General features: G+C 67.4%; 48 protein-coding genes. 28 read left to right on the forward strand and 20 right to left on the reverse strand.

Features of this window, described 5'->3' with window-relative positions; genetic code table 11:
- Positions 1-206 precede the first annotated feature (206 nt).
- Positions 207-1,511: an FAD-dependent oxidoreductase gene (locus F3J18_RS14190; protein ID WP_025100298.1), complete on the reverse strand. Its 1,305-nt coding sequence runs from the start codon at positions 1,509-1,511 to the stop codon at positions 207-209.
- A gap of 298 nt (positions 1,512-1,809) precedes the next feature.
- On the opposite strand from F3J18_RS14190, the gene purL reads away from it, so the two are divergent.
- Both purL and ilvD read left to right on the forward strand, forming a co-directional pair.
- Positions 1,810-5,880 carry a phosphoribosylformylglycinamidine synthase gene (gene purL / locus F3J18_RS14195; protein ID WP_166913173.1) on the forward strand — a complete coding sequence of 1,357 codons (4,071 nt, stop codon included), beginning with the start codon at positions 1,810-1,812 and terminating at the stop codon, positions 5,878-5,880.
- A 371-nt stretch (positions 5,881-6,251) separates the two neighbouring features.
- A complete protein-coding gene (gene ilvD / locus F3J18_RS14200) occupies positions 6,252-8,111 on the forward strand; it encodes a dihydroxy-acid dehydratase (RefSeq protein ID WP_025100296.1) in 1,860 nt (619 codons plus the stop codon).
- A 313-nt stretch (positions 8,112-8,424) separates the two neighbouring features.
- On the opposite strand, the gene F3J18_RS14205 is transcribed toward ilvD, so the two are convergent.
- From F3J18_RS14205 to F3J18_RS14250, 10 genes are all read right to left on the reverse strand, one after another.
- Positions 8,425-9,675, reverse strand: a complete 1,251-nt coding sequence (locus tag F3J18_RS14205; protein WP_166913153.1) for an IS256 family transposase — start codon at positions 9,673-9,675, stop codon at positions 8,425-8,427.
- A gap of 131 nt (positions 9,676-9,806) precedes the next feature.
- Entirely contained in the window at positions 9,807-10,805 is a 999-nt protein-coding gene (locus F3J18_RS14210) for a RelA/SpoT domain-containing protein (protein ID WP_166913154.1), read from the reverse strand.
- Between the two features lie 5 nt (positions 10,806-10,810).
- Positions 10,811-11,836, reverse strand: coding sequence for a DUF262 domain-containing protein (locus tag F3J18_RS14215; RefSeq protein WP_166913155.1), 1,026 nt, complete (start codon positions 11,834-11,836; stop codon positions 10,811-10,813).
- Between the two features lie 418 nt (positions 11,837-12,254).
- The gene (locus F3J18_RS14220) at positions 12,255-12,542 is read right to left on the reverse strand and encodes a hypothetical protein (protein ID WP_166913156.1); all 288 of its coding nucleotides are present in this window, start codon (positions 12,540-12,542) and stop codon (positions 12,255-12,257) included.
- A complete protein-coding gene (locus F3J18_RS14225; RefSeq protein ID WP_166913174.1) occupies positions 12,539-13,021 on the reverse strand; it encodes a DUF2778 domain-containing protein in 483 nt (160 codons plus the stop codon). Before F3J18_RS14225 ends, F3J18_RS14220 begins: the two co-directional genes overlap by 4 nt.
- Before the next feature lie 179 nt (positions 13,022-13,200).
- The gene (locus tag F3J18_RS14230) at positions 13,201-13,980 is read right to left on the reverse strand and encodes a peptidylprolyl isomerase (RefSeq protein WP_025100293.1); all 780 of its coding nucleotides are present in this window, start codon (positions 13,978-13,980) and stop codon (positions 13,201-13,203) included.
- A gap of 25 nt (positions 13,981-14,005) precedes the next feature.
- Positions 14,006-14,320 (reverse strand): BolA family protein, encoded by a 315-nt coding sequence (locus F3J18_RS14235; RefSeq protein ID WP_013698333.1) that lies wholly within the window; start codon positions 14,318-14,320, stop codon positions 14,006-14,008.
- On the reverse strand, positions 14,317-14,847 hold the full coding sequence (locus tag F3J18_RS14240; RefSeq protein WP_013698332.1) for a septation protein A: 531 nt from the start codon (positions 14,845-14,847) through the stop codon (positions 14,317-14,319). Before F3J18_RS14240 ends, F3J18_RS14235 begins: the two co-directional genes overlap by 4 nt.
- 156 nt (positions 14,848-15,003) lie before the next feature.
- On the reverse strand, positions 15,004-15,432 hold the full coding sequence (gene msrB / locus F3J18_RS14245) for a peptide-methionine (R)-S-oxide reductase MsrB (RefSeq protein WP_025100291.1): 429 nt from the start codon (positions 15,430-15,432) through the stop codon (positions 15,004-15,006).
- A 34-nt stretch (positions 15,433-15,466) separates the two neighbouring features.
- Entirely contained in the window at positions 15,467-17,032 is a 1,566-nt protein-coding gene (locus F3J18_RS14250) for a protein adenylyltransferase SelO (protein ID WP_166913157.1), read from the reverse strand.
- A gap of 119 nt (positions 17,033-17,151) precedes the next feature.
- On the opposite strand from F3J18_RS14250, the gene F3J18_RS14255 reads away from it, so the two are divergent.
- The 8 genes from F3J18_RS14255 to F3J18_RS14290 all read left to right on the forward strand — a co-directional run bounded on the left by F3J18_RS14255 (position 17,152) and on the right by F3J18_RS14290 (position 26,602).
- The gene (locus tag F3J18_RS14255) at positions 17,152-18,834 is read left to right on the forward strand and encodes a 3-(methylthio)propionyl-CoA ligase (RefSeq protein WP_025100290.1); all 1,683 of its coding nucleotides are present in this window, start codon (positions 17,152-17,154) and stop codon (positions 18,832-18,834) included.
- 269 nt (positions 18,835-19,103) lie between these two features.
- Positions 19,104-21,188, forward strand: coding sequence for a 3-hydroxyacyl-CoA dehydrogenase NAD-binding domain-containing protein (locus F3J18_RS14260; RefSeq protein ID WP_166913158.1), 2,085 nt, complete (start codon positions 19,104-19,106; stop codon positions 21,186-21,188).
- A 20-nt stretch (positions 21,189-21,208) separates the two neighbouring features.
- Complete coding sequence (gene pncA, locus F3J18_RS14265; RefSeq protein WP_166913159.1) at positions 21,209-21,832, forward strand: bifunctional nicotinamidase/pyrazinamidase; 624 nt, start codon at positions 21,209-21,211, stop codon at positions 21,830-21,832.
- 54 nt (positions 21,833-21,886) lie between these two features.
- A complete protein-coding gene (locus F3J18_RS14270) occupies positions 21,887-23,065 on the forward strand; it encodes an acetyl-CoA C-acyltransferase (RefSeq protein WP_025100287.1) in 1,179 nt (392 codons plus the stop codon).
- Positions 23,066-23,392: 327 nt separating this feature from the next.
- A complete protein-coding gene (locus F3J18_RS14275; RefSeq protein ID WP_013698325.1) occupies positions 23,393-23,875 on the forward strand; it encodes a PaaI family thioesterase in 483 nt (160 codons plus the stop codon).
- A 130-nt stretch (positions 23,876-24,005) separates the two neighbouring features.
- The gene (locus F3J18_RS14280) at positions 24,006-25,004 is read left to right on the forward strand and encodes an NADP-dependent oxidoreductase (RefSeq protein ID WP_166913160.1); all 999 of its coding nucleotides are present in this window, start codon (positions 24,006-24,008) and stop codon (positions 25,002-25,004) included.
- Positions 25,005-25,153: 149 nt separating this feature from the next.
- On the forward strand, positions 25,154-26,113 hold the full coding sequence (locus tag F3J18_RS14285) for an alpha/beta hydrolase (protein WP_166913161.1): 960 nt from the start codon (positions 25,154-25,156) through the stop codon (positions 26,111-26,113).
- 36 nt (positions 26,114-26,149) lie between these two features.
- Positions 26,150-26,602: a GNAT family N-acetyltransferase gene (locus F3J18_RS14290; protein WP_166913162.1), complete on the forward strand. Its 453-nt coding sequence runs from the start codon at positions 26,150-26,152 to the stop codon at positions 26,600-26,602.
- 67 nt (positions 26,603-26,669) lie between these two features.
- Here the strand turns inward: F3J18_RS14290 and F3J18_RS14295 are convergent, their stop codons facing one another.
- Together F3J18_RS14295 and F3J18_RS14300 are read right to left on the reverse strand one after the other, a co-directional pair.
- Complete coding sequence (locus F3J18_RS14295; RefSeq protein WP_166913163.1) at positions 26,670-27,515, reverse strand: NRDE family protein; 846 nt, start codon at positions 27,513-27,515, stop codon at positions 26,670-26,672.
- An 88-nt stretch (positions 27,516-27,603) separates the two neighbouring features.
- Positions 27,604-28,644, reverse strand: a complete 1,041-nt coding sequence (locus F3J18_RS14300) for a folate-binding protein YgfZ (RefSeq protein WP_166913164.1) — start codon at positions 28,642-28,644, stop codon at positions 27,604-27,606.
- A gap of 78 nt (positions 28,645-28,722) precedes the next feature.
- Here F3J18_RS14300 and mltG point away from each other — a divergent pair, with 78 nt between their 5' ends.
- From mltG to F3J18_RS14345, 9 genes are all read left to right on the forward strand, one after another.
- A complete protein-coding gene (mltG, locus tag F3J18_RS14305) occupies positions 28,723-29,739 on the forward strand; it encodes an endolytic transglycosylase MltG (protein WP_025100282.1) in 1,017 nt (338 codons plus the stop codon).
- Positions 29,739-30,359 (forward strand): dTMP kinase, encoded by a 621-nt coding sequence (gene tmk, locus F3J18_RS14310; RefSeq protein WP_013698318.1) that lies wholly within the window; start codon positions 29,739-29,741, stop codon positions 30,357-30,359. Before mltG ends, tmk begins: the two co-directional genes overlap by 1 nt.
- A 23-nt stretch (positions 30,360-30,382) precedes the next feature.
- Positions 30,383-31,411 carry a DNA polymerase III subunit delta' gene (locus tag F3J18_RS14315; protein ID WP_166913165.1) on the forward strand — a complete coding sequence of 343 codons (1,029 nt, stop codon included), beginning with the start codon at positions 30,383-30,385 and terminating at the stop codon, positions 31,409-31,411.
- Between the two features lie 39 nt (positions 31,412-31,450).
- A complete protein-coding gene (locus F3J18_RS14320) occupies positions 31,451-32,230 on the forward strand; it encodes a TatD family hydrolase (protein WP_017920195.1) in 780 nt (259 codons plus the stop codon).
- 43 nt (positions 32,231-32,273) lie between these two features.
- A complete protein-coding gene (locus tag F3J18_RS14325) occupies positions 32,274-33,005 on the forward strand; it encodes an ankyrin repeat domain-containing protein (RefSeq protein ID WP_013698315.1) in 732 nt (243 codons plus the stop codon).
- 78 nt (positions 33,006-33,083) lie between these two features.
- A complete protein-coding gene (locus F3J18_RS14330) occupies positions 33,084-33,440 on the forward strand; it encodes a Rap1a/Tai family immunity protein (RefSeq protein WP_013698314.1) in 357 nt (118 codons plus the stop codon).
- A gap of 135 nt (positions 33,441-33,575) precedes the next feature.
- Complete coding sequence (locus tag F3J18_RS14335; protein ID WP_166913166.1) at positions 33,576-34,766, forward strand: mechanosensitive ion channel domain-containing protein; 1,191 nt, start codon at positions 33,576-33,578, stop codon at positions 34,764-34,766.
- Positions 34,767-34,842: 76 nt separating this feature from the next.
- Positions 34,843-36,012 carry an AAA family ATPase gene (locus F3J18_RS14340; protein ID WP_166913175.1) on the forward strand — a complete coding sequence of 390 codons (1,170 nt, stop codon included), beginning with the start codon at positions 34,843-34,845 and terminating at the stop codon, positions 36,010-36,012.
- A gap of 201 nt (positions 36,013-36,213) precedes the next feature.
- Positions 36,214-37,278 (forward strand): glycosyltransferase family 4 protein, encoded by a 1,065-nt coding sequence (locus F3J18_RS14345; RefSeq protein WP_025100277.1) that lies wholly within the window; start codon positions 36,214-36,216, stop codon positions 37,276-37,278.
- Between the two features lie 108 nt (positions 37,279-37,386).
- Here F3J18_RS14345 and F3J18_RS14350 read toward each other — a convergent pair whose 3' ends face one another.
- The 3 genes from F3J18_RS14350 to F3J18_RS14360 all read right to left on the reverse strand — a co-directional run bounded on the left by F3J18_RS14350 (position 37,387) and on the right by F3J18_RS14360 (position 39,241).
- Positions 37,387-37,974: a YSC84-related protein gene (locus F3J18_RS14350; protein WP_047836534.1), complete on the reverse strand. Its 588-nt coding sequence runs from the start codon at positions 37,972-37,974 to the stop codon at positions 37,387-37,389.
- A 280-nt stretch (positions 37,975-38,254) separates the two neighbouring features.
- The gene (locus F3J18_RS14355; RefSeq protein WP_166913167.1) at positions 38,255-38,713 is read right to left on the reverse strand and encodes a hypothetical protein; all 459 of its coding nucleotides are present in this window, start codon (positions 38,711-38,713) and stop codon (positions 38,255-38,257) included.
- A gap of 237 nt (positions 38,714-38,950) precedes the next feature.
- Positions 38,951-39,241, reverse strand: coding sequence for a PsiF family protein (locus F3J18_RS14360; protein ID WP_166913168.1), 291 nt, complete (start codon positions 39,239-39,241; stop codon positions 38,951-38,953).
- Positions 39,242-39,455: 214 nt separating this feature from the next.
- Between F3J18_RS14360 and F3J18_RS14365 the strand changes: the two genes are divergently transcribed.
- Positions 39,456-40,487, forward strand: coding sequence for an asparaginase (locus tag F3J18_RS14365; protein ID WP_166913169.1), 1,032 nt, complete (start codon positions 39,456-39,458; stop codon positions 40,485-40,487).
- 341 nt (positions 40,488-40,828) lie between these two features.
- Here the strand turns inward: F3J18_RS14365 and F3J18_RS14370 are convergent, their stop codons facing one another.
- From F3J18_RS14370 to gcl, 3 genes are all read right to left on the reverse strand, one after another.
- A complete protein-coding gene (locus F3J18_RS14370; protein WP_013698306.1) occupies positions 40,829-41,716 on the reverse strand; it encodes a 2-hydroxy-3-oxopropionate reductase in 888 nt (295 codons plus the stop codon).
- Between the two features lie 35 nt (positions 41,717-41,751).
- On the reverse strand, positions 41,752-42,549 hold the full coding sequence (hyi, locus tag F3J18_RS14375) for a hydroxypyruvate isomerase (protein WP_025097613.1): 798 nt from the start codon (positions 42,547-42,549) through the stop codon (positions 41,752-41,754).
- Between the two features lie 87 nt (positions 42,550-42,636).
- On the reverse strand, positions 42,637-44,412 hold the full coding sequence (gcl, locus tag F3J18_RS14380) for a glyoxylate carboligase (protein ID WP_025097614.1): 1,776 nt from the start codon (positions 44,410-44,412) through the stop codon (positions 42,637-42,639).
- 166 nt (positions 44,413-44,578) lie between these two features.
- On the opposite strand from gcl, the gene F3J18_RS14385 reads away from it, so the two are divergent.
- The 8 genes from F3J18_RS14385 to F3J18_RS14420 all read left to right on the forward strand — a co-directional run bounded on the left by F3J18_RS14385 (position 44,579) and on the right by F3J18_RS14420 (position 51,573).
- Entirely contained in the window at positions 44,579-45,490 is a 912-nt protein-coding gene (locus tag F3J18_RS14385) for a LysR family transcriptional regulator (RefSeq protein ID WP_025097615.1), read from the forward strand.
- Positions 45,491-45,739: 249 nt separating this feature from the next.
- Entirely contained in the window at positions 45,740-46,114 is a 375-nt protein-coding gene (gene rpsF / locus F3J18_RS14390) for a 30S ribosomal protein S6 (protein WP_013698302.1), read from the forward strand.
- A gap of 39 nt (positions 46,115-46,153) precedes the next feature.
- The gene (gene priB, locus F3J18_RS14395; protein WP_166913170.1) at positions 46,154-46,453 is read left to right on the forward strand and encodes a primosomal replication protein N; all 300 of its coding nucleotides are present in this window, start codon (positions 46,154-46,156) and stop codon (positions 46,451-46,453) included.
- Positions 46,454-46,456: 3 nt separating this feature from the next.
- Complete coding sequence (gene rpsR / locus F3J18_RS14400; protein ID WP_006486248.1) at positions 46,457-46,732, forward strand: 30S ribosomal protein S18; 276 nt, start codon at positions 46,457-46,459, stop codon at positions 46,730-46,732.
- 28 nt (positions 46,733-46,760) lie between these two features.
- Positions 46,761-47,213 carry a 50S ribosomal protein L9 gene (gene rplI, locus F3J18_RS14405; protein ID WP_025097617.1) on the forward strand — a complete coding sequence of 151 codons (453 nt, stop codon included), beginning with the start codon at positions 46,761-46,763 and terminating at the stop codon, positions 47,211-47,213.
- Positions 47,214-47,364: 151 nt separating this feature from the next.
- Positions 47,365-49,788 (forward strand): replicative DNA helicase, encoded by a 2,424-nt coding sequence (gene dnaB / locus F3J18_RS14410; RefSeq protein ID WP_166913171.1) that lies wholly within the window; start codon positions 47,365-47,367, stop codon positions 49,786-49,788.
- Positions 49,789-49,925: 137 nt separating this feature from the next.
- Positions 49,926-50,552, forward strand: a complete 627-nt coding sequence (locus F3J18_RS14415) for a DUF47 domain-containing protein (protein WP_013698298.1) — start codon at positions 49,926-49,928, stop codon at positions 50,550-50,552.
- Positions 50,553-50,562: 10 nt separating this feature from the next.
- A complete protein-coding gene (locus tag F3J18_RS14420; protein ID WP_025097619.1) occupies positions 50,563-51,573 on the forward strand; it encodes an inorganic phosphate transporter in 1,011 nt (336 codons plus the stop codon).
- Positions 51,574-51,679: 106 nt separating this feature from the next.
- Here the strand turns inward: F3J18_RS14420 and F3J18_RS14425 are convergent.
- Positions 51,680-52,387: FAD-binding oxidoreductase (locus F3J18_RS14425; protein WP_166913172.1), on the reverse strand; the 708-nt coding region annotated here is incomplete at its 5' end.

A 52,387-nucleotide genomic window follows, 5' to 3' on the forward strand; every position in this document is an offset into this window, starting at 1 on the left:
CACGGCGGCGGCCTCGGCCTCCGCCGTGCGCAGGTCGGCGACGCTGGACAGCGCCAGGGGCAGGTGGGCGAGCGGGGCGTCGAACGGATCGGCGGGCCGGGCGTTCGGCGAGGGCGGGGCGGCGGACAGCGAGGCGGACGGGGCGAGCGGCGTCATGTCGGGAGAGCCGCCGGGGCGGCCGGTCGAGACGCCGCGCGAGGGCGGCGTCAGGTGGCGAAGCGGTCCACGTGGAGCGCGGCGAGCGTGTCGGCCGGCACGTGATGCGGCGTGCCGCCGAGATAATCGCTCACCACTTTAGCAGAGCCGCAGGCGAGGCCCCAGCCGGCCGGGCCATGGCCGAGATTGACGAACACGCGCGGGTGGCGCGTCGGCCCGACCACCGGCAGCCCGTCCGGCGACAGCAGCCGCGTGGCCTGCCAGGGCAGCGCGGCCGAGATCTTCGCGGCGCCCGGGATCCAGTCGTGGGTGGCCTGGCCGAGCAGGGCCAGCGCCTCGTCGTTGAGCGCCTCGGGCAGCGGCCTGGCGATGTCCTTCTCGCTTTGCAGGACCGGCGCGCCGCTGATCCGCACGCGCTGGTGCATGCGCGTCATGGTGATGCGCTTGATCGAATCGACCACGGTCAAATGCGGCGCGTGTTCCTCGTAGGCGACCGGCGCGGTCAGCGCATTGACGCGCACCGGGTGCAGCGGCAGCGTGATGCCGAGCCGGGCCAGCAGCGGCACGCTGCCGGTGCCGGCAGCGATCACCACCGCGTCGGCCGAGATCACGTCGACTTCCTTGCCGCGCGCGCCGAGCCGGTCGCCCGGCTCCGGCGCCAGCTCCACCGCGGCGCGGTTGGCCTCGACGCGGATCGCCGTGACGGCGCGGCCGAAGCAGAACTGCACGCCGTGCTCGTCGAGCGTCTGCTTGACCAGCTTGGAGAAGAGGGGACAGTTCGCGGTGCGCTCGAACTCGAGCAGCACGCCGCCCGCGAAGGGCGGGTCGGCCGGCACCGAATGCTCGAGCGCCGCGCATTGTTCGGCGTCGAGGATCTGGTGCGGGACCTCGTAGGCGCGCAGCAACTCCAGCGCGGGCTGGGCGGCGGCCCATTCCTGCGGCTCGCGGATCACGTGCAGCACGCCGGGGCGCTGCTCGAACTCCAGGCCGAAGCGGCGCTCGATATCGGCGATCGATTCGCGTGACAGGTCGACCAGCGGCTTGAGTTTCGCGTAATGCGCGGCGAACGCCTCGGGCGCGCGCAGTTTCGCCAGCTCGCGCGTGAAACGGCGCAGCGGGCCGTTCAGGCCCGGTTTGTAGACCACGCCGCTCCTGAGCGCGCGGCGGTGGTGCATGAAGGTCGGACCGAACCAGACGTCGAGCGGGGTGGGCAGCACCAGGCCGCCATGGCCGTAGGTGGCGCCCTGGGCGACGGTGGCGTGGCGCTCGACCATGCAGACGCGGTGGCCGGCGGCGCGCAACTGGTAGGCGGTGGCGACGCCGCCGATCCCGCCGCCGATGACGATGACATCCATGTTGTGATTCGAAAACGGGCCGCGTCGCGACCCGGGTCTGGTCTTCCGTGCGGGCCGTGTGGAACCCGGTGAACCGCGAATGATAGCGCCAAACCGGGCGCTCGCGGCGGCGCCCGGCCGCCGCCGCGGGAGCACCGGCCCCGGACGCGGCAGCCCGCCGTGGCCGGATCCGGCGTGGCGCGCTGGCCTCGGAAAGGCTTGCGGACGGCTTCGGCGGCATGACTTCCGGGTATAATTGCGGTCTTCCTTTCGCCCCAATGTCGCCGACTCGCGCGACTCATCGATGTCCGTCCAGCCCATGGCTCACTTCTCGTGTTTTCCCGGCGCCGCCGCCCTTTCCGATTTCCGCCAGACTCGCCTGCTCGACACGCTCAAGCAGATCGACGGCGATATCGTCGCAATCCGCGGCCAGTACCTGCACTTCGTCAACGCGTCCGAGCCGCTGTCGGCCGATGAGTCGGCCCGCATCGACGCGCTGATGCACTACGGCGCGCCGTTCGAGCCGGCCGCCGAGAAGGGCGCGACCGACACCTTCATCGTGCTGCCGCGCATCGGCACGGTGTCGCCGTGGGCCAGCAAGGCGACCGACATCGCCCTGCATTGCGGCCTCGCCTCGGTGCGCCGCATCGAGCGCGGCCTCGAATTCACGGTCACGCTGAAGGCCGGCCTGCTCGGCATGGGCGGCAAGAAGGCGCTCTCGCCCGAGGTGCGCGCCGCGGTGGCCGCCGCCCTGCACGACCGCATGACGGAAAGCGTGGTGGCCGCGCGCGAGGACGCGCACCACCTGTTCGACGAACTGCCGGCCAAGCCGCTGGGCCGCGTCGACGTGCTGGGCCAGGGCCGCGCCGCGCTGGAGGCGGCCAACCTCGAGCTGGGCCTCGCGCTGGCCGAGGACGAGATCGTCTACCTGGTCGACGCCTTCACGAAGCTGGAGCGCAACCCGACCGACGTCGAGCTGATGATGTTCGCGCAGGCCAACAGCGAGCACTGCCGCCACAAGATCTTCAACGCCGACTGGACCATCGACGGCGCGAAGCAGGACATGTCGCTGTTCGCGATGATCCGCAATACCGAGAAGATGAGCCCGCAGGGCACCATCGTCGCCTACTCGGACAATTCCTCGATCATGCGCGGCGCGCAGGCCGAGCGCTGGTTCCCGCGCGGCGCTGGCGTCGACGGCACGCCCGCCGAGCAATACGGCCGCCACAGCGAGCTGACGCACACGCTGATGAAGGTCGAGACGCATAACCACCCGACCGCGATCTCGCCGTTCGCCGGCGCCGCGACGGGCGCGGGCGGCGAGATCCGCGACGAAGGCGCGACCGGCCGCGGCGCCCGCCCGAAGGCCGGCCTGACTGGCTTCACGGTCTCGAACCTGGACCTTCCCGGCGCGCGCGAAGCCTGGGAAAACGCACGCGACGCCGCCCAGCCGGTGGCCGAGCGCAACCCGGCCGACGCCCACGCGCCCTATGGCCGCCCCGACCGCATCGCCTCGCCGCTGCAGATCATGATCGACGGCCCGCTCGGCGGCGCCGCCTTCAACAACGAATTCGGCCGTCCCAACCTGGGCGGCTACTTCCGCGTCTACGAGCAGAACGTCGGCGGCACCGTGCGCGGCTATCACAAGCCGATCATGATCGCCGGCGGCATCGGCAACGTCTCCGACGCGCACACCCACAAGCACGACCTGCCGGCCGGCACCTTGCTGATCCAGATCGGCGGCCCCGGCATGCGCATCGGCATGGGCGGCGGCGCGGCCAGCTCGATGGCCACCGGCGCCAACACGGCCGAGCTCGACTTCGATTCCGTGCAGCGCGGCAACCCGGAAATCGAGCGGCGCGCCCAGGAAGTGATCAACGGCTGCTGGCAGCTCGGCGAGGCCAACCCGATCCTGTCGATCCACGACGTGGGCGCGGGCGGCCTGTCGAACGCCTTCCCCGAGCTGGTCGACGGCGCCGACAAGGGCGCGCGCTTCGAGCTGCGCAAGATCCAGCTCGAGGAAAGCGGCTTGTCGCCGCGCGAGATCTGGTCGAACGAATCGCAGGAGCGTTACGTGCTGGCGATCGCGCCGGCCGACCTGGCGCGCTTCGAGGCGATCTGCACGCGCGAGCGCTGCCCGTTCGCCGTGATCGGCGTGGCCACCGAGGCGCGCGAGCTGAAGCTGGTCGACGATCTCGCCGAAGGCCAGGACGGCTTCCCGGTCGACATGCCGATGGACGTGCTGCTCGGCAAGCCGCCCAAGATGCATCGCGACGTCGCGCGCGTGGCGGTCGAGCGCATCCCGGTCGACGTGACCGGCGTGTCGCTGGCCGATGCGGCCGTGAGCGTGCTGAAGCACCCGACTGTGGCCAGCAAGTCCTTCCTGATCACGATCGGCGACCGCTCGGTCGGCGGCACCTCGGTGCGCGACCAGATGGTCGGCCCCTGGCAGGTGCCGGTGGCCGACTGCGCCGTCACCGCGCTCGACTACGCCGGTTTCGCCGGCGAGGCGATGACCATGGCCGAGCGCACGCCGCTGGCCGTGATCGACGCGCCCGCCTCGGGCCGCATGGCGGTGGGCGAGGCGATCACCAACATCGCCGCCGCGCCGATCGCCTCGCTCGACAAGCTCAAGCTGTCGGCCAACTGGATGGCCTCGTGCGGCACCGCCGGCGAGGACGCCGCGCTCTACGACACGGTCAAGGCGATCGGCATGGAGCTCTGCCCGGCGCTGGGCATCGGCATCCCGGTCGGCAAGGATTCGCTGTCGATGAAGACCAAGTGGAACGACAGCGGCGTGGCCAAGGAAGTAGTCTCGCCGGTGTCGCTGATCATCTCCGCGTTCGCGCCGGTCGAGGACGTGCGCCGCCACCTCACGCCGCAACTGCGCCGCGTGGCGGACGTCGGCGACAGCGTGCTGATCTCGATCGACCTGGGCCGCGGCAAGAACCGCATGGGCGGCAGCATTCTCGCCCAGGTCACGCAGCAGGTGGGCGATTCGGTGCCTGACGTCGACGACGCGGAAGATCTCAAGCGCTTCTTCACGGCGATCCAGGCGCTGAACGCGCAGGGCAAGCTGCTCGCGTACCACGACCGCTCGGACGGCGGCCTGTGGGCGACCGTCTGCGAAATGGCCTTCGCGGGCCACGCCGGCGTGTCGATCAACGTCGACATGCTGACGCTCGACCCGAACCACGAATCCGATTACGGCGATGCCAAGGACTGGGCCAAGCAGACCAGCGGCCGCCGCGAGGACCGCACGATCCGCGCGCTGTTCAGCGAGGAACTCGGCGCGGTGGTGCAGGTGCGCGCCGCGGATCGCGACGCCGTGCTGGCCGCGCTGCGCGAACATGGCCTGTCGACCTGCTCGCACGTGATCGGCTCGGTCAACGAGCGCGACAGCATCGAGGTGTTCCGCGACGCGAAGAAGATCTACGACGCGCCGCGCTCTGAACTGCAGCGCGCCTGGACCGACGTGAGCTGGCGCATCGCGCGCCTGCGCGACAACCCGGCCTGCGCCGATGCCGAATACGACGCGCTGCTCGACGCGGCCGATCCGGGCATGCAGCCGGTGCTGGGCTTCGACGCCGCCGAGGACGTGGCCGCGCCGTTCATCGCCACCGGCGCGCGTCCGCGCGTCGCGATCCTGCGCGAGCAGGGCGTGAACTCGCACCTCGAAACGGCCTATGCCTTCGATCGCGCCGGCTTCGACGCGCACGACGTGCACATGAGCGACCTGCTGGCCGGCCGCGCCAACCTGGCCGACTTCGCCGGCGCGGTGGCCTGCGGCGGCTTCTCGTATGGCGATGTGCTCGGCGCCGGTGAAGGCTGGGCCAAGACGATCCGCTTCAACGACGGCCTGGCCGAGATGTTCTCGACCTTCTTCGCGCGTCCCGACACTTTCGCGCTCGGCATCTGCAACGGCTGCCAGATGCTGTCGAGCCTGGCGTCGATGATTCCCGGCGCCGAAGCCTGGCCGAAGTTCACGCGCAACAAGTCCGAGCAGTTCGAGGCGCGTTTCTCGTTTGTCGAGGTGCAGTCCTCGCCGTCGATCTTCTTCGCCGGCATGGAAGGCTCGCGCATCCCGGTGGCGGTGGCGCACGGCGAAGGTTTCGCCGATTTCTCGCAGCAGGGCGATGCCGACCGCGTGGCCGTGGCGATGCGCTTCGTCGATCATCGCGGCCAGGCCACCGAGCGTTATCCGTTCAACCCGAACGGCTCGCCGCAGGGCATTACCTCGGTCACCACGGCCGATGGCCGCTTCACCGTGCTGATGCCGCACATGGAGCGCGTGCATCGCACCGTGCAGATGAGCTGGGCGCCCGAAGGCTGGGGCGAGGCCAGCCCCTGGATGCGCGTGTTCCGCAACGCGCGTCGCTGGCTTGGTTGAGATCGATGAAGTTCGAGGTTTGATACGCGGCGTGGCTCGGGGCAACTGCCTCGCGCCGCGCCGCGTTGTTTGATTACCGTTGTCGAGTTCGTTTTCCAGGCTCGATTCATCGGGCTTGATTCATCGGGCTCGATTCGACGCGCCGACGATCGCGTCGAGATGGCCTCGGCCGGCGCCGCGCCGCCGGGCCTCGAGCCGCCGTACCGCGCGCGCAACCCTGCGCGCGGTACGGCATAATCGTCAGGTTTGCATCGGCGGGCGCTCAAGAGGCGCCTGTTGTGGTGCGCGCAGGCGTGTCTCGACGAGCCCAAAGGCGTTTGTCGACGAGGCCGCCGCTTTCCCCGGTCACTTTCTGTTTCGCTACCACAACAATGCCCGCATACCGTTCCAAAACTTCCACGGCCGGCCGCAACATGGCAGGCGCGCGTTCGCTCTGGCGCGCCACCGGCATGAAGGATGAAGATTTCTCCAAGCCGATCATCGCGGTCGTCAACTCGTTCACGCAGTTCGTGCCCGGCCACGTCCATCTGAAGGACCTCGGCCAACTGGTCGCGCGCGAGATCGAGGCGGCTGGCGGTGTCGCCAAGGAATTCAACACCATCGCCGTCGACGACGGCATCGCGATGGGCCACGACGGCATGCTCTATTCGCTGCCGAGCCGCGACATCATTGCCGACTCGGTCGAGTACATGGTGAACGCGCACTGCGCCGACGCGATGGTCTGCATCTCGAACTGCGACAAGATCACCCCCGGGATGCTGATGGCCGCGATGCGCCTGAACATCCCCGTGATCTTCGTGTCGGGCGGCCCGATGGAAGCCGGCAAGGCCAAGCTGGCCGTGCCGGGCACCAACACCATCCAGATCAAGAAGCTGGACCTGATCGACGCGATGGTGATGGCCGCCGACAGCAAGGTCAGCGATGCCGAGGTGGCGGAAGTCGAGCGTTCGGCCTGCCCGACCTGCGGCTCTTGCTCGGGCATGTTCACGGCGAACTCGATGAACTGCCTGACCGAGGCGCTGGGCCTGTCGCTGCCGGGCAATGGCACGGTGGTGGCCACGCACGCGGACCGCGAGCAACTGTTCAAGCGCGCGGGCAGCCGTATCGTCGAACTGGCGCGCCAGTATTACGAGCAGGAAGACGTGACGGTGCTGCCGCGCTCGGTCGGCTTCAAGGCGTTCGAGAACGCCATGACGCTCGATATCGCGATGGGCGGTTCGACCAACACGATTCTTCACCTGCTGGCGATCGCGCAGGAAGCCGAGATCGATTTCTCGATGCGCGATATCGACCGGCTCTCGCGCGTGGTGCCGCAGCTGTGCAAGGTGGCGCCGAACACGAACAAGTATCACATCGAGGATGTGCATCGCGCCGGCGGGATCATGGCGATCCTGGGCGAACTCGAGCGGGCGGGCAAGCTGCACACGGATGTGCCGACCGTGCATGCGAAGACGCTCGGCGATGCGTTGAAGCAGTGGGATATCACGCTGACCGATGATGCGGCCGTGAGGAAGTTCTACATGGCTGGGCCGGGCGGGATTCCGACGCAGGTGGCGTTCAGCCAGGATGCGCGTTGGCCGAGCCTGGATCTGGATCGGGCCGAGGGATGTATTCGCTCGTATGAGCACGCGTTCAGCAAGGAAGGCGGGCTGGCGGTGCTGACCGGCAATATCGCCAAGGACGGCTGCGTGGTGAAGACGGCCGGTGTTGATGACTCGATTCTCGTGTTCGAAGGTCCGGCGCATGTGGTCGAATCGCAGGACGAGGCGGTCGAGAACATCCTGGCCGACAAGGTGAAGGCAGGCGATGTGATCATCGTTCGCTACGAAGGGCCGAAGGGCGGGCCAGGCATGCAGGAAATGCTCTATCCGACCAGCTATATCAAGTCGAAGGGCTTGGGCAAGGCTTGTGCGTTGCTGACCGATGGGCGGTTCTCGGGCGGCACGTCCGGGCTGTCGATCGGGCACTGCTCGCCGGAAGCGGCGGCGGGTGGGGCGATCGGCCTGGTGCGCGATGGCGATCGGATTCGGATCGATATCCCGAATCGGACCATCGATGTGCTGGTGAGCGATGAGGAACTCGCCAAGCGTCGCGTCGAGCAGGATGCGAAGGGCTGGAAGCCGGTGCTGCCGCGGCCGCGCAAGGTGTCGGCGGCGTTGAAGGCTTATGCGAAGCTGGTGATGTCGGCGGATAAGGGCGCGGTGAGGGATTTGTCGTTGTTGGATGATTGAGGTTGGTTGGCGGATGGGTTGCCCGGTTTTGGGATCGGGGGATCTGTTCGGTAGGTTGTGGAAAAATGCCGCCCTGTGGGCGGCATTTTTTCTGTGGTGGTGGGGTGGACGGTTGTTCTGGATGTCATGAGCCGTCGTCTGTTGCTTGATTCGGTTTGCTGCGATGCGAAGATATTCGGTGACAGTCTGAATTCGCAGCCATGAAGGGACATTCGTTCGATGCGACGTCTTGACATTCACATGTCAGTTCCATTCAGCAAGCGGTCTTTCATCGGGGCCTGTCAGAATTTCCGTGTTCGAGGCGGGTTGAGCATCACACGGATGGCCGGACAAAACGCTCTTCGTAGAGGATGGCGAACTGGTTCATGGCCGCCTTCCAGTCGTGCGCGGCATGTCCCCAGCCAGCCGTGATGTTACGCAAGGCCAGCCAGATGAGCTTGGTGGCCGCTTCGTCGCTGGGAAAGTGACCTCGAGTCTTGATGATCTTGCGCAACTGCCCGTTGATATTCTCAATCGAATTCGTCGTGTAGATGATCTTGCGAATTGCCGGGGGAAACGCGAAAAACGGGATCACGCGATCCCAGGCGTTGCGCCATGAGGCACTGACGGTCGGGAAGCGTCGTCCCCATTCGCCATCGGCAAACGCATCCAATTCGGCCTGGGCCGCTTCCGCGCTCGCCGCCGTGTAGATCGGCCGGATAGCCGCGGCCAGCCCGCGACGGTCTTTCCAACTCGCGTAATCGAGGCTGTTGCGCATCAGATGCACGATGCAGGTCTGCAGCGTCGTGGCCGGAAATACGGCTGCCAGCGCCTCAGGCATCCCTTTCAGTCCATCGGTGACGGCGATCAGGATGTCACTCACACCACGTGTTTTCAGATCATTGAAGACCTTCATCCAGAACTTCGCGCCTTCGGTGCTTTCGATCCAGAGCCCCAGAATGTCGCGCGTTCCATCGGACAACACGCCCAGCGCTAGGTAAATGGCCTTGTTTTTCACGACGGCGTTTTCCCGGATCTTGACCCGCAATGCATCGAAGAAGACGACCGGATACATCAGTTCAAGCGGCCGGGCCTGCCAGGCCGTGACCTCGGCCATGACTTCATCGGTGACGGAGCTGATGAAGTCCGGCGACACTTCGGTGCCGTACTGCTCAAGCAGAAAAGCCTGGATTTCTCGCACGGTCATGCCGCGTGCGTACATTGCCACGATCTTGTCGTCGAAGCCGGTGAAGCGACGTTCGTGTTTCGGAATGAGCAGCGGCTGGAAACTGCCGTCGCGATCGCGAGGCACCTCGATACAGATCGGGCCGTCCTCGGTCAGGACCGTCTTGGCGCTTTTGCCGTTGCGTTGATTGCTCACCTCAACTGGCTTGGCCGCGCCCGACGCGTAGCCCAGGTGGTGATTCATTTCACCACCCAGCGCGCGCTCGATCAGCGCTTTCTTGAGTGCCAGCGTGGCGGCATTGATGGCTTCGGCCGTCATTGGGCCGTTGCCGAACTGCTCCAGCAGCTCAGCGGGAATCGCCGGCAACTCGGCCGGCGTGGCTTTCGGTTTGCGAGGCATACGTCCTCCTTGGGACAAGAATATGCCTCGAACACAAAATTACGGACAGGCCCTTTCATCGCCGAGAACCCGGGCACCACGCTATGGGCTAGCGAGGTCGATACGCATCGTTGCAGCATGCGCAAAGTCGGTTAGCGTGTCTCCTCCGCATCGAATCCTGGACCTGCGATTTGTGATTTCGGATAGAGCGAAAGGAGTTCCCGCGACAGGTATGGCACGTAGTTGTATAACTTTCCTTCGATGTGGCCCGCTTCAGCAAGGACCCCGATACAGAATTGAAGGGGAGACAAGCTTCGTGGATAATCGGCGCCAGCCTTATCTAGTTCGGTTTCGATAGTATTTAAGCGCTTTTCAACGAAAGATTGCGCATCATTGCCAGACAGTCGTTTTCGACTAGTTGACAGTATCAAACGTTGCACGTTTTCACAGAACCGCATCCAGCTAGCCGGCTTCACCTCAGCTGGGAGCTGCTCTCGATCGAACCGCGAGCGAAAGAGGTCTTCAATCCTCGAGCGCACTGCCACATCCGGCCAATTCTGCGCATGTATCGCCGCCGCGGCTGCATCGAAACCAAGCACCAACATATCGAGCTGCTCCACCGTTGCCTTTAATTGGGCCGCAAGCCTTAAACGGCTCCAGTCGACTCGCTCCCCCTTATAGGCCAGCGAATGCGTCGCTACGGACCAAGCATGTTCGAACGCAGTTCTTATTTGGATTTCAAACGAAATTTTGGTGAGGGGGCTATCGACCGTCAGTAATGGTTCCTTAAGGCGAGCAATTATACGAGTTGCATCAAAGCGAAAAACAGTTGGATCTTTCTGGGTTGCGCCGCGCAATTTAAGATTGATAACTTCGAACTCGGATTTTAGCCATTCTATAACAATACTTTCTTCATCGAGAAACGGGATGACTATTGAGCAGCCGTAAAGATCGTCAAGGCTGCTCCAATTGGAAAATCTGCCGGTTTCAATTTTTTCGAATAGGGACTCTGTGTCCTTCAATCGTCCAATAAAAGCATAGCCGTGCGTCGAACAATAAGCAAAGATTCTCCCCTTTGCTCTCTCCTCTATTTGCTTGAGGTACGGGTGGAAAAGGTTATGTTTTTGGGTGAGTTGCGCTGGAACAATCACGGTCACTATGCTGAAAGAATTGACCTCAAATATCGAACCCGCGTCTCGCGCGGACCTTTATCATTAGACGCAGACCTCGCAGCATCGTAATATGCCATCAGAGCGGCATCACCGTCGCGTTCGGCTGAATTATCGACTCGGTCAACGAAAGTTCGAAGCACTGTAGCCGAATGATGAGGCGTTCCAAGCGCTCGATCTTGCTGCAGAGAGTCGATCGCACCGAAGAGGGCGTAGAAATCAGCCTGATTGCGCAAGCGGGAGCCAGCCAACTCCTCGTCGACAATGAGAACCTCGGCAATGTGCGAAACGGCGGCACGATAGCGATCGTCGCAGACCGACTTCTGCTCCCAGTCGGTGTCCCGATCCGAAAATGCTCTGTCCAAATCGTCCTGGCTGTAGCCGCGAGGGCCATCTTCCAGCAAGAGTAGCAAAATGGCTGTGAACTCTACATCTTTCATTTGTTTCTTCGACTGAGCGGCAAATCTCGGAAAATTTTGTGGGAAGACGGTCTGTTGCCACTCTGCAAGTTGCTCAGACAAGCGTATAAATTCACCATCTAATCGTGCGTGGCGAAGTTCCTGCGGTGTGAGTTTTGCGACATTTCGGTTAATTCGATCAAAAATCGAATTAATAACACCTTCGTCATTGGTAGGAATGTATTCCACGAGCAATTGGTATGACCAGAAAGCTCGGCGGACCGATTCATCAAGGCTGTTGAAATATTTGCCTCTAAGCGCGGCAATATCCGAATTGTCACTAATCGGAAAGTCTCCGCGAACAAACTCGAGAATAGTTGTTATCCGTTGCTTTCCGTCTACCACGTGATAAGTGGATGAACCTTCGGCGCTGATCTGCTCATACAGAAAGATGGCAGGCGCAGGATAATTTAACAATACCGTGTCAATGAAGTACTCCTTGAAAGCATTGTTCCACACGCTTCGACGTTGATATGGCGGGTCGAGATCTAGCGCTGAACGTCGATGGAGGTCGTAAAACCAGCTCAAATTCTGAAAGTTTTGGCGGCGAATCATTTGACTTTAGGCATGCTGACGGGTGGATGCCATAATATACCAGTTCTTTGGCGCCGACTCACGACGCCCAACATCCATTCTCTATGCGTTAGATGCGATTATCGGATGTCAGCTGCGAACGAGCCGGCACGCCCGATCGCGATGGTTGATTGGTTTGTGCTTGCTGGACGCCAGCGCGCACAACGAACGGCGGGGTGAGCGGCCGCGGAGACGAAGGGCATCGAACAACGAAATGCGAGTTCGTGGATTTCGACAACAGACGCAGCGTTGCATCATGATTTCTCATCGCGAGCTGCGGTTCTGGCCCGAGACGCGCCAAGGACTTTGCCACTGAAGGGCCGCTATGCTCCGCAACGCGTCAGAAGAATCGTACGGTGCTGATCGCCCGCAACGGGTCGAAAGCGTCGAAACATATCTATCAGAATTCCCCACCCCGACGCGATCGACCCCGGACGATAAGCTTCGCTACCCAACCAACCCCCCCAACAACGACAATCGAGGCGATCAAAACCGCCATCATCCCGAGCGCCGGCAAATCGTCCTCATTGTCGAACTCTTCATGCCCCGTGATGCGCAGCAAAACCCGCAATGCATCTTCGAGCGGAGCAGGCATCTCCGCCGACAGCCCGACGACGATATGCGCAAGAACCCACCCACCGACGAGCGCCACGACGAGGTTCAACGCAAACATCCCGATCCTCTTCATTTCACCTCAACCGTGCCATAGGCCTTGAGCACTGATCCAGGCACCGGCAAATCGGCGCCTTTCTTCCTCAGAAATTCCGCGAATCGATCGAACGTAACCGGGTTCATGACGGTGATGCAGCCTTCGCTAGAACGGCGCGGCCCCGTCGGGTGAATCCGAAAACGCCCGCGCCTTACTTTCCCGACAAAGGTTGTGTCGCCGGTTTTCGCATTCCACAACATAAACCACTTGGTGTGATCGGTGGTACCCCAACCCTGCTTGCCCCAAGCGTCGTAAAACCAGCCGAAATGGCCGCCTGATTGCCGATCGACGATGTAGTACATCCCTTTCGGGATCGGCCCGACTCCCTTCAAGCCTGTTGCCTCGGGATTGTCACGCGCGCGCCCCTTGCCGGAGAAAGCCGGAATCGCCCCGAATCCCGGACAGTTCAAGGTCGAAACGCGCTCCTTGTTCAAATCGAATGTGCATCGGATCGGCATGACTGCTCCCTTTGCAAGGGTTTCAAATCCGCGCAGTGTATCGGCCAAGCAGATCGCTCCGACCCGCCATTTTCCCCAGGTGCGACAACAACAGCCCAATAAAAAATGCCGCCCCAAGGGACGGCATTTTTTCACCAGGCCAGCTCATCAGAAGCCAGCCCAAGCACATCAAACGAACCTCACTGAATCTTCGCCTGAGCGCGCAGCTTCTCTTCAAACGCCTGCAGCTTCTGCTGCACCATCTGCTGCGCCAGTTGCGCCTTCACCTGCTCGAACGGCGGCGGAGCGATCGGGCGAACATCATCCACGCGGATGATGTGCCAGCCGAATTGCGTCTTCACCGGCTCGTCCGTCATCTGCCCCTTCTGCAGGTGCGTGGCCGCATTCGCGAATTCCGGCACGAACGACTTCGGATCCGCCCAATCCAGATCGCCGCCGTTCTTGGCCGAACCCGGGTCCTTCGAGAACTGCTTGGCCAGATCCTCGAACTTGGCGCCGGCCTTGATCTTCGCGATCAGATCCTTGGCCTGCTGCTCGTTGTCGACCAGGATGTGATGCAGGTGATACTCGCTGCCCGTCGCGCCCTTGGCCAGCTCGTCGTACTTGGCCTTGACCTCGGCGTCGCTCGGCTGGTTCTTCTTCACGAAGTCCTCGATCAGCGCGCGCAGCACCACGGTCTGCTGGGCGATCGCCACTTGCTGCTTCACGTCGGCACGGTTCGGCAGGCCTTCCTTGAGCGCTTCCTGCATCAGGATTTCGCGGTTGATCAGCTCCTGGCCGACCATCTTGCGCAGCTGATCGGAATCCTGCTGACCTTGCTGGACGAGCTGAGCGACCATCGCGTCGACGCGCGACTTCGGGATCGGCGTGCCGTTCACCACGGCGACGTTCTGGGCGAAGGCCGGTGCGGCGACGAATGCGGCAGCCGCGACCCACAGGCGGGGGGATTTCAGGATCATCGGGAAGAATTCCTAGTGAAACGAATTATTGTGAAGACACGTTGAACTCATCGGGCGTGTAAGCCACGATCGCGAGCGCGTGAATGCCGCGCCGCATCGCATCAGCGAGCGCATCATACACCAGCCGATGCCGCGCCACGCGGGACTTGCCGGCGAACGCGGCGGCCACGATCGTCACCGTATAGTGCCCGCCAGCCGCGGCACCCGCGTGACCGGCGTGCTCGGCGCTGTCGTCGCTGACATGCAGGGATTCGGGGGAGAGCGCGCTGTTCAGGCGCGCTTCGATCAGCGCGATGCGCCCTTCGGGCGAGGCGCTGAGGAAATCGTCGGACATCGTCATTCGTCTTTCAGGTATTTAGCGAGCCACAGGCTCTGCAGGATGATGAACACGAACATCGCGCCGGTGGTGCCGAACAGCTTGAAGTTGACCCACTGCGACGGCGTGTAGTGATTCACCACGTAGAGATTCACCACGCCCAGCACGGCGAAGAACAGGCCCCAGGCCAGGTTGAGCTTGTCCCAGATCGGATGCGGCAGGCTCAGTTGCTTGCCCATCATCTTCTCGATCAGGTTCTTGCCGAACAGGTAGCGCGCGGCGACCAGGATCACGGCGAACAGCCAGTACAGCACGGTCGGCTTCCACTGGATGAACTTCTCGTCGTGCAGCACCAGGGTCGCGCCGCCGAACACGACGATCACGCCCAGGCTGACCCACAGCATGGTGTCGACCTTCTTGTGGCGGAAGGCCACCCAGGCCACCTGCAACAACGTCGCGACGATCGCCACGGCGGTGGCGGTGAAGATGCCCCAGACCTTGAAGGCAGCAAAAAACAGGATGATCGGAAACAGATCGAACAGGAATTTCATGGTGATCGGGGCTGCGTGGCGGACCGGGTTCGAGGCGCCCGGGCTGCGCCACCGTTAGGGGCCCCGCCCGGCGGGCCGTGGCGGCACGCAAGACGGGTTTCCGCCGGCGGCTGTTTCCGTGTGGCCGAAGCGCCCGGGCCAGCCCGGGCGACGGCCTCACTTGCCGGCGTCAGGCTCGAAGTTTAACGCAGCCGAATTGATGCAGTAACGCAGGCCGGTCTTGTCGCGCGGGCCATCCTCGAACACGTGTCCCAGGTGGGCGCCGCAATTGTTGCAGCGCACCTCGACGCGGATCATGCCGTGCGTGCGGTCCATCTTCTCCTCGATCACCTCGCCGTTGAGCGGCTTGAAGTAGCTGGGCCAGCCGCAACCCGAGTGGTACTTCGCGCCGGATTCGAACAACGGCGTGTCGCAGACCACGCAGTGATAGATGCCGGCATCTTCCAGGTCGGTGTACTCGCCGGTGAAGGCGCGCTCGGTGGCGGCGTGCTGGGTGACCTCGTACTGCATCGGCGTGAGGCGCTCGCGCAGCTTGGCCTCGTCCTTCTCGTACGGGTAATCGCGGTCGTTGTGATCGTGGGACATGTGGGTCTCTCCAGGGGAATCGGGGCGCCGTCGCTCAGGACGAACAGCTGACCTCGAGCGTGCCGGCCCAGTCCGGCGGCAGCGCGGCGTAGGCTTCGTATTCCGGTTGCTCGTCGAACGGCCGGCGCAGGATCGCCGCGAGCCGCTCGACTTCCGAATAGTCCTTCTCGGCCGCGCGACGGATCGCGGTCTCGGCCAGGTGGTTGCGCAGCACGTACTTCGGGTTCACGCGGTTCATCGCGGCGGCGCGCTCGGCGTCGTCGCGCGTCTCGTCGGCCAGGCGCGCGCGATATTGCGCGGCCCAGCCGTCGAAGGCTTCGCGGTCGATGAACAGGTCGCGCACCGGCGCATCCGAATTCGCGTCGTGCTTCGAGAGCTGCGCGAGGCGCCGGAAGGTCAGCGTGAAATCGGCGTGGCTGCCGTGCATGATCTCGAGCAGCCGGTTGGCCAGCGCGGCATCGCCTTCCTGCTCGAGCGCGAGCCCGAGCTTGGCGCGCATCGCGCCTTCCAGCGCCGGGCCGAAGGTTTCGGGGAAGCGCGACAGCACCGCTTGGGCGTCCTCGACGGCGCGCTCGGTGCGCGGGTCGTCTTCCAGGTCGACGCGTTGCTGGCCGATCAGCGGCAGCAGCGCCTGCGCGAGGCAGAAGCAGTTCCAGTGCGAGATGCGCGGCTGCATGCGATAGGCGTAACGGCCCTGCTGGTCGGTGTGATTGCAGATGTGGCCGGCGTCGAAGGCATCGACGAAGCCGAACGGGCCGTAATCGAGCGTGAGGCCGAGGATCGACATGTTGTCGGTGTTCATCACGCCGTGGCAGAAGCCGACCGCCTGCCATTGCGCGACCATCTTCGCGGTGCGCTGCATCACGGCTTCCAGCAGGGCGAGGTACGGGTCCTCGGCCTCGCGGCAGGCGGGGTAGAAGCGGTCGATCACGTGGTCGGCCAACTGCTTGAGCAGGTCGGGCCGGTCGTTCGAGAAGAAATGCTCGAAATGGCCGAAACGCACGAAGCTCTCGGCCACGCGCGTGACCACCGCGGCCGTCTCGACGGTCTCGCGCATCACGGTCTGGTCGGAGCCGATCACGGTCAGCGCGCGGGTGGTCGGGATGCCGAGATGATGCATCGCTTCCGAGCACAGGAATTCGCGGATCGAGGAGCGCAGCACGGCACGGCCGTCGCCCATGCGCGAGTAGGGCGTGCGCCCGGCGCCCTTCAACTGCAGCTCGAAGCGGCGCCCTTCGTGCTCGATCTCGCCGATGTTCAGCGCGCGGCCGTCGCCGAGCTGGCCGGCCCAGACCCCGAACTGGTGTCCCGAGTAAACGCTCGAATAGGGCAGCGCCTCGGCGGGCCAGTCGCGGCTCGGGTTGCCGCAGAACAGCTCGGCGAAGCCGGGCAGCGCGCGGATTGCGGGATCGAGGCCCAGTTCCGCGGCCACGTCGTCGGAGAAGCCGACCACGTAAGGCGCGGGCAGGGGCGCGGCGGGCAGGCGCGTCAGGAATGCGGCGCCCAGCTTGAGGAAGGCATCGTCGCGCGGCGCGGCGAGCGAGGCGGCGAGATCGGGGAGGGTGGCAGCCAAATCGGATTCGCTTCTGGATAACGGCAAGTTGAACGACGAGTCACAAGTCGGTATTGTAAATCCGCGCCGCGCGGGCCGCTTGCGGCGAGGAAGAGGCATCTGTCGTAGTCGGATCCAACCGGGAGAGCTGGACGATGAGCACCAAGATGAACCCGCCGCTGCTGGGCCAGATGATGGACGTACCCTTGCTGGTGTCGTCCCTGATCACGCACGCGGCGCGCCACATGGGCCATGCCGAGATCGTATCGCGGCGGCTCGAGGGCGATATCCACCGCTACACCTACCGCGATTGCGAACGGCGTTCCCGGCAACTGGCGCAGGCCCTGCTGCGCGCCGGCGTCGAGCCGGGCGAGCGGGTCGGCACGCTGGCCTGGAACGGCTATCGCCACCTGGAAGCCTATTACGGCATCAGCGGGATGGGCGCGGTCTGCCACACGATCAATCCGCGCCTGTTTCCCGAGCAACTCGTCTACATCATCAACCACGCCGATGACCGTTTCGTGCTGTTCGACATCAGCTTCGCGCCGCTGGTCGACCGGCTCGCGCCGCTGTGCCCGCAGGTGCGCGGCTGGATCGCGATGACCGACGAGGCGCACCTGCCGGCCGCCGCCACGCCGCTGCTGGCGTATGAAACGCTGCTCGAGGCCGAGGACGGCGACTATCAATGGCCGCTGCTCGACGAGCGCCAGGCGTCCTCGCTCTGCTACACCTCGGGCACCACCGGCAACCCGAAGGGGGTGCTCTATTCGCATCGTTCCACCGTGCTGCACGCCTACGCGGCCGCGCTGCCCGACGCGATGGGCCTGTCGGCGCTCGATTCGGTGCTGCCGGTGGTGCCGATGTTCCATGTCAACGCCTGGGGCCTGCCTTACGCGGTGCCGCTCACCGGCGCGAAGCTGGTGATGCCGGGCAAGGACCTGGACGGCAAGTCGCTGCACGAGCTGATGGAGGCCGAACGCGTGACCTGCTCGGCCGGCGTGCCGACGGTCTGGCTGGGCCTGCTCAACCACCTGCGCGAATCGGGCGCCGGCTTCTCGACCATGGAGCGCACGGTGATCGGCGGCTCGGCCTGCCCGCCGGCCATGCTGCGCGCCTTCGAGGACGATTACGGCGTGCAGGTGATCCACGCCTGGGGCATGACGGAAATGTCGCCGCTGGGCACCCTGGCGCGGCTGACCTGGGAGCAGACGCAGCGCGACGAGACCGAGCGGCGCCGCTCGCTGGAGAAGCAGGGGCGCGTGATCTACGGCGTGGACATGCGCATCGTCGGCGAGGACGGCCGCGAGCTGCCCTGGGACGGCATCGCGTTCGGCGAGCTGCAGGTGCGCGGGCCCTGGGTGGTCGAGCATTATTTCGACGGCAGCGGCTCGCCGCTGGTCGACGGCTGGTTCCCCACCGGCGACGTCGCCACCATCGATGCCGACGGTTTCCTGCAGATCACCGATCGCAGCAAGGACGTGATCAAGTCGGGCGGCGAGTGGATCAGCTCGATCGACCTGGAGAACGTCGCGGTGGCGCATCCGGCCGTGGCCGAAGCGGCCTGCATCGCCTGCGCCCATCCGAGATGGACCGAGCGGCCGCTGCTGGTGGTGGTGCCGCGGCCCGGCATGGACGTCACGCGCGAGGAGCTGCTGGCCTTCTACGCGGGCAAGGTCGCGAAATGGTGGATCCCCGACGACGTGGTGTTCGTCGAGACGCTGCCGCACACGGCTACCGGCAAGCTGCAGAAGCTCAAGCTGCGCGAGATATTCCGCGAGCATGTGCTGCCCGGCATCGTGGCCGGCGAATGCCCGCTGGAAGGCGAGCCGCTGCGCCCGGCCGGGCTCTGAGCCGACCCGGATCGCGCGGCGCTGCATTGCCGTATCCGCAACGATCGGCGGCCGGGTTTCGCTGCGGCGCGACCCGGCCGCCGAGGTCGTTTACGGCGCCGTTTCGGCCTGCATCCGGCACCTTCAAGTTGTAATTGAACGATCGTTCTTTTTTGTTGTATGCTGCCCCGGTTTCCTCGCGTGCGGCCACGGCGTCGCGCGCGCACAATCACCGTCGACGCTGACGAAGCGCGGCCTGGCGGCTCGCGCAACCGCATGGAGGCAGACAGATGGCAGTGGACTACACGACTCGTGACGGCGTGGCCGTCATCACGCTCAACAATCCGCCCGTCAACGGGCTCGGCTATTCGACGCGCGCCGGGGTGATGGACGGCCTCGATCGCGCGCTGCAGGACCCGGCGGTGACGGCCATCGTGCTCACCGGCGCGGGCCGCGCCTTCTCGGGCGGCGCCGACATCACCGAATTCAATACCCCCAAGGCGCTTCAGGAACCGAGCCTGCACACCCTGATCGCGGCCGTCGAGGCCAGCGCCAAGCCGGTGGTGGCCGCCGTGCACAGCGTGGTGATGGGCGGCGGGCTGGAGCTGGCGCTGGGCGCGCATTACCGGATCGCCGCGCCGGGCACCCAGGTGGCCCTGCCCGAGGTCAAGATCGGCCTGCTGCCGGGCGCGGGCGGCACCCAGCGGCTGCCCCGAGCGCTCGGGCTGGAAACCGCGCTGAACATGATCGTGTCGGGCGCGGCCGTGCCTTCCGAGCAACTCGCCAAGAGCGGCCTGTTCGACGAGATGGCCGAGGGCGACCTGCTGGAAGCGGCGGTGGCGCTGGCCCGGCGCGTCGGCGCCAAGCCGGGCCCGCATCCGCGCGTGCGCGATCGCAAGATCGAGCATCCGAACGCGGCCGGCTTCATCCAGTTCGCGCGCAACAGCGCGCGCGCCGCCGCGCCGCAATACCCGGCACCGCACAAGTGTATCGACGCGATCGAGGCCGGCGTGCTGAAGGGTTTCGACCAGGGCCTGATCGACGAGCGCGACGGTTTCGTGGCGCTGGTGCAGACGCCGGAAAGCCGCGCGCTGCGCCATGCCTTCTTCGGCGAGCGCGCCGCCAGCAAGATCCCCGACGTGCCGGCCGACACGCCCGTGCGCGAGATCCGCAAGCTCGGCGTGATCGGCGCGGGCACCATGGGCGGCGGCATCACCATGAACTTCCTCAACGCGGGGCTGCCGGTCACGCTGCTGGAAACGAAGCAGGAGGCGCTCGAGCGCGGCCTCGCCACGATCCGCAAGAACTACGAGGCGCAGGTCAAGAAGGGCAAGCTCAGCGAGGAGAAGCTCGAGGCGCGCATGGCGCTGATCTCGCCGACGCTGTCCTATGAGGACCTGAAGGACGCGGACCTGATCATCGAGGCCGTGTTCGAGGAACTGGGCGTGAAGGAGCAGGTGTTCCGCAAGCTCGACGAGGTGGCCAAGGCCGGCGCGATCCTCGCCTCGAACACCTCCACGCTCGACGTGAACAAGATCGCCGCCTTCACCGGGCGCCCGCAGGACGTGGTCGGCATGCACTTCTTCAGCCCGGCCAACGTGATGAAGCTGCTCGAGGTGGTGCGCGGCGAGCATACCGCCAAGGACGTGCTGGCCACCGTGATGCAGCTCGCCAAGAAGATCCGCAAGACGGCGGTGGTATCGGGCGTGTGCGACGGCTTCATCGGCAATCGCATGGTCGAGCAGTACATCCGCCAGGCGCTGTTCATGCTGGAGGAGGGCGCGCTGCCCGCCCAGGTCGATCGCGCGATCGAGGCCTTCGGTTTCGCGATGGGGCCGTTCCGCATGAGCGACCTGGCCGGCAACGACATCGGCTGGGCGATCCGCAAGCGCCGCTACCTCGAGCAGCCCGACCTGCATTACTCGAAGATCGCCGATCGCCTCTGCGAACTCGGCCGCTTCGGCCAGAAGACCGGCGGCGGCTGGTACGACTACCAGGCCGGCGAGCGGCGCGCCAAGCCCTCGAAGCTGGTCGACGAGATGGTGCTGGCCTATTCGAAGGAAGCCGGCGTCGAGCGCCGCAAGATCGCCGACGAGGAGATCGTCGAGCGGCTGGTCTACGCGCTGGTCAACGAAGGCGCGAAGATCCTCGAGGAAGGCATCGCCTCCAAGGCTTCCGACATCGACATGGTCTACCTGACCGGCTATGGCTTCCCGCTCTGGCGCGGCGGCCCGATGCTGTACGCGGACACGGTCGGCCTCTACAACGTCGAGCGCGCGATGCGCCGCTACGCGGCGGGCGCGAACGGCGATGCCTGGCAGCCGGCACCGTCGATCGCGAAGCTCGCGGCGGCCGGCAAGGGTTTCAACGGCTGAGGCGCGCGGAGGATACCAGCATGCGTAGCGACGATGTGCTGCTCGTGATCGACGTGCAGAACGATTTCATGCCGGGCGGCGCGCTCGCGGTGGCCGACGGCGACGCGGTGGTGCCGGTGATCAACCGGCTCGCGCGGCGCTTCGAGCAGGTGGTGATCACGCAGGACTGGCATCCGCGCGCGCACGTGTCGTTCGCCGCCAACCACCCGGGCCGCGAGCCGTTCTCGACCATCACCCTGCCTTATGGCGAACAGGTGCTGTGGCCCGTGCATTGCGTGCAGGACAGCGAGGGCGCGGCGCTGCATCGCGAGCTCGACATCCCGCAGGCGCGGCTGGTGATCCGCAAGGGTCTCGACGCCTCGGTCGACAGCTATTCGGCCTTCGTCGAGGCTGATCGCAGCACGCCGACCGGGCTGGCGGGCTACCTCGCCGCGCTCGGCGCGAAACGCGTCTGGTGCTGCGGACTGGCCACCGACTACTGCGTGGCCTGGTCCGCGCTCGATGCGCGCGCGGCCGGTTTCGAGGCCGCCGTGATCGAGGATGCCTGCCGCGCGATCGACCTGAACGGCTCGCTGGCGCGGGCATGGCAAGAACTTCAGGCCGCGGGCGTGGCCCGCGTCCAGGCGCAGGCGGTGCTCGCCTGAGCGGGCCGCCTGCGTCGACAACCGTCTACAAGCAATTCGAACCAGGAGACTGGCATGAACGAAGCCGTAATCGTATCCACCGCCCGCACCGGGCTGGCGAAATCATGGCGCGGCGCGCTCAACATGACGCACGGCGCGACGCTGGGCGGGCATGTGGTGGCCGCCGCGGTCGAGCGCGCCAAGCTCGATCCGGCGCGCGTCGAGGATGTGCTGATGGGTTGCGCGAATCCGGAAGGCGCCACCGGCGCCAACATCGCGCGCCAGGTGGTGCTGCGCGCGGGCCTGCCCGTGTCGGTGCCGGGCATGACCATCAACCGTTTCTGTTCCTCGGGACTGCAGACCATCGCGCTGGCCGCTCAGCGCGTGATCGCCGGCGAGGGCGAGGTGTTCGTGGCGGGCGGCGTGGAGTCGATCTCCTGCGTGCAGAACGAAATGAACCATCACATGCTGCAGGAAGGCTGGCTGCGCGAGCACAAGCCCGAGATCTACTGGAGCATGCTGCAGACCGCCGAGAATGTCTCCAAGCGCTACGGCATCGCCAAGGAGCGCCAGGACGAGTACGGCGTGCAATCGCAGCTGCGCGCGGCGGCCGCGCGCGAGGCCGGCCGCTTCGACGCCGAGATCGTGCCGATCACCGTGCTGGCCGGCGTGGCCGACAAGGCCACGGGCCGCCTGCACACGCGCGAGGTCACGCTCTCGTCCGACGAGGGGATTCGCCCCGACACCACGCTGGAAGGCGTCTCGAAGATCCGCTCGGCGGTGCCGGGCGGGGTGATCACGGCGGGCAACGCCAGCCAGTTCTCGGACGGCGCCTCGGCCTGCGTGGTGATGAACGCGAAGCTCGCCGAGCGCGAGGGGCTGGCGCCCCTGGGCATCTTCCGCGGTTTCGCGGTGGCCGGCTGCGAGCCCGACGAGATGGGCATCGGCCCGGTGTTCGCGGTGCCCAAGCTGCTCAAGCAGGCGGGCCTGAAGGTGTCCGACATCGATCTGTGGGAGCTCAACGAGGCCTTCGCGGTGCAGGTGCTGTACTGCCAGGACACGCTCGGGATTCCGGCCGACCGGCTCAACGTCAACGGCGGCGCGATCGCGGTGGGTCACCCCTATGGCGTGTCGGGCGCGCGTCTGGCCGGCCATGCCCTGATCGAGGGCAAGCGCCGCGGCGCGAAGTACGTGGTGGTCACCATGTGCATCGGCGGCGGGCAGGGCGCGGCGGGGCTGTTCGAGATCGCATGATCGCGTGACGGCGAGCTGATCGGCATGAAGGCAAAGGGCGGGCGGCGCTGCGGCGTCGCCCGCCCTTTGTGCTTGGCGCTTGAGGATCGTCTTTCAGGCCCCGTATTCGACGACACGCCGCTGAATTCGCCGAATCGTCCGGCCCGCAAGTTTGGTAGGCTTCGGTTCTGGATCAGGGGCGCGCGGCCCGAGCCGGCGCGCACCCGCATCGACATTCACTGAATCCTTGATCGCTAGGCAAGAAGGCAACATGACACAGAAGGCATCGGCACACGCCGCGGCGCGCGAGTCGCGCGGATTGATCGGCCAGACGGCGCGAGGCGCGCGATGAGCCAGGACAGCAGCCCGCGCAAGGCGCCGCCCACCATCGAGAGCCCCTTCGTCGACGCGCTCGGCGTGCAACTCGTCTCGGCCAAGGATGGCGCCAGCGAGATCGCGCTGCCGCTGGCCGAGCAGCACATGAACACCTGGAGCATCGCCCACGGCGGCGTGACCATGACGCTGGCCGACGTGGCGCTGGCGATGGCCGCGCGCAGCCTGACCGACGACGGCGTGGGCGTGGTGACGGTGGAGATGAAGGTCAACTTCATGCAGCCGGGGCGCGGCGAGCTGCGCGCCTATGGCCGCGTGATGCACCGCTCGACCACCATGGCCTATTGCGAGGGCGAGGTGCGCGACAGCCAGGGCAATTTCGTCGCCAAGGCGATCGGCACCTTCAAGTACATGAAGCGGCTGGCGGTGGGCCGCGATATCGCCCGGCAGCGTTCGCGCACCGATCCGGGCGCGAATCCGGGGCCGAGCGACGCCTGACGGCCCCCGTGGCAGCAACGGCCCCGACCGGCGACGGCGGGGCCGAATCGCGTTGGGCTCGCGCCAGGACGAGGCCGGGAAGTTCCTCTTCGGCCAGGCGCGCGTCATGACATGGAGACAGGAGACAGCGATGACCGACATCAATCGGCAGGTTCTGCTCGTGTCGCGCCCCGAGGGCGCGGCCAGCCTCGACAATTTCCGGCTCGTGGAAACGCCGCTCGCGCCGCTGCGCGAGGGCGAACTTCGCGTGCGCAACCGCTTCCTCTCGCTGGACCCCTACATGCGTGGCCGCATGAGCGAAGCGAAATCCTACGCGGCGCCGCAGCCGCTCGGCGAGGTGATGATCGGCGAGACGGCTGGCGAGGTGATCGAGTCGCGTCATGCCGCTTATGCGGTCGGCGATCATGTGGTCGGCATGTTCGGCTGGCAGACGCATGGCGTCTCGAACGGCAAGGGGCTGCGCAAGGTCGATGCGTCGCAGGTGCCGCTGTCGGCCCATCTCGGCGTGGTGGGCATGCCGGGCGTGACGGCCTGGTACGGCGTGAATCGCCTGCTCGAGCCGCGCGCGGGACAGACCTTGCTGGTCAGCGCGGCGAGCGGCGCGGTCGGCGGCGTGGTGGGGCAGCTCGCCCGGCGCGCCGGCTGCCGCGTGATCGGCATCGCCGGCGGCGAGCACAAGTGCCGCTACGTGCGCGACACGCTCGGCTTCGACGCCTGCGTCGACTACAAGGCCGGGCGCCTGGCCGAGGATCTGGCGGCCGCCGCGCCCGACGGCATCGATCTCTGTTTCGAGAACGTCGGCGGCCCCGGTTTCGACGCGACGCTGGCGCTGATGAACGCATTCGGCCGCGTCGCCTTGTGCGGGATGATCGCCGGCTACGACGGCGAGGCCGCGCCGATCCGGCAGCCCGGGCCGATCCTCAGGGCGCGGCTGCGCGTGGAGGGTTTCATCGTCACCGAGCATCCCGAGGTCTGGCCGGCCGCGCTGGCCGAATTGGGCGAGCTGGTGGCGCGCCACGAGCTGCATTATCGCGAGACCATCGCGCAGGGCATCGAGCGCGCGCCCGAAGCCTTCCTCGGCATGCTCAAGGGGCACAACTTCGGCAAGCAGCTGGTCGCGCTGGGCTGAGCCGCGCCTCGGCGCGCAATGCGAAAGGGCGGCGCGCGGGCAGCGCCGCCCCATCCTGCGCAGGCAAGCCGCTGCTTGACCGCCGCCTGGCCGGCGCGTGGCATCATGTGCCGCTATCGTCCATCCTCCGCCTATCCACCGCCGCCCCGATGCCGCTCGATCCCGGAATCGCCCAGGTGCTCGACATGATCGAGCGCGCCCGACGTCCCGCCTACGCCTCCCAGACGCCGCAGGCCGCGCGCGCCGCCTACGAGCGCAGCGCGCCGATCCTCGATCTCGCGCCCGCGCCGATGGCCTCGGTGGAGGATCTGCGCGTGCCGACCCGCGACGGCGCCACGATCGGCGCGCGGCTCTACCTGCCCGAGATGCCGAGCCTGGGCGAGCCGCTGCCGGCGCTGGTCTATTACCACGGCGGCGGTTTCACGGTCGGCAGCCTCGACACGCATGACGCGCTGTGCCGGATGTTCGCGCGCGACGCGCATTGCGCGGTGCTGTCGGTCGACTACCGGCTCGCGCCCGAGGCGCGCTTCCCGAGCGCGCACGACGATGCCGAGGACGCCTATGCCTGGCTGCACGCGCATGCCAGCGAATTCGGCGTCGACGCGGCGCGCCTGGCGGTGGGCGGCGACAGCGCGGGCGGCACGCTGGCCGCCGCGGTGGCGGTGCTGGCGCGCGATCGAGGGATCGCGCCGCGGCTGCAACTGCTGATCTACCCCGGGCTCACGGCGCACCAGCAGACGGCCTCGCACGCGCGGCTCGCTCGCGGCTATCTGCTGACGGCCGAAACCATCCAGTGGTTCTTCTCGCAGTACGTGCCGAACCCGGCCGATCGCGAGGATTGGCGCTTCGCGCCGCTCGACGGCATGCGCGGCGCGCCGTCCTTCGCGGGCCTCGCGCCGGCCTGGATCGCGGTGGCCGAATACGATCCGCTCTCGGACGAGGGCATCGCCTACGCGGACAAGCTGCGCGCGGCCGGCAATCGTGTCGAGCTGGTCCGCTACGCGGGCATGATTCACGAATTCTTCAAGATGGGCGGGTACGTTCCGGCGGTCCGGCAGGCGCATGCGGACGCGGTGCGGGCATTGCGCGGGGCGTTCGAGCAGGACTGAGCGCCGCCGCGCCGATCAGGTCGACGAGGCGCAGCGATGGAGCGGATCGAGGTGGAAACGGGCGACTGGACGCGGCTCGGCGCCGATGCGGCGCGCATCCGCGACGCGGTGTTCGTGCGCGAGCAGCGCATCGCGCCGGAGCTGGAGCTCGACGAGGAGGACCCGCTGGCGCATCACGCGGTGGCCTACCTGGTGCGAGGCGAAGCCGGTGACGAGGCAGGCGGGCGCCACGCGGTAGGCACCGCGCGCCTGCTGGCCGGCGCCACCATCGGCCGCCTGTCGGTGCTGCCGGAAGCGCGCGGCCGCGGCATCGGCACGCGCGTGCTGGGCGCGCTGGTGGCGGAAGCCGGCGCGCGCGGCGAGGCACGCGTGAGGCTCTACGCGCAGCCGGCGGCGGTGCCGTTCTATCGGCAGCGCGGCTTCGACATCGTCGGCGAGCCTTTCGACACGGCCGGCGTGATCCACATCGAGATGGCGCGCGCGCCCTAGCGGGTAGGCGCGTCGATCCGCGAGATTCCTGGTGGGAGGCCGCGCGCCGAGGCGACGCTCGCCGGCCTCAACGCGTGCCGCCCAGCTCCACGTCGAAGCTCATCGCGCGCTCGAAGGCGCCGGGCCGCACGATCCGGTGCGAGCCGTCGTCGTCGCAGCGCTCCTTGATCTCGACCGTCAGCCGCGAACGCTCCTTGACCGTCACGCGCAGCGCCGTGGTGCCGCGCGTGCCGTATTCGGGCGTCTCGATGAAGGCGGCCGACAGCGCGCGCTCGCGCTCCAGCGGAATGCCGGTATGCGGCAGTGCCTCGTCGGCGGCGGTGCGCGTGTCGCGCATGATCTCGATCAGCGCGTCGAGCGAGGGCGCGGCCTCGTAGGTCAGCAGGGTGCCGAGCTCGCTGCGCTTGTTGACCAGCTTGGGCCAGGGTGTGTCGAGCCGCGCGTTGGACAGCCCGTGCACGCCGGCGGCCAGCCGCAGCGGCGCGTCGAGCGCGGTATCGGGCTCGGCCGGCCGGTTGCAGTACCAGGCTAGCTCGCGGCGCCGGCAGTCGCCGACCAGCAGGTTGAAGCCGTTGTAGAGCGCGGCGGTGCCGGCGATCTGCTCGAGGTAGTCGAGCGGCGCGAGGTTGCGCCCGCCGAGGAAGTCCGATACCAGCTTGCCGCGCGTCGGGGCGCCGGCGCGGATGTCGAAGGGGGCGCGGTAGTTGGTCAGCGCGGCGAAGCGGCCGTCGCGCGACACGCCGAGCCAGGTGCCGCCGCCTTCCAGGTCGCGCCCGGCCAGCACGCCGGGCACATCCTCCCACCAGGCCAGCGGCGCGCTCGTGCGGCGGAAGAATTCGTCACGGTTCGCGGTGAGCGTCAGCACCGGGCCGTCCTCGGCCTCGGGCTGCCAATCGAATACGATCAGGCACATCGGGTGATTCCCTCACTGGGATCGGGGTGCGCGGACCGGGCACGCGCCGTGGCTCGCGTTGGTCCGCGCGCCACGATAGCACGCGCGCTCAGACTTCGGTGGGGATGCCGTAGGGCAGCGGCAGGAAGGCGAGCGCCGGGCCGTCGGCGGCCCCGAGGTGGACCGTGCCGGATTCCTGCGCGGCCAGCTTGATCTCGGCCAGCGCGTCGACGCCGCCTGCCGGCGCGGCCGCCGCGTTGACGATCATCCCGCAGGGCTGGCCCGGATCCTCGCTGTGGAACAGCTCGACGCCGGCATGCACCGTGTCGGTCTCGCCCTCGACGTGCACCAGCGCGGCACGGCGCTTGATGGTGCCGCGATACTGGCTGCGCGCGACGATTTCCTGGCCCGGGTAGCAGCCCTTGCGGAAATTGACGGCGCCGATCACGTCGTAGTTGAGCATCTGCGGCACGAACTGCTCGACCACCGGCTGGGTGATGCGCGGCTCGGCGGCGCGGATCTCGAGCCAGTCCCACACGGCCGGCGAGACGCGCGCGAGCTTGCCGTCGAGCACCGCGGCGCCGGCCTCGAGCTGCTCGCGGCTGGCGATCCACAGGTAGCGCGCGCGGCCGTCGGCGTCGGGCAGCCGGATCAGCGTGCCGGCCGGGCCGTCGAGCTTGGTATGGACGCCGTCGGGCAGCGCCTCGAACAGGCCCGACAAGGCCTCGCGAGCCTCGCCGGCGATGCCGACGGCGACCAGCCCGGCCGCGTCGCTCAGCTTGGCCTTGGCGCGCAGCACGAACATCGACAGGCGCTTCTGCACGGCGGGCTGGATGTCCTTCGAGACCAGCAGGCGCACGCCGGACTCGCTGCGCCAGGCCAGGAACGAGGCCAGCAGGCGGCCCTTGGCGGTGCAGTAGCCGGCCAGCTTCACGCCGGCCGCGTCGAGATGCTCGATGTCGTTGGTCAACTGGCTATGGAGGAAGGTCGCGGCGTCGTCGCCGGCGACATCGATGATGCCGAACTGCGGCAGCGGCGCGTAGACGCCGCGCGTGAGCGCCGCCTCGAATTCGGCGGCCGCCGGACGCGGCAGGACGGGCAGGGCGGGGGCAGCCGCGGTCGGCGCCCCGTTGACGATCGGTGTGCTCATGGAAACGGGGAACAGTCAATCCTGACTTTGGCGAAGACAAGCAAGTATTATATGGACCTTCACCGAGTCCCGTTCCGCATGTCCCTACTCTCGAAATGCGCCGCGCTCGCGGCGGCGGCCGTCGTCCTGGCCGCTGCGCTGGCGGGCGGCGGTTATTACTGGGCGAACCAGCCGCTTGCCTTACCGTCACCGACCGTCGATGTCACGATCAAGCCGCACAGCAGCGTCAAGGGCGTCGCGCAGCAGCTCGTGCGCGGCGGCGTGCCCCTGCAGCCGCAGTTGTTCGTGCTGATGACGCGCGTGCTCGGGCTGGACAGCCGGCTCAAGTCGGGCAATTACGAGTTCAAGACCGGACTGACGTCGTACGAGGTGCTGCAGAAGCTGGCGCGCGGCGACGTCAACGAATACGTCGCGACCATCATCGAGGGCTGGACCTTCAAGCGTATGCGCGCCGAGCTCGACGGCAATCCGGCCCTCGTGCACGGCACGGCGGGCATGAGCGATGCTGAGCTGCTGCGCGCGATCGGCGCGACACCCGCTCAGATCGAGCGGGGCAGCGGCGAGGGCCTGTTCTTCCCCGATACCTACCTGTTCGACAAGGGCACCAACGATATCAACCTCTACCGGCGCGCCTACCAGCTGATGCAGACGCGGCTGGACGAAGCATGGCGCATGCGCGCTCCCGGGCTGCCGTATCGCTCGGTTTACGAAATGCTGACGATCGCCTCGATCGTCGAGAAGGAAACCGGCCACGCGGCCGACCGCGCCTACGTGGCGGCGGTGTTCGCGAACCGGTTGCGGATCGGCATGCCGCTGCAGACCGATCCGACCGTGATCTACGGCCTCGGCGACGCTTACGACGGGCACCTGCGCAAGCGGGACCTGCAGATGGACACTCCTTACAATACCTACACGCGCCGCGGCCTGCCGCCGACGCCGATCGCCCTGCCGGGCGCGGCGTCGCTGCAGGCCGCCGTGAACCCGGCCGCCACCCCGGCGCTCTATTTCGTCGCCAAGGGCGACGGCACGAGCGTCTTCTCGGATACGCTCGGCGATCACAACAAGGCCGTGGACAAATACCTACGAGGTCAATGATGGCGCGCGGTAAATTCATCACGTTCGAAGGGATCGACGGTGCGGGCAAGACCACGCACCTCGCCTGGTTCTGCGAGCAGTTGCGCGCGCAGGTCGCCGCCAGCGGCCGCCAGGTGGTGCAGACCCGCGAGCCGGGCGGCACCACGCTGGGCGAGTCGCTGCGCGCGGTGCTGCTGGAGCAGGCGATGGACCTGGAAACTGAGGCCCTGCTGATGTTCGCGAGCCGTCGCGAGCACCTGGCGCGCGTGATCGAGCCGGCGCTCGCGCGCGGCGACTGGGTGGTCTCGGACCGCTTCACCGACGCGACCTTCGCCTACCAGGGCGGCGGGCGCGGCCTGCCGCGCGACAAGCTGGAAACGCTGGAGCGCTGGGTGCAGGGCGGCTTCCAGCCCGACCTGACGATCCTGTTCGACGTGCCGCCCGAGGTGGCCAGCGAGCGGCGCGGCGCGGCGCGCGCGCCCGACAAGTTCGAGGCGGAAAGCGATGCCTTCTTCCTGCGCACGCGCGCCGAGTACCTGCGCCGCGCCGAAGAGGCGCCGTATCGTTTCCTGATCGTCGACGCCAGCCAGTCGATCGCCCAGATCCAGCGCCAGCTCGAAGGCGTGCTGGCTTCGCTCTGATCCACCCGCAAAGGGCCGACCCGATGATCTATCCATGGCAAACCGAGGACTGGGACCGCCTGCAGGCGCTGCGCGCGGCCTGGCCGCATGCGCTGCTGCTGCACGGCCAGGCCGGCATCGGCAAGCTGCGCTTCGCCCAGCACCTGGCGCAGGGCTTCCTGTGCGAAGCGCCGCTGCCCAAGGGCGAGCCTTGCGGCAAGTGCGCGGCCTGCACCTGGTTCGAGCAAGGCAACCATCCCGACTACCGGATCGTGCTGCCCGAGGCGCTGGCCGGCGAGGCGCCGGGCGCGGCCGCCGACGAGCCCAAGGCTGACGCGGACGAGGGCGGCAAGAAGACCCGCACGCCGAGCAAGGAAATCAAGATCGAGCAGGTGCGCGGCCTGCTCGACTTCGTCGGCGTCGGCTCGCATCGCGGCGGCGCGCGCGTGGTGGTGCTGTACCCGGCCGAGGCGCTCAACGTGGCGGCCGCCAACGCGCTGCTCAAGACGCTCGAGGAGCCGCCCTCGGGCGTGCTGTTCCTGCTGGTGTCGGCGCGGCTCGACCGCCTGCTGCCGACCATCATCAGCCGCTGCCGGCAATGGCCGATGACGCTGCCCCCGGCGGCGCACGCGCAAGCCTGGCTGGCGACGCAACAGGTATCCGACGCGGCGGCCTTGCTGGCCGAGGCGGGCGGCGCGCCGCTGGCCGCGCTGGCGCTGGCCGCCGACGAGAATCGGCCGCTGCGCGACTGGACCCTGGCGCAGTTGGCGGCCGGCGCGGGCTGCGATCCGTTTGCCTGCGGCGAGTCGCTGCAGAAGCTGCCGGTGCCGGTGGTGCTGGGCTGGTTGCAGCGCTGGCTCTACGACCTGCTGGCGCAGCGCGCGGCCGGCCAGCCGCGTTATTTCCCCGCGCAGCGCGCGGCGCTCGAGCGCTGCGCGGCCGCGCTCGACGCCAACGCCTTCGCGCGTTTCATGAAGACCGTGACGCGCCAGCGCGCGGTCGAGAACCACCCGCTCAATGCGCGGCTCGTGTTCGAGGAGCTGTTCCTCGGCTATCGCGAGCTCTACGCATGAGCCCGGCCGCCCAGGCCTGAGCCCAGACAGGAAGCACCGATGTTCGTCGATTCGCATTGCCACATCAATTTCGAAGGGCTCGCCGAGCGCCTGCCCGAGGTGCTCGACAAGATGCGCGAGCACCAGGTCACGCATGCGCTGTGCGTCTCGGTCGACCTGGAGACCCTGCCGCAGGTGCTCGCGATCGCCGAGCGGCACGAGCACATCTACGCCTCGGTGGGCGTGCATCCCGATCACGAGGAGGTGCGGGAACCGACGCTCGCCGAACTCGTCGAACTGGCGGCGCACCCGAAGGTGGTCGCGATCGGCGAGACCGGCCTCGACTACTACCGGCTCGGCGAGCGCACGATCGCCGACATGGAATGGCAGCGCGAGCGCTTTCGCACGCATATCCGCGCCGCGCACGCCACCGCCAAGCCGCTGATCATCCACACGCGCGCCTCCTCGGAGGACACGCTGCGGATCATGGCCGAGGAGCGCGCCTCGGTGCCGGGCGGCGTGATGCACTGCTTCACCGAGCCCTGGCACGTGGCCGAGGCGGCGCTGGCGCAGGACTTCCATATCTCGCTGTCGGGGATCGTCACCTTCAAGAAGGCCGAGGAAGTGCAGGATGTGGCGCGGCGCGTGCCGATCGAGCGCCTGCTGATCGAGACGGACTCGCCGTACCTGGCGCCGGTGCCGTATCGCGGCAAGCCGAATGAACCTGCGTACGTCAGTTATGTCGGACGCTTTATCGCGGCACAGCGCGGCATCAGCGATGAGGCGCTGGCCGCCGCGACCACGCAGAACTTTTTCCGGCTGTTCAAGATCGCCGCCTGATGCGATCGTCGGCCGGAGCAACCCAGGGTAGGAGCCTAACAATATGAAACCGATCAACGGTCTGTCCATGATCCGCCCGGGCGCCGCGCTGCGCGCGCTCGTCCTCGCCGCCGCCTGCGGCACCGGCTTCGCCGCCACGCTCGCGCATGCCGAATCGCGCGACGCGATCGTCAAGGCCGTCAAGTTCGACGACATCGCCGACATCGGCAAGCAGCTCAAGAACGGGCTCGACCCGAACCTGACCGACGAGCGCGGCAATCCGCTGATCGTGATCGCCGCGCGCGAGAAGTCGGACAAGGTGGCCGAGGCGCTGGCCTCGGCACCCAACGTCGACCTGGAGAAGACCGATCCGGCCGGCGAGAACGCGCTGATGATGGCCTCGCTCAACGGCGACCTGCCGCTGGTGAAGTTCCTGGTCGACAAGGGCGCCGAGGTCAGCAAGAAGGGCTGGACGGCGCTGCACTACGCGGCCACCAACGGCCACGACGACGTGGTCAGCTACCTGCTCGACAAGTCCGCCTACATCGACGCGGGCTCGCCCAACGGCACCACGCCGCTGATGATGGCCGCGCGCGGCAACCACGACACCACCGTCACCCTGCTGCTCGACCAGGGCGCCGATCCGGCCATCAAGAACCAGGTCGGCGTCACCGCGCTGGAGTTCGCCAAGCATTACCAGGCGCCCGACGCGGTCAAGATCCTGTCCACGCGCACCGTGCGGATCGGCGACGGCCGCCCCGCCAGTGGGGCGGGTGGCCAAAACAGTGCAAAATAGCGGTTTTGGGCGCGGCCTTCGCCGCGCCGCTTTCGTCGTACCGGCCTGAGGCCGCCGACCTGACATAAGGAAGATCCAATGTTGCGGGCTCTGTGTTTTGCCGCCGCGTTCGTCGCGCCGCTGTCGGCGCACGCTTTCACGGCCGGTGATCTCGACAAGCTCTGTGCGAAGACCGACGTGAAGTCGCGCGCCTCGTGCGGCGCGTATATCGAGGGCGCCGCCGACGGCGTGTACAACACGATCGACGCGATCGGCGGCACCACCGGGCCGCGCGTCGGCCAGTACTTCTGCCTGCCGCCCGACATCAAGGCGCAGCAGATGACGGACGCGGTGCGCAAGTACGTCGCCGAGAACCCGAAGATCGTCGACTACAACGCCAGCACGGCCGTCTCGCTCGGGCTCGGCAAGGCGTTTCCCTGCCGCAACGGCAATTGAGGCTCGAGGCCGCCGCGCCCGAGCTGAACTGAAGGCGAGGGCAGCTCCCGGCCCTTTGTCCTGTTCCAAGCAACCCCGGCGGAAGCGGGATCCGCGGATCCCGCCGCCCCCGCCCCAGACGACGACTCCCGCGCGATGACGATGACCATCGATCAACTCGCGGCCATCGCCGATGCGCCGCTCCACTCCTGGCCCGGCACGCTGTTCGTTGCCGCGCTCCTGCTGGCCGTCGTGACCGGCATCCACTGGCTCGGCGCGCGGATCCTGATCCCGCTGGCGCGCCCCTATCCCTTCATGAGCGTGATCGTGCGCTATATCGACCGGCCCGCGCTCGCGGTGCTGGCCTTCCTGGCGCTCGAATTCCTGTCCCTGCAGGTGGCCGACGAACTGAGCCACGCCGGCGGCCTGCGCACGCTCGCGGCGGTCGGCCTGATCATCGCGCTGACCTGGTTGCTGATGCGCCTGGCGGCGGCGGTCGGCGAGGCGATCGTGCAGGCCAACCCGGTCGACCGGCCCAACAACCTGGAGGCGCGCCGCATCCACACCCAGGCGCGCGTGCTGGCGCGCTCGGCGATGGTGGTGGTGGTGATCATCGGCACCGGCGCCGCGCTGATGGCCTTCCCCAATGTCCGGCAGATCGGCGCGAGCCTGCTGGCCTCGGCCGGCGTGGCCGGGCTGGTGGCCGGTATCGCCGCGCGGCCGGTGCTCGGCAACCTGATCGCCGGCCTGCAGATCGGCATCTCGCAGCCGATCCGGCTCGACGACGTGGTGGTGATCCAGGGCGAGTGGGGCCGGATCGAGGAAATCACTGGCACCTATGTTTCCGTGCGGCTGTGGGACCAGCGCCGGCTGGTGGTGCCGCTGCAATGGTTCATCGAGAATCCGTTCCAGAACTGGACCCGCAACAGCGCCGAGATCATCGGCACGGTGTTCCTGTTCGTCGACTACCGCACGCCGCTGGAGCCGCTGCGCAACGAGCTGTCGCGCATCGTCAGCGCCGCGCCCGAATGGGACGGCCGGGTGCAGGTGCTGCAGGTGACCGACGCCACCGAGCGCTCGATCCAGTTGCGCGCGCTGGTCAGCGCGCCCGATTCCTCGCTGGCCTGGGACCTGCGCTGCCGCGTGCGCGAGGGGCTGATCGCCTTCCTGCAGGCCAATTACCCGGACAGCCTGCCGCGCGGCCGGATGGAGCTGGCCACGCCGGACCAGGGGCGCGAGCCGGTGCTGCCTTCGTGGATGCCGCACGAGCCGGCGGCCAGCACGGCCGCCAACACGGCGGCCGATCCGACCGCCGCCGAGGCGCCCGCGCCCGAGGTGGTGCGCTGAGCGCCGCCGCCGGGTCCTTCCTCCTTCGCCGAGCGAGCCCCGCATGACCGATCCGAAGCCGGGCGCCGGCCCCTCGATGCCGCCGCTGACCGCGCTGGCGGTCGCCAACTACCGCTCGCTGCGCGACTTCATCGTGCCGCTGGCCGGGCTCAACGTGGTGACGGGACCGAACGGCAGCGGCAAGTCCAGCGTCTACCGCGCGCTGCGCCTGCTGGCCGATACCGCCCAGGGGCGCGCGATTCCCTCGCTGGCGCGCGAGGGCGGCCTGGCCTCGACCCTGTGGGCGGGCCCCGAGCGCTTCTCGCGCGCGATGCTGGCGGGCGAGGTGCCGGTCCAGCCGCTGGCGCGCAAGGATCCCGTCTCGCTCAAGCTCGGCTTCGCCTGCGAGGATTTCGGCTACGCCATCGACCTGGGCCTGCCGATCGTTTCCCATTCGGCCTTCGGCCTCGATCCGGTGATCAAGCGCGAATGCCTGTGGAGCGGCGCCATGCTGCGGCCCTCGACGCTGCTGGTCGAGCGGCACGGCGCGCAGATCCGCACCCGCGACGCGGCCGGCGACTGGCGCAGCGTGCCGCAGCCGGTCGCCTCGTTCGACAGCATGCTGACCGAATTCGTCGATCCTTCCGGCGCGCCCGAGATGATCGCGATGCGCGATCGGATCCGCTCCTGGCGCTTCTACGACCATTTCCGCACCGATGCCGGCGCGCCGGCTCGCCAGGCGCAGGTCGGCACGCACACGCCGGTGCTGGCCGACGACGGCGCCGACCTGGCCGCCGCGCTGCAGACGATCCGCGAGATCGGCGACGCCGAGGCGCTCGACTCGACCATCGACGACGCCTTCCCGGGCGCGCGCCTGGCCGTCGAGACCGGCGGGCGCGGCCGCTTCGAGGTGACGATGCAGCAGCCGGGGCTGCTGCGCGCGCTCGGCGTGGCGGAGCTCTCGGACGGCACGCTGCGCTACCTGCTGCTGGCCGCCGCGCTGCTGACACCGCGCCCGCCGGCCCTGCTGGTGCTCAACGAACCGGAAACCAGCCTGCATCCGGACCTGCTGCCGGCGCTGGGGCGCCTGATTGCCCGCGCGGCGGGGCGCTCGCAGGTGATCGTGGTCTCGCATGCGGCGCGCCTGGTTTCCACCCTGGAGCGCGAGGCCGGCAGCCTGTCGCTGGTGCTCGACAAGCGGCTCGGCGAGACGCGCGTCGACGACGAGCAGCTCGACCGGCCGGCCTGGAAATGGCCCGCGCGCTGAGCGGAAACGGCCTGGGCGAGGCGGGGAGGCAAGCCATGTTGCGACGCGGTAAGTCTTGCCGAAATCGAATGTATCCGCGCTGTAACAAGGTCCAGAAAATGCAATCTCCCTGCCACCCCCGGGGCGGATCGCGAATAATGTCGGATTAGCGGTAGCGCGGCTTTGTGCCGCGGCCCATGGGCGTTCCTGGAGAACATAACGATGAAGATTGCTCAGATCGCGCCTCTGACGGAATCGGTGCCGCCGAAGCTCTACGGCGGCACCGAGCGTGTCGTGTCCTACATCACCGAGGCGCTGGTCGACCTGGGGCACGACGTGACGCTGTTCGCGAGCGGGGACTCGCACACCAAGGCCAAGCTCGACGCGGTATGGCCGCGCGCGATGCGCCTGGACGTGTCGATCCGCGATCGCGTGGCGCCGCACATGCTGCTGATGGAGCGCGTGGCGCGCCGCGCCGCCGAGTTCGACGTGCTGCATTTCCACATGGACTACTACTCGTTCTCGGTATTCCAGCGCCAGCCCACGCCGTTCCTCACCACGCTGCACGGGCGCCTGGACCTGCTCGAGCAGCAGCCGGTGTTCGACCTGTTCAATACCGCGCCGGTGGTCTCGATCTCGAATTCGCAGCGCCAACCGCTGCCGCGCGCCAACTGGCTGACCACGGTGCTGCACGGCCTGCCCGACACGCTCTACACGCCGCAGCCGGTGGAGCAGCGCTACCTCGCCTTCCTGGGCCGGATCTCGCCGGAAAAGCGTGTCGATCGCGCGATCCGGATTGCCGAGCGCTGCGGCTTGCCGATCCGCATCGCCGCCAAGATCGACGCGGCCGACGAGGAGTATTTCGAGCGCCGCATCAAGCCGCTGTTCGCGCTGCCGCATGTGGAATTCATCGGCGAGATCGCCGACGAGCAGAAGGCCGAATTCCTGTCCGGCGCGCATGCGCTGCTGTTCCCGATCGACTGGCCCGAGCCCTTCGGCCTGGTGATGATCGAGGCGATGGCCTGCGGCACGCCGGTGATCGGCTTCAATCGCGGCGCGGTGCCCGAGGTGATCGAGGAGGGGTTGACGGGCTTCATCGTGGAGGACGAGATCGGCGCGGTGGCGGCCGTGAACCGCCTCTCGACGCTCTCGCGCACGCGCGTGCGGCAGCGCTTCGAGGAGCGCTTCACCTCGCGGCGCATGGCCCAGCAGTATGTCGATGTCTACCAGGCGCTGATCCGCGCGCAGAAGCGCTCGCGCTTCAAGGTCATCGATTCGGCCACCTGAGGATTCGATCCGGCCGCCGCATGGCAAAAAGGCGCCTCTCGCGAGGCGCCTTTTTCATGTCCGCGGTTGCGCGGCCCTGGCAGAGGCCGCGCGGCCTTGCTGCCTGTCTTACAGGTCCAGCTTGGTGACCTTGGTGCCGTTGATCGACACGTCGCCCATCAGGCCGGCGTTGGTCAGCACGATCACCTCGACCGGCGCGGTGGCCGTGTTCGAATCGATCGCGCCGTTCGCGCCCATCTTCACCAGCGCGACCGAGGCGTCGGCGCCGGCCGACCAGCCGTTGGTGGCGCGGAACTTGTCGAGCGCGTCCTGCGTCATGAACAGGAACACCACGGCCTTCGATTGCGCGCCGGCCTGCAGGCCGACCGACAGCGAGGAGGTGTTGAAGTAGCCGACCGTGCTGCCGCCCACGCGCAGCGCGCCGTTGCCGGTCTGCGCGCCGACGATGAAGCCGGCCTGCAGCACGCTCGGGAACACCAGGATGCCGCGCGACTTGGCGGCCAGCTCACGCGAGCCCGGCACGGTCGAATAGAGGCGCGAGAGCGTGGCGTTCACGCTGGCGTCGATCGCCTGGCGCTTCGATGCGTTGGTCGACGCGCTGTCGGGCTTGTCCGGCGTGGTGGTGCAGCCGGTGAGCGCGAGGCTGCCGACGATCAGCGCGGCGGCGGCTTTCAACACGAGATTGCGTTTTTGCATCGTTTTTCTCCTTCTCCATCAGGTGTGGTCTTGAGGGTCGTCCCGCCAAAACTGGGCAATGCGTCGGGAGTTATATCACAGCGATCTGCGACTTTTTTCGGCATTTAAGTAAAAAAGCGTCAAATCGTTGAAATTCTTTAAATTGCCATTTTCCGAATTGAATCAGTGAATTCCGATTGCTTGTAAAGAGGCTCGGGAAGGGCCTGCCACGGGCCTTCACGGCGGGCGGCGCGAGGATTTCGGCGGCCGGCGTTTGAATGCGCCGCAACATGGGGCGTGCTTAATGCGCGGCCGCGGGGGGATCGACGGGCGGCGCCGGGGCGCGGCCCAGCGCGCGCCGCAACAGGCCGACCAGCGCGCCGCAGGCGAACAGCAGCGCGGCCGGTGCCACCCAGTAGCCGATCAGCGCATGCAGCAGGTAGATGGCCAGCGTATGGCGTCGCATCGCGTAGTCGGCCTGCGCGTCCTGCCGGCGCGCGGCATTGGCGGCCAGCACCTCGGCCGGGCAGCCGGCCGCGCGGGCGTCATCGGGCGTGCCGCGGCAACGCGTGGCGAGGCCGGCGGCCTGCTGCGCATCGCCGAGCTGCCAGGTGTCGAGCGCGCGTTCGAGTTCGGCGCGGTTGTAGGCCGATTCGTCCTGGATCTCGCGCACCGCGACGATCGCGACCGGCACGGCCCAGAACACCACCACGATCAACCAGCGACGGATCCAGCGACGACGTCTGCTCGTGCTTGCCATGCTTGTCTCCAGGCTTGCCCGTTCGATGCGCGGGCGTGGCGGGATGGGCGACGCGGGGGCCGGGGGGAAGCCGGCACGGCGGGGCCGCTTGGCGCTCATCCATCATAGGAGAAAATCGAGCCGGCGACGGTGCCGGCCGGGCAGGTCGGCTTGGCGGACGCGCGACGGCGTGCCCCAAAGAAAAATGCCGCGCCTGCGAGCAGCAGGGCGCGGCATCGTGGTGCGGGCGGTGGAGCGTCAGGCCGCCGGCTGGTTCGACAGGCAGCTCTTCATGAAGGCCTTGCGATCGTCGCCCTTCTTGCCCGTCGCCTGCGTGTTGCAGGCCTTCATCTTGTCCTGTTGCGACATCTTGCCGGCCGGCTTGGCGGACAGGCAGTCCTTCATGAAGGCCTTGCGCTCGTCGCCGGACTTGCCGGCTGCCTGCGCGTTGCAGGCCTTCATCTTGTCCTGCTGGCTGTTCGCGGCGAAGGCGGGTGAAGCCAGCATGCCGCCGAGCAGCAGCACGGCCATCAGCGATCGGATTTTCATTGGACACTCCCGTTGGGTAATTGGCCCTGTCGTTGACACCTTGCGACGCGCGGCTGCGACGATCGCCGGGCCATTATGGCAAATCGTCTCGAAAACACCAGAACTACCTCCGCACTAACGCGCGGGGCGGCCGGGGCGTTGACGCGGGCCGCCTGCCGAAGTCGGCGCGCCCGAGCGTGGCCGGCGGCGATTCAGTGCGATTACAATCGCGGCCATGACACATACGACTTCGCTCCCCACCTCCCCGGCCGCGCCGGCCACGCTGCCTCGCATCGCGGTCCTGGCCACCGGCGGCACCATCGCCGGCGCCGCGCCCGATGCCACCAACACCGCCGGCTACCAGGCGGGCGCCCTGGGCCTCGCCTCGCTGCTCGACGCCGTGCCGGCGCTGGCGCGCGTCGCGCAGATCGAGGGCGAGCAGGTGGCCAGCATCGACAGCAAGGATCTCGAGCCGGCGCTGTGGGCCACCCTGGTGCAGCGCATCGAGGCGCTGGCCGCCGATCCGCGCATCGACGGCATCGTGATCACGCACGGCACCGACACGCTGGAGGAAACCGCCGCGCTGCTGCATCTGTGCGTGGCGACCCCCAAGCCGGTGGTGATCACGGCGGCGATGCGCCCGGCCACCGCGCTCTCGCCGGACGGCCCGCTGAACCTGCTGAATGCGGTGACGGTCGCGGCCAGCGCGGCTGCGCGCGGCCGCGGCGTGCTGGTCGCGTTCAACAACAAGATCCACGCCGCGCGCGACGTGGTGAAGACCAGCACCTATGCCGTCGACGCGTTCCAGTCGCCCGAGATAGGCGTGCTCGGCTGGGTGCAGGACGGCCGCGTGGAGTTCGCGCGCGGCATCGTGCGCGATGCGGCCAGCGCGCCGCGCTTCAGCATCGGCGCCTGGCCGGCGGTGGAGATCGTCAGCAGCTACGCGGGGGCTTCGCGCATCGGCGTCGACGCGCTGGTGGCCGCCGGCGTGAAGGGCATCGTGGTGGCCGGCACCGGCAACGGTTCGATCCATGCCACGCTGCAGGCCGCGCTGCTGGAGGCGGCACATCGTGGTGTGGCGGTGGTGCGCGCCTCGCGCGTCGGCTCGGGCCACGTGATGCGCAACGGCGCGGCCAACGACGAGGCGCTCGGCTTCGTCAGCGCCGGCTCGCTGAACCCGTTCAAGGCGCGCGTGCTGCTGATGCTGGCGCTGGCGGCCGGCATCGACGACGCGGCGCGCCTGCAGGCGGCCTTCGATACGTATTGAGACCGGGCGCGGCTTCGTCGCGAAAAGCAAACGGGCCGCTCGGCCCGTTTTTTCATGATGCGTAGGGAGATCAGGCAGGGGCGGCGCGTGCCGCCCGCTTGCTACGGACTGCTTGAGGATGCGGATCCGACAGGCGGACACCCGACGACGACGTCTGACCGACCAAGGCTTCCCCGGCGTCGCCGGGTGCCGCTGCGGACCCCACCAGCCGCTCTCAGCCCAGAGCGGCCTTCAAACCGCCCGCCGGATCGCTGGATCCGGCGGGCGCCCCACGGTTCGGGCGGCGTGGCCGCCCGTGTCTCGCGCCTGCCTCGGGATTGTCCCCGGCGCTTCTCTTCGGCTTATTTCGCCTCGGCGATCTCGAGGTTCGACATGATCTCGAGCGCGCGCACGATCGCCGAGTGATCCCAGGCCTTGCCGCCATGCGCGGCGCACACGCTGAACAACTGCTGGGCGCTGGCCGTGTGCGGCAGCGCCAGGCCGAGGCGGCGCGCGCCGTCGAGCGCGAGGTTCAGGTCCTTCTGGTGCAGTTCGATGCGAAAGCCGGGGTCGAAGGTGCGCTTGGTCATCCGTTCGCCGTGCAGCTCCAGGATCCGCGAGGCCGCGAAGCCGCCCATCAGGGCGCGGCGCACGCGTTCCGGATCGGCGCCCGAGCGCGCCGCGAACAGCAGCGCCTCGGCCACCGCCTCCAGGTTCAGCGCGACGATGATCTGGTTGGCGACCTTGGTGGTCTGGCCCGCGCCGTTGTCGCCGACCAGCGAGACATTCCTGCCCATCGCCTCGAACAGCGGCCGGGCGCGCTCGAAGGCTTGCTCCGGGCCGCCGACCATGATGGTCAGCGTCGCGTCGCGCGCGCCCACCTCGCCGCCCGAGACGGGCGCATCGAGGTAGTCGCAGCCGAGCGCGTTGATCTGCCGGGCGAATTCCTGCGTGTCGAGCGGCGAGATCGAGCTCATGTCGATCACCAGTTTGCCGGCCGTCAGCCCCTTGGCCACGCCGTCCTCGGCGAACAGCACGTTGCGCACGTCGGGCGTGTCCGGAACCATCGAGATGATGATCTCGGCGCTGTCGGCCACCGCGCTCGAATTGGCCACCACGCGGGTGCGCTCGCGCAGGTCGTCGGGGATCGGGAAGGCGCCGTTGACCACCAGCGAGTGGCCGGCCTTCAGCAGGTTGCGGGCCATGTGCGAGCCCATGATGCCGAGGCCGATGAAACCGATCGTTGCCATGTGTGGATGTCTCCTGAATGAGGGGTGGGTGGGGCTCAGGCGTATTCGGCGCTGCGCTGCTTGGCCTCGCGCAGCCAGCCGAGGCCTTCGCGCGTGCCCTTGAGCGGCTTGTACTCGCAGCCGACGTAGCCGTCGTAGCCGAGTTCGTCGAGCAGCGCGAACAGGTAGTCGTAGCGGATCTCGCCGGTGCCGGGCTCGTGGCGGCCCGGGTTGTCGGCGAGCTGGACGTGCGCGATCGACGGCAGGTTCGCGCGCAGCGTGGCCGCGAGCTCGCCCTCCATGCGCTGCATGTGATAGATGTCGTACTGCAGGAACAGGTTGTCGGAGCCCACCGCGCGGATCACGTCGAGCGCCTCCGACGAGCGGTTCAGCGCGAACCCCGGGATGTCGAAATGGTTGCAGGGCTCCACCAGCAGGCGGATGCCTTCCTGCTGCAACGCGCGTGCGGCGAAACGCAGGTTCTCGACGATCGTCACCAGGGTGGTGTCGCGCGGCGCGCTGGCCGAGGGGATGCCCACCAGGCAGTTCAGCTGCGGCACCTGCAAGGCCTTCGCGTAGTCGATCGCGCGGCCCACGCCGTCCTCGAATTCGGCGCGGCGATCAGGCAGGCAGGCGATGCCGCGCTCGCCCTGTTCCCAGTTGCCGGCCGGCAGGTTGTGCAGCACCAGCTTGAGCCGGTTGGCGGCGAGCCGCTCGGCCAGCTCGGCCTTGTCGTAGGGATAGGGGAACAGGAACTCGACGGCGTCGAAGCCGGCCTCGGCGGCCGCCTGGAAGCGGTCGGGGAAGGGCAGCTCGGTAAACAGCATGGTCAGGTTGGCGGCGAATTTCGGCATGGCGATGGAATCCGGTCGGTCAGCTGGGTTGGGGAAGCGGGTGCGCGGCGCGGGCTGGATCAGCCCGCCGCGCGCCCCGGGGCACGCTCAGTCGAGCAGCGTGATCGCGGTCGGCGCATGTTCGGCGCGTTCGGCCAGCGGCTCGAACTCGTTGATCGCGTCGATCTCGGCGCCCATCGCGATATTGGTGACGCGCTCCAGGATCACCTCGACCACCACCGGCACGCCGAACTCGGCGAGCAACTGCTTGGCCTGCTCGAAGGCCGGCGCGATCTGCTCGGGCTTCGACACGCGCAGCGCCTTGCAGCCGAGGCCCTCGGCCACCGCGACGTGGTCGACGCCGTAGCTGCCGAGCTCGGGCGCGTTGACGTTCTCGAAGGCGAGCTGCACGCAGTAGTCCATGTCGAAGGCGCGCTGCGCCTGGCGGATCAGCCCGAGGTAGGCGTTGTTGACCACCACGTGCACGTAGGGCAGCTTGAACTGCGCGCCCACCGCCAGCTCCTCGATCAGGAACTGGAAGTCGTAGTCGCCCGAGAGCGCCACGATCGGGCGCGACGGGTCGGCCGCGCGCACGCCCAGCGCGGCGGGGATGGTCCAGCCCAGCGGCCCGGCCTGGCCGCAGTTGATCCAGTTGCGTGCCTGGTACACATGCAGGAACTGCGCGCCGGCGATCTGCGACAGGCCGATGGTGCTGACGTAGCAGGTGTCGCGGCCGAAGGCCTTGTTCATCTCCTCGTAGACGCGCTGCGGCTTGACCGGCACCTCGTCGAAGTGGGTCTTGCGCTGCAGCGTGCGCTTGCGTTCCTGGCACTCGGCCACCCAGGCGTCGCGCGCCGGCAGCTTGCCGGCCGCCTTCCATTCGCGGGCCACCTCGATGAACAGCTCGAGCGCGGCCTTCGCATCCGAGACGATGCCGAGATCGGGGCCGAACACGCGGCCGATCTGGGTCGGCTCGATATCGACGTGCACGAACTTGCGGCCCTTGGTGTAGACCTCGACGCTGCCGGTATGACGGTTGGCCCAGCGGTTGCCGATGCCGAGCACGAAGTCCGAGGCGAGCAGGGTGGCGTTGCCGTAGCGATGCGAGGTTTGCAGGCCGACCATGCCGGCCATCAGCGGATGGTCGTCGGGAATCGCGCCCCAGGACATCAGGGTCGGGATCACCGGCACGCCGACCGTCTCGGCGAACTCGACCAGCAGGTCCTCCGCCACCGCGTTCAGCACCCCGCCGCCGGACACGATCAGCGGCCGCTCGGCCGCCGCCAGCATCGCGATCGCGGCCTCGGCCTGCTTGCGGCTGGCCTTGGGCTTGTAGACCGGCAGCGGCTCGTAGGTGTCGATGTCGAACTCGATCTCGGCCAGTTGCACGTCGATCGGCAGGTCGACCAGCACCGGGCCCGGGCGGCCCGAGCGCATCAGGTGGAAGGCCTGCTGGAACACGCGCGGCACCAGGGCCGGCTCGCGCACCGTGACCGCCCACTTGGTGACCGGCTTGGCGATCGATTCGATGTCGACCGCCTGGAAGTCTTCCTTGTAGAGCCGCGCGCGCGGCGCCTGGCCGGTGATCGCGAGGATCGGGATCGAATCGGCCCAGGCCGAGTAGAGGCCGGTGATCATGTCGGTGCCGGCCGGCCCCGAGGTGCCGATGCACACGCCGATATTGCCGGGCGCGGCGCGCGTGTAGCCCTCGGCCATGTGCGAGGCGCCTTCCACGTGGCGCGCCAGCACATGGCCGATCGCGCCCGAGCGGCGCAGCGCCGAGTAGAACGGGTTGATGGCGGCACCGGGAACGCCGAAGGCGGTCTGGATGCCTTCCTTCTCGAGCACCAGGACGGCGGCGTCGACGGCTCTCATCTTGGCCATGCATGTCTCCTTGGGAATGGCGGATCAGGTAGTCGGAGACACTTTATGGTTACGTGAAAGCTTTGATAAGATCGGCTCTCGTCGCTTATTTCGAAACTAAAAGTATCGAATTGCGGCTGCGTCCAGGCGCGGCGGCGCTTCGAGGCACAAGGAGGCAGGCAGGCGCATGGACCGCTTCAAGCAGATCGAAACCTTCGTGAAGGTGGCCGATGCCGGCAGCCTGGCCGCGGCGGCGCTGGAGGAGGGCGTCTCGCCGGTGGTGCTGGGCCGGCGCATCGACGCGCTGGAAAAGCGCCTGGGCGTCAAGCTGATGTACCGCTCGACGCGGCGGCTGGTGGTCAGCGAGGAGGGCGCGGCCTTCCTGGAGCGCTGCCGCGGCCTGCTGGGCGACTGGGACCAGGCCGAGAACGAGCTGGCGGCCGGGCGCCGCGCCGTCAACGGGCACCTGATCGTGTCGGCGCCGGCCGCCTTCGGCCGCAAGCACGTCGCGCCGCTCGCGCCGGAGTTCATCGCCGACAAGCCGGACCTGCAACTGTCCTTCAACCTGACCGACCGCGTGGTCGACCTGGTGCGCGAGGGTTACGACCTGTCGATCCGGATCGGCGGCGCGGTCGACCCGAACTTCGTGGCGGTCAAGCTGGCCACCAATCGCCGCGTGGTGTGCGGCACGCCCGAGTATTTTCGCCGCCATGGCCGCCCGAAGTCGCTCGACGACCTGCTGCGCCACAACTGCCTGGCCTTCAACCTGCAAGGGGGCCAGAACCGCGGCTGGTATTTCCGGCGCAACGGCAAGCTGGCGACGATCCGCGTGGCCGGCAATCTCGACTGCAACGACGGCGAGCTGCTGCACCGCTGGGCCTCGGAAGGGCGCGGGCTGGGCTGGCGCTCGACCTGGGAGATCGCGCGCCAGCTCGAGACTGGCGAGCTGGAGACGGTGCTCGACGAATTCGCGCTGCCGGACTACGACATCCTCGCGGTCTACCCGCAGCAGCGCTACGTCCCGGCCCGCGTGCGCTACTTCATCGACTACCTGCGCGAGGTCTATGCGCGGCCCGGCTACTGGGGCGGCACGCCCTGAGGCGGCGGTTCGGGGCCGGATCGGCGGGCCCGCGCGGCGCGCCTGCGGCGGCCCGATAGCGGACCAGAAGCGGGCCAGAAGCGGGTCAGGAGGGAGACAGGAGCCTCAAGTCGTTGAAAACACGGCCGATTCGCGCCACGAAAGCAGGGAAACCATTGCGTGCGCCCCTCATTCGGGTTATGATCCTCGGCTTCTCACTTGCCACACCGGTTCCGACGCCCGGGTGGCTTCAATCCACAAGGAGTGTGTATGCGTCATTACGAAATCGTCTTTATCGTGCACCCCGATCAGAGCGAGCAAGTGCCCGCCATGATCGAGCGTTACAAGTCCACGATCACCACGCGCGGCGGCCAGATCCACCGCGTCGAGGACTGGGGCCGTCGTCAACTGGCCTACATGATCGAGAAACTCGCCAAGGCTCACTACGTCTGCCTGAACATCGAGTGCGACCAGGCTACGCTCGACGAACTCGAACACGCGTTCAAGTTCAACGACGCGGTGCTGCGTCACCTCATCGTCAAGATGAAGAAGGCCGAAACCGGCCCGTCGCCGATGATGAAGGAAGTTCAGCGCGAAGAAGCCAAGAAGGCGGCTGCTGCCCAGCCGACCGAAGCGCAGGCTTAAGACTCACAAGGTCAAGCCACCAAGGATCGCGTCAACCCCGTGAACAGGCTGCAACTGACGGCAAGCGTCGTCGAGCGACAGGCGGTGCGCTACACCCCCGCCGGCGTTCCGATCGCGAGCTGCACCCTGCAACACCGCACGGAGGTCGTCGAGGCAGGCATCCGCCGACAGGTCGAAATGACGATCGAGGCGATGGCGGCCGGCGAGGCCAGCGGCAAGCTGGAAGCCTGCGAGATGGGCGTCGAGACGCTCTTCAGCGGTTTCCTGGCGAAAAAGAGCCGCAACGCGCGAACCCTGGTGTTTCACATCACAGCATTGCAGGACATAGGAAAGGACTGAATCATGCCCCGTCCCACTGGCAAGAAATTCGACAAGCGTCGTCAGCAACAAAACCCGCTCTTCAAGCGCAAGAAGTTCTGCCGCTTCACGGCAGCCGGCGTCGAGCAGATCGACTACAAGGACACGGAAACGCTGAAGGACTTCATCGGCGAAAACGGCAAGATCACGCCGGCGCGTCTGACGGGTACCAAGGCGCACTACCAGCGCCAGCTCGACACGGCAATCAAGCGTGCGCGTTTCCTCGCGCTGCTGCCGTACACGGATCAGCACAAGGCCTAAGGCCAGCGACGCAATAAGGAGAATTCGAATGCAAATCATTCTGTTGGAAAAAGTCGCGAACCTGGGCAACCTCGGCGACATCGTCAAGGTCAAGGACGGCTACGCACGCAACTTCCTGATCCCGAATCGCAAGGCTCGCCGCGCGACCAAGGACGCGATCGCTGAATTCGAAGTCCGCCGCGCGGAACTCGAGAAGGTCGCCGCCGAGAAGCTGGCCGCCTCGCAGGCAGTCGGCGAGAAGCTGGCTGGCCAGTCGTTCGAGATCACGCAGAAGTCGGGCGTCGACGGCCGTCTGTTCGGCTCGGTGACGAACGGCGACATCGCCGAACTGCTGAAGAAGGCAGGCTACGACGTCGAGAAGGCGCAAGTGCGCCTGCCGGAAGGCCCGCTGAAGATGATCGGCGAGCACGGCGTGCAAGTCGCGCTGCACACGGACGTCGTCGTCGACGTCACGATCAACGTGATCGGCGACCACGCCTAAGCGTCACGTTGTTCAGGCGCGGGCAGCCTCCATCGCCCCGCGCCGCGAAAGGGCAGGGTCCGGGAAACCGGCCCTGCCTTTTTTGTTTTCCGCCGCATTTCATCCGCCTGACGCTGGCGCCCCCCCTCGCATTTCGCGATAATCCCAAGCCATGAACGCGCCGCAAGATCCCCAACTCGAATCGCTGAAAGTCCCGCCGCACTCGGTCGAGGCCGAGCAATCGGTGCTGGGCGGCCTCCTGCTCGACAACGCAGCCTGGGACCGCATCGCCGACTTTCTGTCCCAACAGGATTTCTACCGCTACGACCACCGGCTGATCTACGAGCACATCGGCCGGCTGATCGCCGGCACGCGCCCGGCCGACGTGGTGACCGTCTACGAGGCGCTGGTCACGGCCGGCAAGGCCGACGACGTGGGCGGTCTGGCCTACCTGAACGCGCTGGCGCAGAACACGCCGAGCGCGGCCAACATCCGCCGCTACGCGGAAATCGTGCGCGACCGCGCGGTGCTGCGCCGGCTGGTGTCGGTGGCCGACGAGATTTCGGCCGACGCCTTCAATCCGCAGGGCAAGGAAGTCCGCCAGTTGCTGGACGAGGCCGAGTCGAAGGTGTTCTCGATCGCCGAGGACGGCGCGCGCGGCACCCAGGGCTTCCTCGAGATCGGGCCGCTGCTGACCCAGGTGGTGGAGCGGATCGACACGCTGTATCACACGGCCAATCCGAGCGACGTGACCGGCACGCCGACCGGCTTTGTCGACCTGGACCGGATGACCTCGGGGATGCATGGCGGGGAATTGATCATCGTGGCCGGCCGGCCGTCGATGGGCAAGGCGCAGCCGCTCGATGCCCGCGTCAGGACCCTGACCGGCTGGAAGGCGATGGGCGAATTGCGGGTGGGCGACATGCTCGCCTCGATCGACGGCAGGCCCTCCTTCGTCACCGGCCGTTATCCGCAGGGCGAACGCCAGGTGCATCGCGTGCGCTTCTCCGACGGCCGCTCGACCGAGTGCTGCGACGAGCACCTCTGGCGCGTCCATTACCGCGGCTGGGACAAGCCGCGCGTGCTGAACACGGCCGAGATCCGCAGCCTGCTGACGCGCAAGCGCTATCGCAACCGGCTGTGGATCGACCTGCACGAAGGGGAATTCGGGCGCGCCGAGCCCTTGCCGGTCGATGGCTGGGTGCTGGGCGCCTTGCTCGGCGACGGCGCGCTGGGCGGCACGGCGGTGCGCTTCAGCGTGAAGGCCGAGGCGACCCTGGCGCGGATGCGCGAGCGCGTCGACGCCTGCCTCGAACTCGAGCACGGCGGTCAATACGATTGGCGCATCGAGCGCCGGGCAGCCGGCGGGGAGATCGAGCGGCCGCCCGTCAATCCGCTCAAGGAGGCGCTCGAGGCGCTGGGCCTGTGGGGCTGCGCGAGCCACGACAAGTTCATTCCGCGCGTCTACCTGGACGCCGAGAAATCGGTGCGCCTGGACCTGCTGCGCGGCCTGCTCGATACCGACGGCTGGGTCGAGTCCTCGGGCACGGTCCGTTATTCGACGGCGAGCCCGCAACTGGCGCGCGACGTCTGCGAACTGGCGCGCTCGCTCGGCGCCTGGTGCTCGATCAGCGAGAAGGCGACCGCCTATACCTGCCAGGGCGAGCGCCGCGACGGCGTGACGGCCTATGTCTGCACCATCAGCCACCCCGATCCGCAGAGCCTGTTCCTGTTCGAGGGCAAGCGCGAGCGACTGACGGCAGGTCGCACGCGGCACAAGATGCCGGTGATCGTCTCGATCGAGCCGACCCGCGTCACGCAAACGCAGTGCATCTCGGTCTCGCATCCGACCCGGCTGTATATCACCGACGACTACGTCGTCACGCACAACACCGCCTTCTCGATGAACATCGGCGAATATGTGGCCGTCGAATACGGCCTGCCGGTGGCGGTGTTCTCGATGGAAATGCCGGGCAGCCAGCTGGTGATGCGTATGCTCGGCTCGGTCGGGCGGCTCGACCAGCATCGCATGCGCACCGGGCGGCTGACCGACGAGGATTGGCCGAAGCTCACGCACGCGGTGCAGAAGATGAGCGAGGCGCAGCTCTTCATCGACGAGACCGGCGGCCTGAATCCGATGGAGTTGCGCTCGCGCGCGCGACGCCTGGCACGGCAATGCGGCAAGCTCGGCCTGATCGTGGTCGACTACCTGCAGCTGATGACGGGTTCCTCGCAGGGCGAGAACCGGGCCACGGAAATCTCCGAAATCTCGCGTTCGCTGAAGAGCCTGGCCAAGGAACTCGACGTGCCGGTGATCGCGCTCTCGCAGCTCAACCGCGGCCTGGAGCAGCGGCCCAACAAGCGCCCGGTGATGTCCGACTTGCGCGAATCGGGCGCAATCGAACAGGATGCGGACGTGATCCTGTTCATCTACCGCGACGAAGTGTACAACCCGGACAGCCCCGACAAGGGCACCGCCGAGATCATCATCGGCAAGCAGCGTAACGGCCCGATCGGCTCGGTTCGGCTCACGTTCCTGGGGCCTTACACGAAGTTCGACAATTTTGCCGGTTCGCAGCATTTCCAGAGCGACTAAGCCCCGCTTGTAAAGCCCTGGGCCGCGAAGCGTTGTATCTCGTCGCAGCCCAGGCGATCGCTTCATCCGTATTTCCGGGAAACGGTACAATGACGCCGCTTTTTATGACAGTCATTTGACAAACACCCGGAAAATTCATGTTCGGTCGATTCATGCCCACCGAGGGCAAGTTTTTCGAAATCTTCAATTCGCACGCGAACTTCATCGTGGCCGGCGGCCGCGAGCTCGAATTGCTGATCGACAATCTCGCCGATGCCGAGATCCACAAGCAGAAGGTCCAGTCCGCGGAGAAGTCCGCCGACAAGCTCACCCATGAAGCGATCGACCTGCTGCACAAGACCTTCATCACGCCGCTCGACCGCGACGAAATCCACAAGCTGATCACCACCATGGACGACATCCTCGACCTGATGGAGGACGTCGCCACGGCCGTGTCGCTGTACGACGTGCGTGCCGTCACGTCCGAGGCCAGCCAGCTCGCGCACATCGTGCTCGAATCGGCCCAGCACGTGCAGGCCGCCGTGGCGCTGCTGTCCGACATGAAGCAGTCGGCGCGGATCCTCAAGGCCTGCGAGGAAATCGATCGCTGGGAGTCGGAGGCGGACCGCGTGCTGCGCTCGGCCATGTCCAAGCTGTTCCGCGAGGAAAACGACGTCAAGAACCTGATCAAGCTGAAGGCGGTCTACGAGCTGCTCGAGGAGATCACCGACAAGTGCGAGGACGTCGCGAACATCATCGAAGGCATCGTGCTGGAAAACGCCTGAGCCCGACACGATGCATTCGATACAACTCGCCATCTGGGCCGTCGCGACGCTGGTCATGGTCGCGCTCGTGTTCGACTTCATGAACGGTTTCCACGACGCGGCGAACTCGATCGCCACCGTCGTGTCGACCGGCGTGCTGAAGCCGCAACAGGCCGTCGCCTTCGCCGCGATGTTCAACGTCATCGCCTATTTCGTGTTCCACCTGAAGGTCGCGCAGACGGTCGGCAAGGGCACCATCGATCCGTCCATCGTCGATCACTACGTGGTATTCGGCGCGCTGGTGGGCGCCATCGGCTGGAACATCATCACCTGGTACTACGGCATCCCCTCGAGCTCCTCGCACGCGCTGATCGGCGGCCTGGTGGGCGCGGCGGTGGCCAAGTCGGGCTGGGGCTCGCTGAACCTCGACGGGCTGATGAAGACGGTCGCCTTCATCTTCATCTCGCCGCTGCTCGGCTTCGTGCTCGGCTCGCTGTTCATGCTCGGCGTGTCCTGGCTGTATTTCCGCACACCGCCCAGCAAGGTCGACCGGCGCTTCCGGCGCCTGCAACTGGTGTCGGCCGGGCTCTACAGCCTGGGCCACGGCGGCAACGACGCGCAGAAGACCATCGGCATGATCTGGATGCTCCTGATCGCCACCGGCTACGCCTCGACCACGGCCGATGCGCCGCCGGTCTGGGTGATCGCCGCCTGCTACCTGTCGATGGGCCTGGGCACGCTGTTCGGCGGCTGGCGGATCGTGCGCACGATGGGGCAGAAGATCACCAAGCTCAAGCCGGTCGGCGGTTTCTGCGCCGAGCTGGGCGGCGCGCTGACGCTGTTCTCGGCGTCCTGGATGGGGATCCCGGTCTCCACCACGCATACCATCACCGGCGCGATCGTCGGGGTGGGCGCCACCCGCAAGCTCTCGGCCGTGCGCTGGGGCGTGGCCGGCAATATCGTCTGGGCCTGGGTGCTGACGATCCCGGCCTCGGCCCTGATCGCCGCGGCCGGCTGGTGGGTCGGGCACCGCGTGTTCTGATCCCGGCACGAGGCGGCATGCCGCCGCCTCGCTCCGCAAAAACGAAGCGCCGCGAGCCGAAAGGCCGCGGCGCTTCGTTTTGGGCGCGACGAAACGCGCGTGGCGCTCAGGACAGCGCGTCGAGCAGCGCGTACCAGGCGACGCCGGCGCTGATGTAGAGCCGCTGCAACGCGTGCAGCGGAATCGGCCGGATCGGCGCGGGCGCGAGCGGCAGCTCGGGCGCGCTGCCGTCGATCGCGTCGGCGAGATGGCGGCCCAGCGTGGTGGCCAACGCGATGCCGCGGCCGTTGTAGCCGAGCGCGATGGTCAGGCCCGGCGCCGGGCGATGCAGGTGCGGCAGGAAATCGCGGGTGATCGCGATCCGTCCCGCCCAGCGATAGTCGTAGCCGATGCCGCGCAACTGCGGAAACATCAGGGCCGCCGCGCGTTCGAGATGGGCCCAGTCGGCGGCGGCACCCGGTTCGCTGAACGGCCCGCGCCCGCCCATCAGCAGGCGGCCCGAGGCGTCCTTGCGGAAATACAGCAGCAGGCGCCGCGAATCGGAAGCCACCTCGCCGCCGGGCAGGATGCCGCGGCCGATCTCGTCGGGCAGCGGCGCGGTCGCGACGATGAAGCTGTTGGCCGCGATGATCGACTGCCGCAGCCCCGGCCACAGGCCGTCGGTATAACCATTGGTCGCGATCAGCACCTGGGCGGCGCGGATCGTCGCGCCCTGCGCGGTGCGCAGGCGCCAGCCGGCACCCTCGCGCTCGAGGCCGAGCACGGGCGTGCCGCCATGCAGGATCGCGCCGGCGCGCTGCGCGGCGCGGGCCAG

Source organism: Burkholderia sp. Ax-1720, assembly GCF_011753035.1.
Lineage (GTDB): Bacteria > Pseudomonadota > Gammaproteobacteria > Burkholderiales > Burkholderiaceae > Burkholderia > Burkholderia gladioli.

Coding starts and splice junctions, on each gene's coding strand:
- F3J18_RS14260 (WP_166913158.1), top strand. CDS start 19,104: ATGGCAGTGGACTACACGACTCGTGACGGCGTGGCCGTCATCACGCTC.
- F3J18_RS14340 (WP_166913175.1), top strand. CDS start 34,843: ATGCCGCCGCTGACCGCGCTGGCGGTCGCCAACTACCGCTCGCTGCGC.
- F3J18_RS14370 (WP_013698306.1), bottom strand. CDS start 41,716: ATGGCAACGATCGGTTTCATCGGCCTCGGCATCATGGGCTCGCACATG.
- F3J18_RS14325 (WP_013698315.1), top strand. CDS start 32,274: ATGAAACCGATCAACGGTCTGTCCATGATCCGCCCGGGCGCCGCGCTG.
- F3J18_RS14320 (WP_017920195.1), top strand. CDS start 31,451: ATGTTCGTCGATTCGCATTGCCACATCAATTTCGAAGGGCTCGCCGAG.
- F3J18_RS14215 (WP_166913155.1), bottom strand. CDS start 11,836: ATGATTCGCCGCCAAAACTTTCAGAATTTGAGCTGGTTTTACGACCTC.
- F3J18_RS14285 (WP_166913161.1), top strand. CDS start 25,154: ATGCCGCTCGATCCCGGAATCGCCCAGGTGCTCGACATGATCGAGCGC.
- rplI (WP_025097617.1), top strand. CDS start 46,761: ATGCAAATCATTCTGTTGGAAAAAGTCGCGAACCTGGGCAACCTCGGC.
- F3J18_RS14220 (WP_166913156.1), bottom strand. CDS start 12,542: ATGAAGAGGATCGGGATGTTTGCGTTGAACCTCGTCGTGGCGCTCGTC.
- rpsR (WP_006486248.1), top strand. CDS start 46,457: ATGCCCCGTCCCACTGGCAAGAAATTCGACAAGCGTCGTCAGCAACAA.
- gcl (WP_025097614.1), bottom strand. CDS start 44,412: ATGGCCAAGATGAGAGCCGTCGACGCCGCCGTCCTGGTGCTCGAGAAG.
- F3J18_RS14240 (WP_013698332.1), bottom strand. CDS start 14,847: ATGAAATTCCTGTTCGATCTGTTTCCGATCATCCTGTTTTTTGCTGCC.
- F3J18_RS14330 (WP_013698314.1), top strand. CDS start 33,084: ATGTTGCGGGCTCTGTGTTTTGCCGCCGCGTTCGTCGCGCCGCTGTCG.
- F3J18_RS14385 (WP_025097615.1), top strand. CDS start 44,579: ATGGACCGCTTCAAGCAGATCGAAACCTTCGTGAAGGTGGCCGATGCC.
- F3J18_RS14345 (WP_025100277.1), top strand. CDS start 36,214: ATGAAGATTGCTCAGATCGCGCCTCTGACGGAATCGGTGCCGCCGAAG.
- F3J18_RS14315 (WP_166913165.1), top strand. CDS start 30,383: ATGATCTATCCATGGCAAACCGAGGACTGGGACCGCCTGCAGGCGCTG.
- F3J18_RS14300 (WP_166913164.1), bottom strand. CDS start 28,644: ATGAGCACACCGATCGTCAACGGGGCGCCGACCGCGGCTGCCCCCGCC.
- purL (WP_166913173.1), top strand. CDS start 1,810: ATGGCTCACTTCTCGTGTTTTCCCGGCGCCGCCGCCCTTTCCGATTTC.
- F3J18_RS14295 (WP_166913163.1), bottom strand. CDS start 27,515: ATGTGCCTGATCGTATTCGATTGGCAGCCCGAGGCCGAGGACGGCCCG.
- msrB (WP_025100291.1), bottom strand. CDS start 15,432: ATGTCCCACGATCACAACGACCGCGATTACCCGTACGAGAAGGACGAG.
- F3J18_RS14275 (WP_013698325.1), top strand. CDS start 23,393: ATGAGCCAGGACAGCAGCCCGCGCAAGGCGCCGCCCACCATCGAGAGC.
- F3J18_RS14355 (WP_166913167.1), bottom strand. CDS start 38,713: ATGGCAAGCACGAGCAGACGTCGTCGCTGGATCCGTCGCTGGTTGATC.
- F3J18_RS14205 (WP_166913153.1), bottom strand. CDS start 9,675: ATGCCTCGCAAACCGAAAGCCACGCCGGCCGAGTTGCCGGCGATTCCC.
- F3J18_RS14255 (WP_025100290.1), top strand. CDS start 17,152: ATGAACCCGCCGCTGCTGGGCCAGATGATGGACGTACCCTTGCTGGTG.
- F3J18_RS14365 (WP_166913169.1), top strand. CDS start 39,456: ATGACACATACGACTTCGCTCCCCACCTCCCCGGCCGCGCCGGCCACG.
- F3J18_RS14225 (WP_166913174.1), bottom strand. CDS start 13,021: ATGCCGATCCGATGCACATTCGATTTGAACAAGGAGCGCGTTTCGACC.
- ilvD (WP_025100296.1), top strand. CDS start 6,252: ATGCCCGCATACCGTTCCAAAACTTCCACGGCCGGCCGCAACATGGCA.
- F3J18_RS14230 (WP_025100293.1), bottom strand. CDS start 13,980: ATGATCCTGAAATCCCCCCGCCTGTGGGTCGCGGCTGCCGCATTCGTC.
- F3J18_RS14270 (WP_025100287.1), top strand. CDS start 21,887: ATGAACGAAGCCGTAATCGTATCCACCGCCCGCACCGGGCTGGCGAAA.
- F3J18_RS14360 (WP_166913168.1), bottom strand. CDS start 39,241: ATGAAAATCCGATCGCTGATGGCCGTGCTGCTGCTCGGCGGCATGCTG.
- F3J18_RS14415 (WP_013698298.1), top strand. CDS start 49,926: ATGTTCGGTCGATTCATGCCCACCGAGGGCAAGTTTTTCGAAATCTTC.
- dnaB (WP_166913171.1), top strand. CDS start 47,365: ATGAACGCGCCGCAAGATCCCCAACTCGAATCGCTGAAAGTCCCGCCG.
- F3J18_RS14335 (WP_166913166.1), top strand. CDS start 33,576: ATGACGATGACCATCGATCAACTCGCGGCCATCGCCGATGCGCCGCTC.
- tmk (WP_013698318.1), top strand. CDS start 29,739: ATGGCGCGCGGTAAATTCATCACGTTCGAAGGGATCGACGGTGCGGGC.
- hyi (WP_025097613.1), bottom strand. CDS start 42,549: ATGCCGAAATTCGCCGCCAACCTGACCATGCTGTTTACCGAGCTGCCC.
- mltG (WP_025100282.1), top strand. CDS start 28,723: ATGTCCCTACTCTCGAAATGCGCCGCGCTCGCGGCGGCGGCCGTCGTC.
- F3J18_RS14290 (WP_166913162.1), top strand. CDS start 26,150: ATGGAGCGGATCGAGGTGGAAACGGGCGACTGGACGCGGCTCGGCGCC.
- F3J18_RS14190 (WP_025100298.1), bottom strand. CDS start 1,511: ATGGATGTCATCGTCATCGGCGGCGGGATCGGCGGCGTCGCCACCGCC.
- rpsF (WP_013698302.1), top strand. CDS start 45,740: ATGCGTCATTACGAAATCGTCTTTATCGTGCACCCCGATCAGAGCGAG.
- F3J18_RS14420 (WP_025097619.1), top strand. CDS start 50,563: ATGCATTCGATACAACTCGCCATCTGGGCCGTCGCGACGCTGGTCATG.
- F3J18_RS14280 (WP_166913160.1), top strand. CDS start 24,006: ATGACCGACATCAATCGGCAGGTTCTGCTCGTGTCGCGCCCCGAGGGC.
- pncA (WP_166913159.1), top strand. CDS start 21,209: ATGCGTAGCGACGATGTGCTGCTCGTGATCGACGTGCAGAACGATTTC.
- F3J18_RS14235 (WP_013698333.1), bottom strand. CDS start 14,320: ATGACGATGTCCGACGATTTCCTCAGCGCCTCGCCCGAAGGGCGCATC.
- F3J18_RS14350 (WP_047836534.1), bottom strand. CDS start 37,974: ATGCAAAAACGCAATCTCGTGTTGAAAGCCGCCGCCGCGCTGATCGTC.